The organism is Streptomyces avicenniae (genome assembly GCF_000719135.1).
Classification (GTDB): domain Bacteria; phylum Actinomycetota; class Actinomycetes; order Streptomycetales; family Streptomycetaceae; genus Streptomyces; species Streptomyces avicenniae.
Genome location: NZ_JOEK01000015.1, coordinates 55175 through 111819, shown reverse-complemented (window position 1 = coordinate 111819; position 56645 = coordinate 55175). Strand labels below are relative to the sequence as shown.

Annotated in this window: 52 protein-coding genes and 1 tRNA gene (2 of these 53 running past the window's edge); 30 read left to right on the top strand and 23 right to left on the bottom strand. The window is 72.2% G+C overall.

Features of this window, described 5'->3' with window-relative positions; all coding sequences use genetic code 11:
* On the bottom strand, positions 1 to 1030 hold the 5' portion of the coding sequence (locus tag IF27_RS24685; RefSeq protein WP_052851975.1) for a pyridoxal phosphate-dependent aminotransferase. The gene continues 185 nt to the left of window position 1, outside the view; only the first 1030 of its 1215 coding nucleotides appear in the window; it begins with the start codon at positions 1028 to 1030; its stop codon lies off the left edge, out of view.
* Positions 1031 to 1115: 85 nt separating this feature from the next.
* On the opposite strand from IF27_RS24685, the gene IF27_RS24680 reads away from it, so the two are divergent.
* The 3 genes from IF27_RS24680 (at position 1116) to IF27_RS24670 (ending at position 4433) form a co-directional block, all read left to right on the top strand.
* The gene (locus IF27_RS24680; RefSeq protein ID WP_052851974.1) at positions 1116 to 1787 is read left to right on the top strand and encodes a winged helix-turn-helix transcriptional regulator; all 672 of its coding nucleotides are present in this window, start codon (positions 1116 to 1118) and stop codon (positions 1785 to 1787) included.
* Between the two features lie 544 nt (positions 1788 to 2331).
* A complete protein-coding gene (locus IF27_RS24675; RefSeq protein WP_052851973.1) occupies positions 2332 to 3927 on the top strand; it encodes an alpha/beta hydrolase in 1596 nt (531 codons plus the stop codon).
* 89 nt (positions 3928 to 4016) lie between these two features.
* Positions 4017 to 4433 (top strand): hypothetical protein, encoded by a 417-nt coding sequence (locus tag IF27_RS24670; RefSeq protein WP_052851972.1) that lies wholly within the window; start codon positions 4017 to 4019, stop codon positions 4431 to 4433.
* Between the two features lie 216 nt (positions 4434 to 4649).
* Here the strand turns inward: IF27_RS24670 and IF27_RS24665 are convergent, their stop codons facing one another.
* From IF27_RS24665 to IF27_RS24650, 4 genes are all read right to left on the bottom strand, one after another.
* Positions 4650 to 5309, bottom strand: a complete 660-nt coding sequence (locus IF27_RS24665; RefSeq protein ID WP_052851971.1) for a hypothetical protein — start codon at positions 5307 to 5309, stop codon at positions 4650 to 4652.
* A 120-nt stretch (positions 5310 to 5429) separates the two neighbouring features.
* The gene (locus tag IF27_RS24660) at positions 5430 to 6164 is read right to left on the bottom strand and encodes a GntR family transcriptional regulator (protein WP_052851970.1); all 735 of its coding nucleotides are present in this window, start codon (positions 6162 to 6164) and stop codon (positions 5430 to 5432) included.
* Entirely contained in the window at positions 6161 to 6409 is a 249-nt protein-coding gene (locus tag IF27_RS24655) for a hypothetical protein (RefSeq protein WP_052851969.1), read from the bottom strand. The genes IF27_RS24660 and IF27_RS24655 overlap by 4 nt, the downstream gene beginning before the upstream one ends.
* A 219-nt stretch (positions 6410 to 6628) precedes the next feature.
* Positions 6629 to 6859 carry a hypothetical protein gene (locus tag IF27_RS24650; protein WP_052851968.1) on the bottom strand — a complete coding sequence of 77 codons (231 nt, stop codon included), beginning with the start codon at positions 6857 to 6859 and terminating at the stop codon, positions 6629 to 6631.
* Between the two features lie 79 nt (positions 6860 to 6938).
* Between IF27_RS24650 and IF27_RS24645 the strand changes: the two genes are divergently transcribed.
* On the top strand, positions 6939 to 7697 hold the full coding sequence (locus IF27_RS24645) for a GntR family transcriptional regulator (protein WP_052851967.1): 759 nt from the start codon (positions 6939 to 6941) through the stop codon (positions 7695 to 7697).
* On the opposite strand, the gene IF27_RS24640 is transcribed toward IF27_RS24645, so the two are convergent.
* Positions 7684 to 8457, bottom strand: coding sequence for a glycosyltransferase family 2 protein (locus IF27_RS24640; RefSeq protein ID WP_052851966.1), 774 nt, complete (start codon positions 8455 to 8457; stop codon positions 7684 to 7686). The genes IF27_RS24645 and IF27_RS24640 overlap by 14 nt on opposite strands.
* Positions 8454 to 9248, bottom strand: coding sequence for a GntR family transcriptional regulator (locus IF27_RS24635; RefSeq protein WP_052851965.1), 795 nt, complete (start codon positions 9246 to 9248; stop codon positions 8454 to 8456). The genes IF27_RS24640 and IF27_RS24635 overlap by 4 nt, the downstream gene beginning before the upstream one ends.
* 212 nt (positions 9249 to 9460) lie before the next feature.
* Here IF27_RS24635 and IF27_RS24630 point away from each other — a divergent pair, with 212 nt between their 5' ends.
* From IF27_RS24630 to IF27_RS24580, 11 genes are all read left to right on the top strand, one after another.
* Positions 9461 to 9814, top strand: a complete 354-nt coding sequence (locus tag IF27_RS24630; protein ID WP_052851964.1) for a hypothetical protein — start codon at positions 9461 to 9463, stop codon at positions 9812 to 9814.
* A 100-nt stretch (positions 9815 to 9914) separates the two neighbouring features.
* On the top strand, positions 9915 to 10187 hold the full coding sequence (locus IF27_RS24625; RefSeq protein ID WP_052851963.1) for a hypothetical protein: 273 nt from the start codon (positions 9915 to 9917) through the stop codon (positions 10185 to 10187).
* Positions 10184 to 10507, top strand: a complete 324-nt coding sequence (locus IF27_RS32095) for a DUF6303 family protein (RefSeq protein WP_052851962.1) — start codon at positions 10184 to 10186, stop codon at positions 10505 to 10507. Before IF27_RS24625 ends, IF27_RS32095 begins: the two co-directional genes overlap by 4 nt.
* A complete protein-coding gene (locus IF27_RS24615) occupies positions 10504 to 11376 on the top strand; it encodes a DUF2637 domain-containing protein (RefSeq protein WP_110946215.1) in 873 nt (290 codons plus the stop codon). The genes IF27_RS32095 and IF27_RS24615 overlap by 4 nt, the downstream gene beginning before the upstream one ends.
* A 106-nt stretch (positions 11377 to 11482) precedes the next feature.
* Positions 11483 to 13603 (top strand): ATP-binding protein, encoded by a 2121-nt coding sequence (locus tag IF27_RS24610; protein WP_052851961.1) that lies wholly within the window; start codon positions 11483 to 11485, stop codon positions 13601 to 13603.
* Positions 13604 to 13745: 142 nt separating this feature from the next.
* The gene (locus tag IF27_RS24605; RefSeq protein WP_052851960.1) at positions 13746 to 13997 is read left to right on the top strand and encodes a hypothetical protein; all 252 of its coding nucleotides are present in this window, start codon (positions 13746 to 13748) and stop codon (positions 13995 to 13997) included.
* 37 nt (positions 13998 to 14034) lie between these two features.
* Positions 14035 to 14238 (top strand): hypothetical protein, encoded by a 204-nt coding sequence (locus IF27_RS24600; RefSeq protein WP_052851959.1) that lies wholly within the window; start codon positions 14035 to 14037, stop codon positions 14236 to 14238.
* Between the two features lie 341 nt (positions 14239 to 14579).
* Positions 14580 to 15488 (top strand): bifunctional DNA primase/polymerase, encoded by a 909-nt coding sequence (locus IF27_RS24595; RefSeq protein ID WP_223291199.1) that lies wholly within the window; start codon positions 14580 to 14582, stop codon positions 15486 to 15488.
* Complete coding sequence (locus IF27_RS24590) at positions 15485 to 16579, top strand: AAA family ATPase (protein WP_110946214.1); 1095 nt, start codon at positions 15485 to 15487, stop codon at positions 16577 to 16579. The genes IF27_RS24595 and IF27_RS24590 overlap by 4 nt, the downstream gene beginning before the upstream one ends.
* Positions 16572 to 16790: an excisionase family DNA-binding protein gene (locus IF27_RS24585; protein ID WP_052851958.1), complete on the top strand. Its 219-nt coding sequence runs from the start codon at positions 16572 to 16574 to the stop codon at positions 16788 to 16790. Before IF27_RS24590 ends, IF27_RS24585 begins: the two co-directional genes overlap by 8 nt.
* On the top strand, positions 16787 to 18061 hold the full coding sequence (locus IF27_RS24580) for a tyrosine-type recombinase/integrase (protein WP_052851957.1): 1275 nt from the start codon (positions 16787 to 16789) through the stop codon (positions 18059 to 18061). The genes IF27_RS24585 and IF27_RS24580 overlap by 4 nt, the downstream gene beginning before the upstream one ends.
* A gap of 531 nt (positions 18062 to 18592) precedes the next feature.
* Here the strand turns inward: IF27_RS24580 and IF27_RS24575 are convergent.
* The 7 genes from IF27_RS24575 to IF27_RS24545 form a co-directional block, all read right to left on the bottom strand.
* Positions 18593 to 18664: transfer RNA gene (locus IF27_RS24575), tRNA-Cys, on the bottom strand.
* 158 nt (positions 18665 to 18822) lie between these two features.
* Positions 18823 to 19560 carry a GntR family transcriptional regulator gene (locus IF27_RS24570; RefSeq protein WP_052851956.1) on the bottom strand — a complete coding sequence of 246 codons (738 nt, stop codon included), beginning with the start codon at positions 19558 to 19560 and terminating at the stop codon, positions 18823 to 18825.
* Between the two features lie 39 nt (positions 19561 to 19599).
* Positions 19600 to 20622 carry a Gfo/Idh/MocA family protein gene (locus tag IF27_RS24565; RefSeq protein ID WP_052851955.1) on the bottom strand — a complete coding sequence of 341 codons (1023 nt, stop codon included), beginning with the start codon at positions 20620 to 20622 and terminating at the stop codon, positions 19600 to 19602.
* A 40-nt stretch (positions 20623 to 20662) separates the two neighbouring features.
* On the bottom strand, positions 20663 to 21562 hold the full coding sequence (locus IF27_RS24560) for a sugar phosphate isomerase/epimerase family protein (RefSeq protein ID WP_052851954.1): 900 nt from the start codon (positions 21560 to 21562) through the stop codon (positions 20663 to 20665).
* On the bottom strand, positions 21559 to 22392 hold the full coding sequence (locus IF27_RS24555; RefSeq protein WP_052851953.1) for an ATP-binding cassette domain-containing protein: 834 nt from the start codon (positions 22390 to 22392) through the stop codon (positions 21559 to 21561). Before IF27_RS24555 ends, IF27_RS24560 begins: the two co-directional genes overlap by 4 nt.
* Before the next feature lie 8 nt (positions 22393 to 22400).
* Positions 22401 to 23474: an ABC transporter permease gene (locus IF27_RS24550; protein ID WP_052851952.1), complete on the bottom strand. Its 1074-nt coding sequence runs from the start codon at positions 23472 to 23474 to the stop codon at positions 22401 to 22403.
* Complete coding sequence (locus IF27_RS24545; RefSeq protein ID WP_052851951.1) at positions 23471 to 24475, bottom strand: substrate-binding domain-containing protein; 1005 nt, start codon at positions 24473 to 24475, stop codon at positions 23471 to 23473. Before IF27_RS24545 ends, IF27_RS24550 begins: the two co-directional genes overlap by 4 nt.
* Before the next feature lie 195 nt (positions 24476 to 24670).
* Here IF27_RS24545 and iolC point away from each other — a divergent pair, with 195 nt between their 5' ends.
* The 6 genes from iolC (at position 24671) to IF27_RS24515 (ending at position 31283) form a co-directional block, all read left to right on the top strand.
* Positions 24671 to 25651 (top strand): 5-dehydro-2-deoxygluconokinase, encoded by a 981-nt coding sequence (gene iolC, locus IF27_RS24540; protein ID WP_052851950.1) that lies wholly within the window; start codon positions 24671 to 24673, stop codon positions 25649 to 25651.
* Positions 25648 to 26544 (top strand): Cgl0159 family (beta/alpha)8-fold protein, encoded by an 897-nt coding sequence (locus IF27_RS24535; RefSeq protein ID WP_052851949.1) that lies wholly within the window; start codon positions 25648 to 25650, stop codon positions 26542 to 26544. Before iolC ends, IF27_RS24535 begins: the two co-directional genes overlap by 4 nt.
* Positions 26545 to 26566: 22 nt before the next feature.
* Entirely contained in the window at positions 26567 to 27475 is a 909-nt protein-coding gene (iolB, locus tag IF27_RS24530; RefSeq protein ID WP_052851948.1) for a 5-deoxy-glucuronate isomerase, read from the top strand.
* Entirely contained in the window at positions 27472 to 29349 is a 1878-nt protein-coding gene (gene iolD / locus IF27_RS24525) for a 3D-(3,5/4)-trihydroxycyclohexane-1,2-dione acylhydrolase (decyclizing) (protein ID WP_052851947.1), read from the top strand. The genes iolB and iolD overlap by 4 nt, the downstream gene beginning before the upstream one ends.
* A 26-nt stretch (positions 29350 to 29375) precedes the next feature.
* Positions 29376 to 30884 (top strand): CoA-acylating methylmalonate-semialdehyde dehydrogenase, encoded by a 1509-nt coding sequence (locus IF27_RS24520; RefSeq protein ID WP_052851946.1) that lies wholly within the window; start codon positions 29376 to 29378, stop codon positions 30882 to 30884.
* A gap of 204 nt (positions 30885 to 31088) precedes the next feature.
* Positions 31089 to 31283 (top strand): MerR family transcriptional regulator, encoded by a 195-nt coding sequence (locus IF27_RS24515; RefSeq protein WP_052851945.1) that lies wholly within the window; start codon positions 31089 to 31091, stop codon positions 31281 to 31283.
* On the opposite strand, the gene IF27_RS24510 is transcribed toward IF27_RS24515, so the two are convergent.
* On the bottom strand, positions 31249 to 31863 hold the full coding sequence (locus tag IF27_RS24510; protein WP_052851944.1) for a DedA family protein: 615 nt from the start codon (positions 31861 to 31863) through the stop codon (positions 31249 to 31251). The two genes, IF27_RS24515 and IF27_RS24510, sit on opposite strands and share 35 nt — an antisense overlap.
* 414 nt (positions 31864 to 32277) lie before the next feature.
* Between IF27_RS24510 and IF27_RS24505 the strand changes: the two genes are divergently transcribed.
* Positions 32278 to 32490 (top strand): heavy-metal-associated domain-containing protein, encoded by a 213-nt coding sequence (locus IF27_RS24505; protein WP_052851943.1) that lies wholly within the window; start codon positions 32278 to 32280, stop codon positions 32488 to 32490.
* Positions 32491 to 32854: 364 nt separating this feature from the next.
* Here IF27_RS24505 and IF27_RS24500 read toward each other — a convergent pair whose 3' ends face one another.
* The 6 genes from IF27_RS24500 to IF27_RS24475 form a co-directional block, all read right to left on the bottom strand.
* Entirely contained in the window at positions 32855 to 34168 is a 1314-nt protein-coding gene (locus tag IF27_RS24500; protein WP_052851942.1) for a citrate synthase, read from the bottom strand.
* Between the two features lie 158 nt (positions 34169 to 34326).
* On the bottom strand, positions 34327 to 36555 hold the full coding sequence (gene recD2, locus IF27_RS24495) for an SF1B family DNA helicase RecD2 (protein ID WP_052851941.1): 2229 nt from the start codon (positions 36553 to 36555) through the stop codon (positions 34327 to 34329).
* A 72-nt stretch (positions 36556 to 36627) separates the two neighbouring features.
* The gene (locus IF27_RS24490; RefSeq protein WP_190233091.1) at positions 36628 to 37668 is read right to left on the bottom strand and encodes an acyltransferase family protein; all 1041 of its coding nucleotides are present in this window, start codon (positions 37666 to 37668) and stop codon (positions 36628 to 36630) included.
* 54 nt (positions 37669 to 37722) lie between these two features.
* Positions 37723 to 38520, bottom strand: coding sequence for a sugar phosphate isomerase/epimerase family protein (locus IF27_RS24485; RefSeq protein WP_052852001.1), 798 nt, complete (start codon positions 38518 to 38520; stop codon positions 37723 to 37725).
* A gap of 158 nt (positions 38521 to 38678) precedes the next feature.
* Complete coding sequence (locus tag IF27_RS24480) at positions 38679 to 39836, bottom strand: dihydrodipicolinate synthase family protein (protein WP_052851939.1); 1158 nt, start codon at positions 39834 to 39836, stop codon at positions 38679 to 38681.
* 19 nt (positions 39837 to 39855) lie between these two features.
* Positions 39856 to 41016 carry a Gfo/Idh/MocA family protein gene (locus IF27_RS24475; protein ID WP_052851937.1) on the bottom strand — a complete coding sequence of 387 codons (1161 nt, stop codon included), beginning with the start codon at positions 41014 to 41016 and terminating at the stop codon, positions 39856 to 39858.
* A 91-nt stretch (positions 41017 to 41107) separates the two neighbouring features.
* Here IF27_RS24475 and IF27_RS24470 point away from each other — a divergent pair, with 91 nt between their 5' ends.
* Both IF27_RS24470 and IF27_RS24465 read left to right on the top strand, forming a co-directional pair.
* Positions 41108 to 42163, top strand: a complete 1056-nt coding sequence (locus IF27_RS24470; protein WP_052851935.1) for a LacI family DNA-binding transcriptional regulator — start codon at positions 41108 to 41110, stop codon at positions 42161 to 42163.
* Positions 42160 to 42501 (top strand): hypothetical protein, encoded by a 342-nt coding sequence (locus tag IF27_RS24465; RefSeq protein WP_052851933.1) that lies wholly within the window; start codon positions 42160 to 42162, stop codon positions 42499 to 42501. The genes IF27_RS24470 and IF27_RS24465 overlap by 4 nt, the downstream gene beginning before the upstream one ends.
* A 535-nt stretch (positions 42502 to 43036) precedes the next feature.
* Here IF27_RS24465 and IF27_RS24460 read toward each other — a convergent pair.
* A complete protein-coding gene (locus IF27_RS24460) occupies positions 43037 to 43885 on the bottom strand; it encodes a Rossmann-fold NAD(P)-binding domain-containing protein (protein WP_052851930.1) in 849 nt (282 codons plus the stop codon).
* Between the two features lie 80 nt (positions 43886 to 43965).
* On the opposite strand from IF27_RS24460, the gene IF27_RS24455 reads away from it, so the two are divergent.
* The 5 genes from IF27_RS24455 (at position 43966) to IF27_RS24435 (ending at position 51081) form a co-directional block, all read left to right on the top strand.
* The gene (locus IF27_RS24455) at positions 43966 to 44898 is read left to right on the top strand and encodes an AraC family transcriptional regulator (protein ID WP_052851929.1); all 933 of its coding nucleotides are present in this window, start codon (positions 43966 to 43968) and stop codon (positions 44896 to 44898) included.
* 168 nt (positions 44899 to 45066) lie between these two features.
* Complete coding sequence (locus IF27_RS24450) at positions 45067 to 47073, top strand: glycosyltransferase family 4 protein (protein WP_052851928.1); 2007 nt, start codon at positions 45067 to 45069, stop codon at positions 47071 to 47073.
* Between the two features lie 172 nt (positions 47074 to 47245).
* Entirely contained in the window at positions 47246 to 49516 is a 2271-nt protein-coding gene (locus IF27_RS31660) for an ATP-binding SpoIIE family protein phosphatase (protein ID WP_223291198.1), read from the top strand.
* On the top strand, positions 49513 to 50091 hold the full coding sequence (locus IF27_RS24440) for an NUDIX hydrolase (RefSeq protein WP_052851926.1): 579 nt from the start codon (positions 49513 to 49515) through the stop codon (positions 50089 to 50091). The genes IF27_RS31660 and IF27_RS24440 overlap by 4 nt, the downstream gene beginning before the upstream one ends.
* Before the next feature lie 426 nt (positions 50092 to 50517).
* Positions 50518 to 51081, top strand: coding sequence for a phosphatase domain-containing protein (locus IF27_RS24435; RefSeq protein WP_420822049.1), 564 nt, complete (start codon positions 50518 to 50520; stop codon positions 51079 to 51081).
* Positions 51082 to 51902: 821 nt separating this feature from the next.
* On the opposite strand, the gene IF27_RS24430 is transcribed toward IF27_RS24435, so the two are convergent.
* Positions 51903 to 55703, bottom strand: a complete 3801-nt coding sequence (locus IF27_RS24430) for an ABC transporter ATP-binding protein (RefSeq protein ID WP_110946210.1) — start codon at positions 55701 to 55703, stop codon at positions 51903 to 51905.
* 385 nt (positions 55704 to 56088) lie between these two features.
* Between IF27_RS24430 and erm the strand changes: the two genes are divergently transcribed.
* On the top strand, positions 56089 to 56645 hold the 5' portion of the coding sequence (gene erm, locus IF27_RS24425) for a 23S ribosomal RNA methyltransferase Erm (protein ID WP_052851924.1). The gene runs 208 nt beyond the window's last position; the window shows 557 of its 765 coding nt (coding positions 1-557); the start codon lies at positions 56089 to 56091; its stop codon lies off the right edge, out of view.

The following is a 56645-nucleotide window of genomic DNA, read 5'->3' as shown; positions in this document are numbered from 1 at the left end:
TGCCGTGCACCGACAGGTCGATGCGGGGGAACGCGTACAGCGCGCCGCGCGGTTTGACGCAGGAGATGCCCGGGATGTCGTTGAGCGTGCGCCAGGCGATGTCGCGCTGCTCGTGCAGCCTGCCGCCTGGCAGGACGAGATCCTTTATGCTCTGCCGCCCGCCGAGCGCGGCCTGGATGGCGTACTGCGCGGGCGCGTTGGCGCACAGCCGCATGGAGGCCAGCATCGTCAGGCCCTCCAGGTAGCTCTTCGCGTGCTGGCGCGGCCCCGAGACGACGACCCAGCCGGAGCGGAACCCGGCGACGCGGTACGCCTTCGACAGGCCGCTGAAGGTCAGGCAGACCAGGTCGGGGGCGAGGACGGCGGGGCTGAGGTGCTCGGCGTCGTCGTAGAGGATCTTGTCGTAGATCTCGTCGGAGAAGACCATCAGGTGGTGGCGGCGCGCGAGGTCGAGGATGCCCTCCAGGATCTCGCGCGGATAGACGGCGCCCGTGGGGTTGTTGGGGCTGATGATGACGACGGCGCGGGTGCGGTCGGTGATCTTCGCGGCCATGTCGTCGAGGTCCGGGTACCAGTCGGCGGACTCGTCGCACACGTAGTGCACGGCCTTGCCGCCCGCCAGGGTGGTGACGGCGGTCCACAGCGGGAAGTCGGGGGACGGGATCAGGATCTCGTCGCCGTCCTCGACCAGGGCCTGCACCGCCATGGAGACCAGCTCCGAGACGCCGTTGCCGAGGAACACGTCGTCCACGTCGGCGTCGGTGAGGCCGCGTTCCTGGTAGTGCTGGGCGACGGCGCGCCGGGCCGGGAGGATGCCGCGCGAGTCGGTGTAGCCGTGCGCCTGGGGCAGCATCCTGATCATGTCCTGGAGGATCTCCTCCGGCGCCTCGAAGCCGAAGAGCGCGGGATTGCCCGTGTTGAGGCGCAGGACGCTGTGCCCGGCCTCCTCCAGCGCGTTGGCGTGCTCGATCACCGGTCCGCGGATCTCGTAGCAGACCTCGGCGAGCTTGCTCGACTGCCGGAACTCCATGGGGCGACCTCCCAGTGCGCGTGTCACTTGGTTCTACCAAGTAACGACTTGGAAAGTCCAACGAGATCTCCTTAGACTTGGCCGCATGCCACGCCGAAGCTATGACCAGTACTGCGCGATCGCCCGGACCCTCGACACGGTCGGTGACCGGTGGTCGCTGCTGATCGTGCGGGAGTTGCTGGCCGGGCCGCTGCGGTACACCGACCTGTTCACCGACCTGCCCGGCATCAGCACGGACGTGCTGGCGTCGCGGCTGCGGGACCTGGAGCGTGACGGCGTGGTGAGCCGCCGCAGGCTGCCGCCGCCCGGGACCGGCTCGGCGTACGAACTGACCGAGCGCGGCGGCGCGTTGCTCCCGGTCCTCGGCGCCCTCGCCGTGTGGGGCGGCCCGTCGCTCGGCGCGTCGGCGCCGACGGACGCGGTGCGCGCGCACTGGTTCGCGCTGCCGCTGCTCGCGCGGCTCGCCCCGCTGGCGGGCGACGAGCGGGGCGTGATGGACGTCACGCTGCCGGACGGCACGTTCCACCTGCGGCTCGGCGACGCGCCCCCCGGCACCCCGGTCTGCGGCCGTGGCCCCTCCCCCACCGGCTCCGACGCCTCCCTCACCCTCGACACGGCGACCTGCCTGTCCCTGGCCGACGGCACCCTGACCGCCACCGACGCACTCACCGCGGGCACCCTGACCGTCACGGGGGAGGGCCCCCTCGCCGAGTCACTGCGCAAGCACGCGACGACGGCCACTGCCGTGCGCAACTGAACCCGCCCGTCACGCGCCCACGCGCCCCACTGTTCCCGCCCCTCACTCCCGTGGGCGGGAATTCCCTAGTCCTGCTGACACGGCCCACGCGCAGCCGTATATTGCTCGGGCGCGATTGACTGAGGGGGCAGTGCGTTGGGGTGGGACGAGGAATGGGCGGAAATGCAGGCGGCCTCGCGTGCCGCGAGTGCGAATTCCGGAACGCCGAACGTGAATGATCACGTCAGCACGGCGAATGCACAGCTGGATGTGAATTTTCCACCCGGGGAGTTACACGCCTCGGCGGCGGCGTCCGCCGAGGCGGAGGCGGAGTTACGGCCGGTGCTGAGCGAGGCCGTCGAGGACATCGCGGCAGCCGCCGCCTCGCTGCGCGCCTGGTCCGTGGGCGAACAGTTGGGGCCGAGCGGCGAGGGCTGGGGGGAGGCGCTCGCCGACTTGGCGGTCCGCCTCCTCGACCACGCCGCCGGGCTCAGGATGACCGCCGACGGCTCGTCCCTCCTGGACCAGGAGATCCGGGAGAGGTTCCGGGCTGGGGGACCGTCTGATGCCCGCGTACTTCCGCGAGCTGTACGACCAGGACTTCTCCGCGATCGCCCGCGCCGTGACGTCGTGGCGACGTCTGGCGGACGCGTGCCTCACCGCGCACGAGACCTCGGCCAGCAGGGTCTCCGCGCCGCTTCGGCAGGCGGGCTGGGAAGGGGAGGCGGCGCGCAGCGGATTCGAGGCCATGCGGGTGACGCAGAGCATGCTGCTGACGGCCAACCGGAACACGCTGCTGCTCGCCGGTGCCATGGCCCACGCCCGCCTGGGGATGCAGGCGGCCCAGGAGCGCCTGCGGGCCGCCGTGGCGGAGGCGGAGGAGGCCGGGCACCGCGTCACCGCGTCGGGGGGCGTCGAGCCGCGGGCCTCGTCACCGGCCTACCGGAACCTGCCGGAGGAGGACATGGCCCTGCGCGACGCGGAGGAGGTCGCGGCTCTCAGGCAGCGCATCCACGGAGCCATCGAAGACGCCCTTGAGGCCAGCGGCGAGGCGTGGCGGGCGTTACGCGAACTCGACTGGTTCACGCTGGACAAGGAGTACGGCGCCCAGAGCGTCCAGGACGCGACGGAGTGGATCACCGACGCCATAGGGATAGGAGTCGGCGGATCCGAGATCCCCGCCGACGACGCGTCGCCCGAGGAGGTCGCCGCGTGGTGGTCCCATGTCAACGGCGCCGACCAGGAATTGCTGTTGGCCTCCTACCCGGCTGAACTCGGCGCTCTGGACGGACTTCCCGCGGACATCCGCGACCGTGCCAACCGCACCGCGCTGACCGCGCAACTGGACGAATTCCGTATGAACGAAAGTTCGCTCGGCATCCACGACCAGCGGCTTTATGCGAATTTACTCCGGCTGCAGGCCGCTTTGGACGACGGCGCGGGCGCGCCGAGGAGCGAACGGCTCCACCTTCTGGGCTTCGACCCAGAGGGAGACGGCCGCGCCGTCGTGGCACAGGGCGATCCCGACACGGCGGACCACACCGCCGTCATGGTTCCCGGTACGGGCAACCACGTCGGGAACCTGCCGGGGCAGCTCGACAGGGGCGCCGACATGCAGGAGGCGGCCTCGGAGCGACGCCGAGGGGACGTCGCGGTGGTCACCTGGGTCGGGTACGACACTCCGGAGACGATCTCCGTCAGTCCTGGACTACGCGACCGGGCCGAGGCGGGTGCGGGAGATCTCCGTGACTTCACCGCGGGACTGCGCGCCGCCAGCGAGCGCCCTGACGGCCACCTGACCGTCGTGGGGCACAGCTACGGCTCGACGCTCGTCGGAGTGGCCGACTCCGGCGGTCGGGGACTGCAGGCGGACGACATCGTCGTGGTCGGCAGCCCCGGCATGGGCGTGGACAGGGCGGAAGACCTGCGAGTGGACCCGGACCATGTCTGGGTCGGCGTGGCCCCGGGGGATTTCGTCGCCGAGCAGCTGTCAGGACTGACGCTCGGAACGGCGCCGCAGGACAGCGATTTCGGCGCCAGGCGCATGCCGGTGGAGCCGGGGGGCCACTCCGACTACTGGCGGCCCGGCAGTCAGTCCCTGGAGAACATCGGGCGCATCATCGCCGGTGAGCGCCCCCTGAGCGGAGGGTCGAGCCGGTGAGCCGCCGTCTGCGAGCCATGAGCGTGCTACTTCTGGGAGGCTTGGTGACCGCATGCGGCGACGAGGGGATCAATGACCCGCTTCCCCGGATGAGCGAGACGGAGGCCAGGGCGTGGAGCGTGAGTTCCCTCGAATCCGTCGCCCGTACGGCGGGGGCGCGTATCGATCCCGCCTCCGTCAGCGACCGCCTCTCGGACTGCACGGGCAGGAACGGTGAGCAGGCGGACGACGGACGCTTCTTCTACCGCTACTCCGTCCTCGCCGACGTCCCGCCGGAACGGCGCGCGGAAGCGGTGCGCGCCGTACGGGACGATCTGGAGGCCCGCGGTCTCGACATCCTGGGCTACCGGTCCGATCCCGCCGTCAGCCCGGCGAACGCCGTGGACACCGAACACCCGGAGGAGCACTACTCCATCACGGTCGAGGACAACGGCACGTCGCATCTCCTGCTGATCTTCATGACGCCGTGCCTCCTGCCGCCCGGGGTCGAGCAGCAGCAGTTGTGAGAGGCCGTGACGAGAATCGAACTCGTGTAACTCGCTTTGCAGGTCTGTCAGGCCGAGCGAGGGGGCGTCCAGCGGCGTCCGAGGGCGTCCGCGACCCCAGGTGACGCACGCCGGGTCCCGTCGGCGGACCCGGGCGTACGGCGGCGAACGAGACGGAAAGTGAGACGGAGACGGCCTCACCGACAGGTCGTCTCAGTCTCCGGACGGGGCCACCGCTCACCCCGGGACGACGGACTCGGCCACGAGGTCAACAACCGTGCAGCGCCTCAGTTCGACCACGAGCTGAGAGGCGATGAACCAGCCGGTCGCCGGATGGCCGTAGGGCATGTACTCGTCGTGGTGAGGCTCAAGGTGGCCTGCCGGAGTCACCGTGTAGACAGTGCCGAAGACTCCCCAGATCCTCGGGCGCCGGACCCGGACGCCCATCGGGTTGCCGAGGTGGGGACAGAAGCGGGTGGCCAGATGGGCGCACCGAAGGCAGACTGGAGGGCTGGTGTTCTTGACGCCTTCGAGGTCACAGGAGTCCTGTACCTCGCCCGCGTTCAGCAGGAAGAGCCAGCCGTCGCGGGTGTGGCTGGCCGGTCCGTCGCAGACCTGGCAGAGGCGTTCGGCGAGTGCCCGCCGTTGCCGAGTGGGATGGAGCGAGCTGAAGTCGGGGCGTCCCTTGCCGCGAAGCTCCCGCACCTGCCCCCAGAGCACGCCGTACTGGTCGCATGCGGCAGCCGTCTCACCGAGGACACGGACGCCCGTGCCGTCCGGACGAATCGTCACCTCCTGATCGATGACTCGTTCCCCGGTCCAGCGCGTGGCGTAGGGGACGGGGATGTGTCGAGAGCCCCAGGTCGTGACGGTCTCGGGATCATCGGGGAACCGCATACTGCAACTTCCTTGTAGAGCCGCTTGTTGGGCGACAGGGGTATGAACGCCGTCGGCCCCCGGTACGGGCGAGGTGCCGGGGGCCGGACAGCGGGACAGGTGGGACAGCCGATGCGTGTTTCAGCTCTTCGGTCGGCAGGTGCTCCGGGTGTAGACGGCTTCTGTGCGGTCACCCGTCAGAAGGAGCAGGGCGGCCGTGACGACCCGGCCGGTGGTGTCCGTGGTCGTGCGGGTGATCTCCAGCAGAGCCACACCACCCCCGATGTCCATCGTCTGGGCTTCCGCCGCGCTCGGCGGGCGAGCGGTGACGCGTTCGCTGATCCGGTCCAGTTCGACTCCCTGAGCGATCAGCTGCCGACGGATGCCGTCGGCCCAGGGATCAGGGGTGCTGTCGGGTCGCCATCCTTCGAGAAGTTCCGGCAGCACGTAGGCGTGCACGACGATGTGCGGCGCGTTACCCGGGAGGCTCGTGGCGTAGCGGTGTTCGACAAGCGGTGCGGCGATCGGAACAGCCATGAACGCGGCTGTGCGACGGTCTGCCTCCAGCGTGCGGACCGTGCGTAGGGTGACGTGCTCGGGAGTGGGCTCCCAGGCGCCCCATGCGTGACGGTCGTCGCGGTACTGGACGCGACAGCGCGGGACGCGGATGAACGTGCCTCTGCCATGCCGCTTGTCCACCAGCCCTTCCCCCTCAAGGAGAGCGATGGCCTGCCGCACAGTGGGAAGGCCCACGCCGTACTGCGTGGCGAGCCGCTGTTCCGAGGGAAGCCGGTCCCCCGGGGAGAGGAGCCCGTCGGCGATCTGCTGACGCAGGTCGTCGGCGATGCGCTGATACCGCACAGTGCGCACGGTCATCGCCTCCCCCGAAGTCGCTTGTCGCGCCGCCAGGGCGATCGGTACGGCACGAGACGGATGCCGTTGACAGCCGTGAGCGGCGTCATGGTCAGCGTCTCGCCGCTCTCGAAGACCACGAGCTTGTGGCCCACGCGGATCGCGACGAGATCCACGACGCGGAGCTGTCGGCCCCCGACGTTGATCACGTCCAGACGTCGAATCGTCTCGGCGGTGAGGGAGACGGACGTCACCACGTCATCTCGCACCGGTGTCCTCCAGCGCTCCGTCTACCGACAGCGGCAGTGCGCGGCGCCCAAGTGGCTTTCTCATGAGGACTCTCCCGCCCGATGGCGCCCTGTGGCAGGGAGGAGCAGGCGCACCATCCGGACGGTGGCGCGGTGGATAAGATCGAACACGTCATCAGCTCCCAGTAGCTGGTGACCGCGCCCCCGGGCGGTGTCAGGCCGCCGCGGGGGTATGGCGGTTCAGTGATGGATGTGGCTCCAAGCCGTCCGTTGTTCCCCGTCACTCGCGAGCCCGAACCGGTCCCCGAGAACGAGCGCCGCGAGCAGCAGGTGCCAGTGCTCGGGACTGATCGGCTCCGGTACGTCCACCTCGACACGGATGTGAGCGGCATGCCGGGAGAGACGGGGGGTGAATCCCGAGGCGCTGAGGCGCGCGGCGATGTCCTGCGCACGGGACACAGGTGCGGACACGGCGAATCCTCCGTCGCTGCGGAATCACTGACGGTGAAGCTGGTTAACCAGATTAGGCTAGTGGACTAGATTTGGCTACATGCCTGAGCAGCCGCCCTATCTGCGCATCGCCGACGCGCTCCGGCAGCGCATTGCCAGCGGGGAGTGGTCGCTGGAAGACCGACTGCCCTCCCGCGCCCGTTTCGCCGAGGAGTACGGCGTAGGGGAGAACGTCGTCCGCAGGGCGCAGGAGTACCTGATCTCGCAAGGGCTGCTCGAAGGCCGCGCCGGTTCCGGCACCTATGTCGCCCGGCCGCGCGAGAGGGTACGGATGGTGCGCAGCATGGTGCGCGAGAAGCGGGGCGGCTCCCCCTTCCGTGCCGACATGACGGCGCTCGGCCGTACGGCGACATGGGAACACCGGACCGAGGCCAAGGTACCCGCGCCCGATGACATCGCCGCCAGGCTCGGGATCGCGCCCGGCGAGGTATGCGTTCGCACCGTGTACGAATTCCTCAGCAACGGGAAGCCCGTTCAGCTCTCCACCAGTTGGGAGCCGTACGCGATCACGGGCGGCACGCTGATCGTGCTACCGGAGGGTGGGCCGTACGGCGGCAAAGGCGTCGTGGAACGCATGGCCGCCATCGGGGTCACCGTCAGCCACGCGGTCGAGCAGCCCGAGCCGCGCACGGCCGACGCGGAGGAGGCTCATCTCTTGGGCGTGCAGCGCGGGGCTCTGGTGACCACCATCCAGCGGACCTACTACGCGGACGACGGTCGCCCTGTGGAGACGGCCGACATCGTCGTGCCGACCGCCCACTGCGAGATCGTCTACGAGATTCCGATCAGCCGTCCGTAGAGGGGAACCGCCAAGCGGTCAGTCCTTCCAGGGCGTTGACGCGTGTCTCGGCGATGACGGCACGGGCGGCACGTTCCACCTTGTCCCGGTGCGCGGCCTGGCTGGTCACCTGACCGGGCCATTTCCGGTAGTACAACCCGGCTTCCCTGATGAACCACCCTGCGCACACGGTGTTGAGAGCCAGCAGAAGACCGGTGTCCTCCGAAGCGGGTAGCGCCATCCACCCGCCCAGAGCGAGCACCAGCTCGGTCCGCGCGCACATCGAGCCGGGGATCACCTGCGGGCGGTAGTCATTGGCCCGCCAGTGCTGGAACACGGCGCCGCGCTCTATCGCGCCCTCATCCGGGTCCTGGTCGAAGCCCAGAGTGGTGCCGTCCGGCAGCAGGTCCAACGCGCGGGAAGTAGTCCAGCCGATGTCCGGGCGCGCGGTGAGGACGGCCAGGTCGCGGGCGAGCGCGCCAGGGGCGAGTATGTCGTCGGAATCGAGGACCTTGAGATACGCGCCCTCGGCCCGTGCCAGGCCCATCGTCCGGGCGACCCCGGGGCCGCCCGGTCGGCCCTGGCCGAAGCTGATGCGGGGATCGTCGGGCACGGCCTGGGTGACGAGATCCGTCGCGCCGTCCTCCTGAATCACCCACTGCCATTCCCACCCGGCGGGAAGCTCCTGCGCGCGCAACGACTCGTACGCCTCGACGAGGAAGGGTGCACTGGGCGCGTGGACGGCCGTCATGACCGTCACGACCTGCGGCTTGTAGGTCATGACCAACGCTCCAGCGGAGTCACGAACTTCAGCCGGGTACGGTCACCGGGCAGGATGATGTCCGACAGTTCGACCACTCGCCCCGTGGTGTCGATGCACTTCTTGCGCAGGTGGATGACCGCCATGCCGGGAGACATGCCGAGTTCCTGCGCCTCCTGATGCGTGGGCGGACGGGCCGCGATGATCTCCTCGATGATCTGGTCCAACTCGATTCCCACGGTGTGCAGTTGGTTGTGGGTGCCACCGGGCCACGGCTCGTTGGTCCAGTCGAGAAGCTTCGGATTGGCCGCCACCATGTCCCGTACCAAGTAGGAGCAGGTGAGGTTGAACGGAGCCGACTCGACGGCGTACCGGGTGCGGTACACGCGCTCCACCATGATCGTGCCGACCGGCACATCGAACTGCTCGGCGAGTTGGTGGTCGGCTTCGATCTCGTGATACCTGGCGCTGAAGACGAGATCGTGAACGGTGAGGCCGGTGTCATGCTCGGTGACACCGGTCCCGGCCCGCACCTCCTCACTCTCGTGCGCGCGGCTCTTCTCCCATTGATGCCGCTCGTTGGTCCGCAGAACGGGGCGACGGGGGACGCGGACAAAGGTGCCCTTGCCGTGCCGCTTGTCGATCAGCCCTTCGGTCTGTAGTTCGGCCAGAGCCTGCCGGATGGTGGGCGCCCCCTTGTCGTAGGTGCGCCGTAGCTCCTCTTCCGAGGGCAGGCGATCACCCGGCCGCCACTGGCCGCCCTCGATCTTTCGCCGCAGGTCATCGGCGATGACCTCGTACGCCTTGGGCATGTCGTGCTCGCCATCGTCGCGGGACAGGGAGAACTGGTGCGCGAGTGGTGAAAATCCACCCGGTCTCCCCGAGCAGGATAACAAGTCCTCTTGAGGACTTGACCTCTCCCCGTTCCACCGCCATAGTCATGTCATCAACTCCTCTTGAGGAGTTGATGACATGAGGTCTTAATGACCTTGGTCTCTCCTTCCGCACCCATCAGGGGGTTCGCATGCGTATCAACATCGGAGACGTGGTCCGTGTCCGCGGTGACCAGGTGCTCGGCACGGTGGTCAGCATCACCGGCAACGGAACGGTCCTCCACCTGCACACGGATGGGCAGGGGTCGCGCGTGGTCAGCCCTCACGCGGTCGAACGCGTCACGCAGGCCCACGAGCCCCTGCACCCCGGGCGTGCCGTGGTGACCGTGCTCCTGATCATCGTCGTCGTGGTCGTCGTTCTCGTCGGCAGCAGCCGCCTCCCCGGAATCGGCGCCGAGTCGGCGATCTGCGCGGTTCTCGCGCTGGTCGCGTCCTCCGCCCTCCGCCGTCTCCTCAACGGCCGACTCTGCGCGGTGCGGGTCTGACCCCGACCGCCAAGCTCCCTCACCGGCCGGTGGGACTCCCCGCCAAGGTCGCCCGCCGGACGTGTCTCCTTCCCCGCCCAGCCAGCCACAGGAGCATCCCGTGACCGACCGCGATACGGCGGCCGACCTGCTTCACGCGGGCCTGCCGATCGGCATCGACCTGGACCTGTTCCGAGGTCCGCTGCATCCCGAGAGCGACGACGAACGCGCGGTACGCATGGTTGCCGCCCGCGACATCCTCGACGAGCTGCGCCACGCCGGGCGCGACGACGAGATCACCGCCCTGGACGCGCGCTACGCCGAGGCCCTGACCCGCACCCTGCCCTTCCAGCAGCGCCCGCTGGCCCGAACGTGGCGAGGTGCGGTCGCATGATCGGCACACCCAAGTTCACGGCTCTCCTGGCCTTGCGGTGCACCGCCCCTCGAACGCTCCCCACCGGCGCCCGTTGGACCCTCACCGTGGCGATCTGCCCCGGCCGAGTCTCCGCCTGGCCCGCGACGGCTTGGCCCGGCCGGAGGCACACGCCGACCGTGGCCGAGCGCGCGACGAGACTGGCTGAGTTCGGTTTCGGAATCGCGCCCGGTGACGAGTGGACCTGGACCGAGGACCTGTGCGGCGTCCACGACGACGCGTCGCCTCACGTGACCCTTCTCGCCGCCGTGCCCGTCCAGCGCCATGGCGGTACCCCATGACCGCCACGACGACGCTCAGCAAGCGGGAACGGTCTCTGCTCGCCGTCACTTCCACCGCAGCCGCCGGAGTGGGCGGACTCGGGTTGGCGTCTTCGTTCGATGCTGTGTCGGCCGCTGCCGGACGCTGGGGGTTCGACTACCCGTGGATGCTGCCGACCGGCATCGACCTCGCCATTCCCGTGTTCACCATGGCTCATTTGCTGTTGGTACGGATGCACATGGCACTGGCTTGGGTGCGCGCTGTCCCGTGGGCCCTGACCGGGGTGACGTGCTGGTTGAACGTCACGGTCGGGGACACGCTCCCCGCCCGTATCGCCCATGGGGTGATGCCCCTGCTATGGGTCGTGCTCTCCGAGATCGCCGCCCACGCGTACGCCGTCCGCATCGGCGCCGCGAACGGCACACGGATGGAACGGGTGCGCCGCTCCCGCTGGCTGCTGGCCCCGTTCACCACCCTCGCCCTCTGGCGCCGGATGGTGCTCTGGGAGACGACCGACTACCGCGAGGCACTGGCCCGCGAGCGGCAACGGGTTCTGGTTCGAGCCGAGTTGCGCGAACGTTACGGCCGTGCCTGGCGGCGTCGCGCCCCACGCCGCACCCGGGCCCTGCTGCGCCTCGGCGAGTTGTCCCCTGCCGGGCTGACCGCCGAATCCGATGAACCGCCCAAGCCCTGTCCCCCGGGGGACAGGCCCTCCCGTTCCCCCGCCGAACTCCTCGCTCAGGCGCGTGAGATCACCCGCGAATGGCCCACCGACCAACTCACCGCCCAAGCCATCCGCAAGGCGGTGCACACCTCGCAGGACAACGGCCGACTACTGCGCGACACGCTCCGCGCCGAACGCCTCGCCCGCCTCTCCCCTCCCGTCTAGGAACAGCGCGAACCGGGGCCCGACTCAGCCGACCGAGCCACGATCGGGCCCCGGCCCTCCCTCACCCACCGGACGCATCGAAAGATCCACGGACAAGGGAACGCCAGTGGACCACGACCAGAAGAGGCACGTTCCCCCGCCGTTGCGGATCGTGCCCCCGCCCACTCCGGACGACCGACCGTCGGTCGGCGACCATCGGGCCACCGACGACCGACCACCCCTCGCCGACCGACCCGACGCCCCCGAGCCCGGTCGGCTGACCCGACTGCGGTCGGCGAAGCGCCGACCGGTTCGACCCGACTGGCTGCGTTCGAAGGCCGGCTTCCTCGACGGCGCCCGCTGGCTGGCCGGGCACCTCGGCCACACCCTCGCGTTCCACGGTCTCCGCTCGCCCGCCTACCTCGGCAGGCTGCTGATCCGTTGCCCGCGTGGTGCCTGCCGCGCCTTGATCGGCTTGGGCCGGTGGGCACGCGACGCCGAGAGCCTGCCGTTGCGCGAAGCCGCCGCACGCCGGCAGGACGTGGCGGAATGGCTGCGGCTGTCCATCCGGCGCGACGCCCGCGTCCGCTGGCGGGGCACATGTCTCGCCGTGGGCACGCCGCTGGCTCTGATCCTCCTCGCGGGGCTGACCTACGCCGCCTCGCCGCTCTCCCAGGCCGTGACCGCTCTGGTGACCATGGCCGTGCTCGGCGCCGCCGGAGCACCGGCCGACGCACCGCTCACCTCCCGCGCGATCATCAGGACCGAGGTCGCCAAGCTCACCTCGGACATCGTCGTCCGCGCCATGGCCGCCATCGGCATCACGCAGATCACCAACGAGGTCAACAAGGGGCGCGACGGCATCCGCTTCGTCGCCCCGATCACCCGCGAGGGACCCGGCTGGCGCGCGGACATCGACCTGCCGTTGGGCGTCACCGTCACAGACGTGATCGACCGCCGCGCCCGACTCGCCTCCGGACTGCGCCGACCGCTCGGATGCGTGTGGCCCGACCCTGACCCGACGGAGCACGAAGGCCGGTTGGTCCTGTGGGTCGGCGACCGCGACCTGTCGAAGACCGGACCGGTGAAGTGGCCCTTGGCGAACGGCGAACGACACGACGTGTTCCAGCGCATCCCCTTCGGCATCGACCCGCGTGGGCGACCTCAGTCGGTCCCACTGATCCAGCACAACGTGCTGATCGGCTCGTTGCCCGGCCAGGGCAAAACCGCGACCGTGCGGGTACTGGCGTGCGGCGCGGCCCTCGACCCGACCGCCGAACTGTGGATTCACGAGAACAAGGGCACCGGCGATCTGGACGCGCTGGAACCCGTGTGCCGCCGCTTCGTCTCCGGACTGGACGACGACTCGATCCAGTACGCCACCGACTCCCTGTCCCTGCTGCGCCGTGAGGTCGAACGCCGCGTCAAGGTGCTCAGGAGCCTCCCGCGCGACCTCTGCCCGGACAAGCGGATCACGCGCGCCATCGCCGACCGCCGCTCGCTCCGCCTGTGGCCGCTGGTCGCCGTCTTCGACGAGTGCCAGAACATCTTTCTGTCACCTCGGCACGGTAAGCAGGCCGCGATGGACGCCGAGTTCGTCATCAAGCTCGGCCGCGCTCTGGGCGTCGTCCTGATTCTGTCCACCCAACGCCCGGACAAGGACAGCCTTCCGACCGGCGTCAGCGGCAATGTGTCGATCCGGTTCTGCCTCAAGGTCGCCGGCCAGACCGAGAACGACATGGTGTTGGGCACTTCCACCTATAAAAACGGGGTGCGCGCCACCCAATTCCGGCCCGAGATCGACGCCGGCACGGGCTATCTGGTCGGTGCCACCACCCTGCCTACCGTGGTCCGCACGGCCTATCTGGACGACCCGGCCACCGCCCGCATCGCCGCCAAGGCCGTCGCCCTCCGCCGCGCCGTCGGCACTCTGAACGGCGAGGCGATCGGCGGGGACGAACGCCCGGACGGCACCGGCCTGGACGTGCTGACTGATCTCCTGGCCGTGATCCGACCGGAAGAGGCGAAAGTCTGGACGGAGACCGCCCTTGAGCGGCTGTCCGAACTCCGGCCGTCCGTCTACGGCGACTGGCCCGCCGAGCAACTGACCGCCGCCCTCAAGCCGCACGGGATCAGCACCGTCCAAGTGGGCCGACGCATCAGCGGGAAGGTCGTCAACCGGCGCGGCCTTGAACGCGCCCGCATCGAATCCGCACTCACTCGGCGTGACGAACAGCGTGTCGCCTGACCCGACGCACGCCCCACAGCGCTAGCAGACCTCGCCGCTAACGTTAGCGGCTGCGCTAGCACCTAAAACCATCACTGAGCAGGCCGTTATCGATTACCGACCCTACCTCGGCCATGCCGGAAACCGGCCCACAGGAGCCCTCATGTCCCCGGAACTCACCGCTAGCGCCCTCGTCGTCATCGTCACCTTCTGCTACCTCGGACTGTGCTACGTCAGCCCGTTCACCCGCTGTCGCCGCTGCGAGGGCTTCGGCTTCCACATCGGTACGAACCGCAAGGGCCGCCCGATGCGCGGCAAGAACTGCCGCCACTGCAAGGGCCACGGCTACCGCATCCGCCACGGCCGCCGCCTGGTGAACCTCCTCATCCGTTTCTGGCTGCACCGCGACCGCTGACAGCTCAGCTTCGTATCCCACGAAAAGGAGTCTGCGCATGGTCACCCTCTCCCTCATCGTGATCTTCGGCGTCCTCGTCGGCTTCCTGCTCAAGTTCCGCGCCCTCGGCTTCGGCGCATTCCTGGCCGCCGCACTCTTCGGCTTCTACCTCGCCCAAACCGGCGCCGCCGACGCCATCAACAACGTCACCGCCTCACTCATCGACGCCATCGCATCGATCGGAGCACCGGGGGAGGCGTGAGCCGCACAGAACCAGCCAACCACGAGATCCGCAATTCGCCGCAACGGGCAGGAAACTTGGGCCAAAGTACCACCAATATGGAATCAACTTTGGGTCGCTTTTTTCCACACCTTCACGGAAGGGGAAGAAATCCCACCATCCGGGAATCCCAAAATTGGTGAGGCCCCAGCCCAAAGAGATCCAATTTTCCCTTACTGAAACCGGTTCTAAATCGTCTAGCGGCGAGCGTCAGCCAGGCGAATGCTGAATAACCAACCGGCGTGGCGGAACTCCCCGCCAAGGTCGTCCGCCACGCCGGCCCTTCCCCGTTCCACCCGAAGACAGAACAGGAGACCTCAAGCATGACCTATACCGTCATGCCCGAACAGTCCGCCCCCGGTCGCAGGGCCGCCCTCCGCTTGGTCCGCCGCGGCTGGCATGTCTTTCCGCTGATCCCCGAGGACAAGCGTCCGGCCGTCTCCGTGTGGGAGCAGCGGGCCACCATGGACCCGGGGCGTATTGCTCGCTGTTGGGCCGCCGGTCCGTACAACGTGGGGGTCGCGGCCGGTCCCTCCCGGCTGGTTGTGGTCGATCTCGACACGCCGAAGGACGCCGACGACACCCCGCCGCCCATTTGGGTCGGGGAGGGTGTGCGGGACGGCATGGACGTGTTCGCGGCCGTGTGCGAACGGCACGGCCAGCGGTACCCGGCCGACACGTTCACCGTGCGCACCGGTCGCGGTGGGACCCATCTGTATTTCGCGGCTCCCACTGGGATCGAACTGCGCAACAGCAGTGGGAAGCTGGGGTGGAAGGTCGATACGCGGGCGGGCGGTGGATACGTCGTCGGTCCCGGCAGTACGGTCAACGGCCGCCCCTACACGGTCGTCCATGACGCGGAGCCCGCGCCGCTGCCTGCCTGGCTGGCCGCGTTGCTGGCGCCGCCGCCGTTGCCCCCGCAGCGTCCCACCGTGGTCGCGCTGACGGGCGGCGACCGGCGCACGGCCTACCTGACCGCCGCGCTGGATGCGGAGGTCCGCCGGGTCACGGACTCGGCGCCTGACCGGCACAACGAGGCCCTGTACCTCGCGGCTGTCGCTCTGGGGCAGCTCGTCGCCGGAGGAGAGCTGACCGCCGAGGACGTGCACGCGTCCCTGTCCCCGGCCGCCGCGCAGGTCGGACAGACGCCCCGGGAGATCCCCCGCACGATCGCGTCCGGACTGCGGGCCGGCGCCCGCCGCCCGCGCACCGTGAGAGGTGCCGCCGCATGAACGCCGCACCCCTGGCCGGGCCGCACCTGTACTCCGTACCGGCTGCCGCCGAGCCGCACCCCATCGAACCGGCTCAGCAGCGTATCCGCACCGCGTGGACCGCTGATGAGCTGATGGCTGCCGAGTTCCCCGACCCGAAATGGGCGGTACCCGGCATCCTCGCCGAAGGCGTCAACCTGCTCGCCGGACCGCCGAAGGTCGGCAAGTCCTGGCTGTCCCTGGGGCTTGGCCTGTCGGTGGCGGCCGGTGGCATGGCCATGGACGCCGTGCCCGTCGAGGGCGGGCCGGTGCTCTACCTCGCGCTCGAAGACACCCCGCGCCGCCTCCAGAGCCGCATGGGCAAGATCCTGGGCGGGCGCCCCGCGCCGCCCGGCCTGACGCTGGCCACGTCCTGTCCGCCGCTGCCGCAGGGAGGCGGTGAGGCCATCGCGCAATGGCTGGAGCGCAACCCCACCGCGCGCATGGTCGTCATCGACGTGTTCGCCAAGATGCGCGGCCCCTCGGCCCCCGGCGCGTCCGCCTACGACGCCGACTACGCCGCCGTAGGCCACGCCAAGCGCATCGCCGACCACTACGGCGTCGCCGTCGTCCTGGTCCACCACGTCCGCAAGGCGGGCGCGGACGACTTCCTCGCCGAGGTGTCCGGCACCAACGGCATCGCCGGCGCCGCTGACGCCACGCTGGTGTTGAAGCGCGCACGAGGACAGGCGGACGGCGTTCTGCACGTCACCGGCCGCGACGTGGACGAATCGGAGTACGCGCTTCGCTTCCACGCCGCCGCCGGAGCCTGGCAACTCCTCAAAGGCCCCGCCACGGACCACACCATCGGCGACACCCGCGCCAACATCCTCCGCCACGTCCGCGCCAACCCCGGCGCCAGGCCCAAGGACATCGCGGCGGCCCTCCCCCAGACCGACGCCGACACCATCCGCCGCACCTGCTCCCGCATGGCCGCCGACGGACAGCTCACCAAGGACAACACCGGCCGGTACTACCCCGATCTCGGCACCAAACACGAGAACCTCTCCGCCGTGTCCCACCTGTCCGACCGCCCGACTTCCGGGATCACGAAGGGAGTCGGCGATGAGTGAGAGCACCCCTGACCCGACCCTCGCCCTTCTCACCGTCGAGGAAGCCGCCCGGCGCCTGAGCATCGGCCGCACCACCTGCTTCGGGCTCATCAGCTCAGGCGAGCTGGAGTCCGTTCCCGTGGGCCGTCTCCGCCGCGTTCCGGCCGACGCGATCACCACGTTCGTCGCCCGGCTCCGCAGGACTTGCCGCTCGGGAGAGGTCATCGCATGAAGAGCACCTCCGTGGCAGACGACGGCAGCGAGCGGAACAAGACCGAACCCAAGAAGCGCACCCGCCAGCCGAACGGCCGCTCCTCCATCTACCTCGGCAAGGACGGCAAGTGGCACGGCCGCGTCACCGTGGGCACCCGTGACGACGGCACACCCGACCGTCGCCACATCGAGCGCAAGACGCGTAACGAGGTCGCCGAGGCCGTCAAGGAACTGGAGAAGCTTCGCAACACCCGCAAGGTTCCCAAGGCAGGCGTCCGCTGGACCGTCGAGACCTGGCTCACCCACTGGATCGAGAACATCGCGCCGGAACGAGTCAACGAGAACACGATGGTCGGCTACGGCGTCGCCGTCCGGAAGCACCTCATCCCGGGACTCGGGGCCCACCGCCTTGACCGTCTCGCACCGGAGCACGTCGAACGGCTCTACAGCAAGATGCAGTCCAGCGGCGCCAAGCCCGCCACAGCGCACCAGGTGCACCGCACCTTCCGTACGGCGCTGAACGCCGCCGTACGACGAGGCCACCTGGCGGAGAATCCCCTCAACAAGGTCACGGCACCTCGCGTCGATGAAGAGGAGATCGAACCGTTCACCGTGGCAGAGGTCCGACGGCTCCTCGCAGCCGCCGACAAGCGGCGGAACGCGGCGCGTTGGGCCGTCGCACTGGCGCTCGGCCTACGGCAGGGCGAGGCTCTGGGGCTCAGGTGGGAGGACGTGGACTTGGACAACGGCATCCTGTGCATTCGCCGGAGCCGGTTGCGTCCTCGCTACGCCCACGGCTGCAACACCGCATGCGGCAAGAAGGCCGGCTACTGCCCGGAACGCCGTCGGACCAACGACAAGACGTCCCGCACCAAGTCACGGGCCGGCCGTCGGCGCGTGGGGCTACCGCCTCAAGTGGTCCAGCTTCTCCGGGCGCACCGGGTGACGCAGAACGTGGAGCGTAAGGCAGCCGGTGAACGGTGGACCGACGAGGGTTGGGTGTTCGCGACGCCGACCGGATCGGACATCTCGCATCGCCACGACTGGAGCGAGTGGAAGGCTCTGCTCCGCGACGGGGGCCTCCGGGACGCCCGCCTTCACGACGCTCGCCACACGGCCGCGACGGTGCTCCTGATCCTCCGAGTCCCCGAACGCGCGGTCATGAACCTCATGGGCTGGTCCACCACGGCGATGGCCACGCGGTACCAGCACATCGTGGACGAAGTCCGCAGCAGCGTTGCGCAGCAGGTGGACGCGCTGATCTGGGAGAACATTCCAGGAAGCAACTGACGGGAAGCACGGAAGTTTCTACTGAACTTCCTAATGCCAATCTTGGCCCGAGAGCCTGTAATATTGTCTATGTCGGAACGGTAGCGGGTCGGTATTTTTCTCGCCGATCCGGTCCGGAACGAAGGATGGGGCCCGGAGGCACCCGAACCCCATCCTTGACGAGGCGCCCACCTGGCGGTCGCGTGGCGAGCTAGTCCCTCCCGCACACCTCATAAATGAGGCGCGCGAGGTTGACCACAAATGACCAGAACTCCCAGGCTGGGCGCTTTCGTTTGCGATGTCGCCTATGACGCATCTGTCCTCCTAGGGTGGTTGTCGTTGCGATGTCCCAACCGGAGAACGGAGCGGCGCCAAACGCCAAACCGCGCGATCATCTTATCTAACGTCGAATCAGAACTGGCGTCCTCCTGGTACGGCCACGGGACGAACACCGGACTGAGACGGAAAGTGAGACGGCGCATAGTTGTGGGGCGGACCGCCAGGCGGTCCGCCCCACAACTAGGCGCTGGTCATCCGGGGTGGCGGGAGAAGAGGCCGTGACGAGAATCGAACTCGTGTAACTCGCTTTGCAGGCGAGTCCCTGAACCACTCGGGCACACGGCCGTGTGCGTCATCCGCTGTCACGACTGTCCCTCGGCGCACGCCCGCGGTCAACGGTGCGGGGCGGTCGGTAACGAGAACGGCATCGCGCGCAATACGGCGTCATCCGCGGACACCGCGCCGTCACGCCCCCCGCGCCCCCCGCCCCCGCGCGGGCGCGGTCATGACCTGATCAGCAGTTGCAGCTCGAACGAGTAGCGCGACGCCCGGTAGAGGTGGCTGCCGAACTCGACGGCGCGCCCCTTGTCGTCGTACGCCGTCCGCGTCATGCACAGCAGCGGCGCGCCCGGCGGCTCGTCCAGCAGCCGTGCCTCCTCGGCCGTCGCCGCCCGCGCGCCGATGGTCTGGTGGGCGCTGTGCAGCGTCGTCCCCGCCGCCCGCAGGAGGCGGTACAGGCCGGTGGCCTCCAGGTCGGGGGCCGTGGCGCGCACGGCGTGCGCCGGGAGGTGGTTGGTCAGGTACGCGATCGGCTCGCCGTCCGTGAACCGCAGCCGCTCCATCCGCAGGACGTCGTCCCCCGCCGCCAGGCCGAGGACCGCCGCCGCCTCGCCCGACGCGGCGACGGTCGTGAGGCCGAGCACGCGGGTCGTCGGGCGGCGGCCCGCGCCCGCCAGGTCGTCGTACAGGCTGCTCAGTTCGAGCGGGCGGCGCACCATGCTGTGGACGACCTGGGTGCCGACGCCCCGGCGGCGCACCAGGAGCCCCTTGTCCACCAGCGCGGAGATGGCCTGCCTGACGGTCGGCCGGGACAGGCCGAGGCGCCCGGCGAGGTCGATCTCGTTGCCCAGCAGCGTCCCCGGGGGCAGCTCGCCGCGTCCGATGGCCGCTTCGAGCTGCTGGGACAGCTGGAAGTACAGCGGCACCGGGCTGGTGCGATCGACGCTGAACTGCACGTCCACGAGCGGCCTTTCCCTCAGTCCTGGCACAGCGTAACCGCGTCAGTCGCGGTACAGCCGCGGCTTCTCGACCATGTCCACGGCGACGCGGCGGCCGGTGCGCTGGGCCTCCGTCCCGGCCGCGCAGGCGGCGGCGACGGCGTAGCCGTCCCAGGCGTCGGCGCCCGTCACCTCGCCGCGCCGCGTCGCGTCCACCCAGGCGCGCACCTCGCGGTCGTACGCGTCGGCGAAGCGCGTCAGGTAGTGCTGGTCAACGGGCCCGCCCCAGCGACCCGCCGCGTTGACCAGCAGGCCGTGCGCGTCGCCGATGCGGGCGGTGCCGCGCTCGCAGACCGCCTCCGCCTGCACCTGGTAGCCGAAGCCGCTGTTCGCGAAGATCTCGACGTCCACGAGGGCGCCGCCGTCCGTCTCGAAGACGACGAGCTGCGGGTCGCTCAAGCCCTCGGGCGCCTGCGCGCTCGGGGTGGGCCTGAAGACCTGGACGGCGGTGATCTCGTGGCCGAGCAGCCAGCGGGCGGCGTCGAACTCGTGGGCCACCGAGTCGTTGATCAGCGACGCGTCGGTGAAGTACGGGTGCACCGACACGTTGCGGTGGCGGCAGTGCAGCAGCAGCGGGCGGCCCAGCTCCCCGGAGGCCAGCAGCGCGGCGAGCTGCGCGTACTCGCTGTCGTAGCGCCGCATGAAGCCGACCTGGATGCGGCGCCCGCCGAGCTTGCGCTCCGCCGCCAGGACGCGCAGCGCGCCCTCCGGGTCGGGCGTCAGCGGCTTCTCGCACAGCACGGGCAGCCCGCGGTCGAGGGCGGCCAGCAGCGCCGCCTCGTGCGCGGGCCCGGGCGAGGCGATGAGCACGGCGTCCACGCCGGGCGCGGCCATGGCGGCCTCGGGGTCGGTGTGGGCGGCGCAGCCCTCGACGGGGTCGGCGAGCGCCCGCGCGCGGTCCGCGTCGAGGTCGGCGACGGCGGCGACGCGGGCGCCCGCCACGGCGCGGTCGAGCCGTCGCACGTGGTCGGCGCCCATCGTTCCTGCGCCGATCACGGCGACGCCGAGGGGGGCGGTGTGCGTCATCTTCACGTTCCTTGGCGTACGGGCCGGTCCTGGCGGCAGGTTACGCGCCACAGGCGGACAGGAAGCGGCGTGTCCGGCTGGCGATGGGCAGGGGCTGGTCGGGCAGGCACGGGTACATGTCCTGCTCGACGATGGCGAACAGGTCCACGCCGAGGCCCTGCGCCGCCGCCAGCACGGGCGGCAGGTCGGGCACGCCCGCGGGCGGCTCGCTGAAGACGCCGCGCCGCACGGCGGGCCCGAACGGCAGCTTCTCGGCGCGCACTTCGGCGAGCACGGCCGGGTTCACCTGCTTGAGGTGGAGGTAGCCGATGCGCTCGCCGTAGGTGCGGATGAGCCGCAGCGTGTCGCCGCCGCAGTACGCGTAGTGGCCGGTGTCGAGGCACAGGCCGACGTCGTCGGGGTCGGTGGCGTCGAGGAGGCGCGCGACGGCCTCCTCGCCGTCGATGTGGGTGTCGGCGTGCGGGTGGACGACGATCCGCAGGCCGTACGCGTCGCGGACGGCGCGCCCGAGCCGTTCGAGACCCGCCGCGAGGTCGGCCGTCTGCTCGGCGGAGAGCCGGTCGGGCTCCAGCGGCGCGCCGGTCACCTGGTCGCGCCAGAACTCGGGGATGACGACGAGGTGGCGCGCGCCGGTCTCCTTCGTGAGGTGGGCGACGCGGGAGACGTGCTCCCAGGTGGCGTCCCAGACGGCGGGCCCGCGGTGCAGGGCGGTGAAGACGGTTCCGGCCGAGACGCGCAGGCCGCGGCGGTCGAGTTCGGCGCGCAGGACGTCGGGGTCCGTCGGGAGGTAGCCGAAGGGGCCGAGTTCGATCCACTCGTACCCGGCGGTGGCGACCTCGTCCAGGAAGCGCTGCCAGGGCACCTGCTTGGGGTCGTCGGGGAACCAGACTCCCCAGGAGTCGGGTGCAGAGCCGACGCGTATGCGGTCCAGTGCGGTCATCGCTCGGTGCTCCTGTTCTGGTGTGCGGGGGTGCCGAGTTCGTGCCGCAGCGCGTCGAGGTCGGCGCCGCCCGCCATGTGTTCGGTCAGTTCGGGGAGCGTCACGGCGTCGCGGTCCGCGCTGAGCTCGACCGTGCCGAGCCGCAGGACGGTGAAGTGGTCCCCGACGAGGTGCGCGTGGTGCGGGTTGTGCGTGACGAGGACGACGCCCAGGCCGCGTTCACGCGCGGCGGCGACGTGGCGCAGCACGACGCCCGACTGTTTGACGCCGAGGGCGGCGGTCGGCTCGTCCAGGACGAGGACGCGCGCGCCGAAGTGGACGGCGCGGGCGATGGCGACGGACTGCCGCTGGCCTCCGGAGAGGGAGCCGACGGGCTGGTCGAGGTCGTCCAGGGCGATGCCCATGGCGCGCAGTTCCTCGTCGGCGACGCGCTTCATGCGCGGGATGTCGAGGCGCTGGAACGGGCCACGACCGCGCGTCAGTTCGCGGGCGAGGAAGAAGTTGCGCCAGACCGGCATCAGCGGGAGCGTCGCCAGGTCCTGGTGGACGGTGGCGATGCCCAGGTCCATGGCCTGGCGGGGCGAGGCGAGGCGCACGGGCCGCCCGTCGATGCGCAGTTCGCCCTCGGTGTGCCGGTGCAGTCCCGAGACGACCTTGATGAGCGTGGACTTGCCCGCGCCGTTGTCGCCGAGGACGCAGCTGACGCGGCCGGGAAGGACGCGCAGGTCCACGCCGTGCAGGGCGCGGACGGGGCCGTACGAGACGCCCGCGCCGCGGAGTTCGACGAGCGCAGCGTCCGGCGTCGCGTCGGGTGTCGGGTCGGTGGTCATGGGGGCCGTCACCTCCGGGTGGCCTGTCGGCGGATCCACAGGTTGAGCAGGACGGCGAGCAGCAGCATGGCGCCGAGGAAGAACGAGAACCAGTCGGGCTCCCAGTCGGCGTAGACGATGCCCTGGGACGCCATGCCGAACAGGAACGCGCCGACGACGGGCCCGGCGATCGAGCCGTAGCCGCCGGTGAGGAGGCAGCCGCCGATGACGGCCGCGGCGATGTACAGCAGTTCGTTGCCGACGCCGCCGCCCGACTGCACGGTGTTGAAGGCGAAGAGGTGGTGCATGCCGACGAACCAGGCGGCGAGGCCGACCGTCATGAACAGCGTGATGCGGACGAACGTGACGGGCACCCCGGCCGCCCGCGCGCTCGCCGCGTCGCCGCCGACGGCGAACACCCAACTGCCGTACCGGGTGCGCAGCAGCACCCAGCTGGCGAGCGCCGCGAAGCCGAGCCACCACAGGACGGTGACGCGCAGCTGCGTCCCGCCGATGCCGATGCTGGAGGAGAAGACGGCCTCGGCCTGGTCGAAGCCCGCCATGTCGCGGATGGAGTCGGTGGCGACGTTGCCGGTGACGGCCTTGGTGAGCGCGATGTTGAGGCCCTGGAGCATCAGGAACGTGGCGAGGGTGACGAGGAAGCTGGGCAGCCGGGTGCGGACCAGCAGGAAGCCGTTGAACGCGCCGACGGCCAGGGAGAGGACGAGCGCGGCGAGCACGCCCGACCAGACGTTCAGCGTGAACTGGAACGCGACCATGCTCGCGGTGAGCGCGGACGTGATGACGGCGACGCCCGCCGACAGGTCGAACTCGCCGCCGATCATGAGGAGGGCGACCGCGACGGCCATGATGCCGAGCGTGGAGGACTGGTAGAGCACGGTGGCGAGCGAGTCGAGCTGCCGGAAGGGCGGCGCGACGGCCCAGAAGAGGACGTAGACGGCGATCGCCCCGGCGAGTGCGCCGGTTCCCGGCCGGGCGAGGGCGCGGCGTACGCGGGCGGCGGCGGTGCGGCGCGGCCGGTCGGCGGCCGGGTCGCCCGGGGTGGGCGCGGGGGCGGCGGGGGGCGCCGCGGCGGCGGTCACCTGGTGCCGTTCTCGATGTAGTCGGCGATGTCCTCGACGCTGTCGCGGTCCACGAACGCGGGGCCGGTCAGGACGGGTTCCTCGCCGCCGCCGCTGACGTTGCCGTTGAAGCGGTGCAGCCAGAGCGCGTCGATGGCCAGGTAGCCCTGGAGGTAGGGCTGTTGATCGACGGCGAACGCGATGTCGCCGTCGCGGATGGCGGTGGCGAGCTCGGGGTTGAGGTCGAAGGTGGCGATCCCGGCGTCGCTGCCCGCGTCGGCGACGGACCCGACCGCCGCGAGGGCGAAGGGGGCGCCGAGGGCGACGACGTAGTCGATCGAGTCGTCCTGCCGCAGCCTGGCCTCGACGGTGGAGCGTACGGACGGCATGTCGGTGCCGTCCACGTACAGCGTCTCCAACTCGCCCTCGAAGGTCTCGGCGACGCCCGAACAGCGCTGCTCCTGCGAGACGTTGCCCTGTTCGTGGACGACGCAGACGCCGTGGCGCGCGTCGAGGTCGTTCAGCCGGTCGCCGAAGGCGCGGCCGGTGACGGACTCGTCCTGCCCGAAGTAGGAGAGCAGCCCGGCGTCCTGCCAGGCGGGCAGGCCCGCGTTGAGGCCGACGACGGGGATGCCCGCGGCGTGGGCGCGGTCGATGGCGGCGGACAGGGCCTCGGGGTCGGGCATGGTGAGGGCGATGCCGTCCACGTCCTGGTCCACGGCGTTCTCGATGAGGGCGGCCTGTTCGGACGCGGCGGGGTCACCGGCGTAGATGAGCTCGGCGTTGTCCTTGGCGGCGGCCTGCTCGGCGCCCTTGCGCACGGTGTCCCAGAAGGTGTCGCCCGGCGCGCCGTGGGTGATGAGGGCGACGGTGATGCGGGGCGTGTCGGCGCGTCCCGCGGCGGCGGCCTGTTCCGCGCGTTCCTGGGCGCGCCGTCCGCCGGTGTCGCTGGTGCAGCCGGCGAGGAGCAGCGCGCCCGCGGCGCAGGCGGCCACGAGCGCGGCGGGTCTTGTCCGTTGCATCGTCCGTACCTCACTTCGCTGGGGGAAAGGGGCACTTGACGGCGGGCGCCGGGAGGTCGTCCGTCGAAGCGAACCCTCCGGCACCCACGGCTGTCAATATGTTGTCGTAATGTCAGTACAAATCATTGACAGGTGCGGTGGCCCGGCCGAACCTGGGTAGGGACCCACCGACACGCGAGCGAAGGAGCTGCGGCGATGGATGTCCTCACCATGGGGCGTATCGGAGTCGATATCTACCCGCTCCAGACAGGTGTCCCACTGGCGCGTGTCGAATCCTTCGGGAAATTCCTGGGCGGCTCGGCCACCAACGTGGCGGTGGCCGCGGCGCGCCTCGGCCGCAGCGCGGCGGTCATCAGCCGCACCGGGCGCGACCCGTTCGGCGACTACTGCCGCGAGGCGCTGGCCGGTTTCGGCGTGGACGCGCGCTGGGTGACGGACGTGCCGGGGCCGCCGACGCCCGTCACGTTCTGCGAGATCTTCCCGCCGGACCACTTCCCGCTGTACTTCTACCGCTATCCCAAGGCCCCCGACCTCGAACTGCACGCCGACGAGCTGGACATGACGGCCATCGCGCGGGCCCGCGTCTTCTGGATGACGGGCACGGGGCTGTGCGCCGAGCCGAGCCGCACGGCGACGCTGGCCGCCCTCGCCGCACGGCACGCGGCGCGCGGCACGGGGAAGGACCCGGGCGTGACCGTCTTCGACCTCGACTGGCGGCCGATGTTCTGGCCGGACGGCGACCCGGAGGCCGCCCGCCCGCACTACCGCGCCGCCCTCGCGCACGCGACCGTCGCCGTGGGCAACCTGGCCGAATGCCGCGTCGCCACCGGCGCCGACACCCCCCGCGCCTGCGCCGACGCGCTGCTCGGCGCGGGCGTCGAGCTGGCCGTCGTCAAGCAGGGCCCGGACGGCGTCCTGTCCGTGCACCGCGACGGCACGGTGACGCGCACGCCGCCGCATCCCGTCGAGGTCGTCAACGGCCTCGGCGCGGGCGACGCGTTCGGCGGCGCGCTCTGCCACGGCCTGCTGGCGGGCTGGGACGCCGAGCGCGTCATGCGCTACGCCAACGCGGCGGGCGCCCTCGTCGCGGGGCGGCTCGCCTGCTCGACGGCCATGCCGCGTCCCGACGAGGTGGAGGCGCTGCTCACCGGCGCGCCCCGTGAGGAGCAGGTGTGAGCAGCATCCGCATAGCCGACCTCCCGCTCGTGCGCAGCCGCGACCCCGAGGCGGTCGCCGAGGCCGCCGCACGCCGCGCCAGGCGCCCGCTGCTCGGTGCGCGCGGGCGGCTGCTGATCGTCGCGGCGGACCATCCGGCGCGCGGCGCGCTCGCCGTGGGCGGCAGGCCGCTGGCCATGGCCGACCGGCACGACATGCTCGCCCGGCTGCTGACCGCGCTGGAACAGCCGGGCGTGGACGGCGTGCTGGCCACCGCCGACGTGCTGGAGGACCTGCTGCTGCTCGGCGCGCTGGAGAACCGCGTCGTCATGGGCTCGATGAACCGGGGCGGCCTGGCGGGCGCCGCATTCGAGCTGGACGACCGGTTCACCGGCATGCGGCCCCGCGACATCGCCCGCCTCGGCTTCGACGCGGGCAAGCTGCTGCTGCGCATCGACCGCGCGGACGCCGGTTCCGTCGCCACGATGGAGACGGCGGCGCGCACGATCGACCGGATGGCGAAACGGCGGCTGCCGGTGTTCGTCGAGCCGTTCCTGTGCCGCAGGCGGCCGGGCGAGCGGCCGGTGAGCGACCTGGGCGCGGCGGCCGTCATGACGTCGATGGCCATCGCCTCGGGGCTCGGCGGCACCTCGGCGTACACCTGGCTCAAGGTGCCGGTGACGGACGACGCGCAGGCGGACCCCGAGGCCATGGAACGCGTCCTCGCCGCGACGACGCTGCCCACCGTCCTGCTCGGCGGCGACGTGCGCGGCGATCCCGACGCGCTGTACGAGCGCTGGCGGTCCGCGCTGCGGCTGCCGGGCGTACGCGGCCTGGTCGTCGGCCGGTCGCTGCTCTACCCGAGGGACGGGGACGTGGCGCACGCGGTGCGCACCGCCGCCTCGCTCCTGTGAACCGACCCCGAAGGGTGCCTCCATGCCGACCGGCCCGCGCCTCCATCTCCCCGCCGGGACCGCCGCGTCCGGCCCCTACGACCTCGCCGTCTCCCCCGCCACGGCCGGGTGGACGTACGCCTCGCTGCGCGTCCTGCGGCTCGGCCCCGGCGAGCGCCACACCTTCGCCGCCGGGGACGAGGAGTGGATCGTGCTGCCGCTGGCGGGCGGCTGCGTGGTGACGGCGGACGGCGAGACGTTCGCCCTGACGGGGCGGCGCGACGTCTTCGCGGGCGTCAGCGACTTCGCGTACGCGCCGCGCGGCGCCGAGGTGACGGTCGCCTCGGCGGGCGGCGGGCGGTTCGCGCTGGCCGGGGCGCGCTGCGGGCGGCGGCTCCCGGCGCGGTACGGACCGGCGGGCGGGGTGCCCGTGGAGCTGCGCGGCGCGGGCGTCTGCTCGCGGCAGGTCAACAACTTCGCCGCCGCCGGGGTGTTCGCCGCCGACCGGCTGATCGCCGTCGAGGTGCTGACGCCGGGCGGCAACTGGTCGTCCTACCCGCCGCACAAGCACGACGCGTCGCGGCCCGGCGAGGAGTCGCGCCTTGAGGAGATCTACTACTACGAGATCGCGCCGGGCCCCTCGGGCGCCCCTGGCATCGGCTACCAACGCGTGTCCCCCTCCGGCGCCGGCAGCCGCAGCGACATCCTGGCCGAGGTGCGGGGCGGCGACGCCGTGCTGATCCCGGACGGCTGGCACGGCCCGGCGATGGCCACCCCAGGGCACGCCATGTACTACCTCAACGTCATGGCGGGCCCCGACCCCGACCGCGCGTGGCTGATCCGCGACCACCCGGACCACGCCTGGCTGCGCGACACCTGGCCCGACACCCCCGTGGACCCCCGGCTGCCGCTGTACGGGGCGCCCGCCGCACCGCAGGAGGAGACCACGTGAGCACCGTCCGGCTGACCGTCGCCCAGGCCCTCGTCCGCTTCCTCACCGCGCAGTACAGCGAGCGGGACGGGCAGCGGCACCGGCTCATCGACGCGTGCTGGGGAATCTTCGGTCACGGGAACGTGGCGGGTATCGGGCAGGCACTCGTGGAGAGCGGGCAGGGCCCCGGGGCACCGCTGCCCTACCACCAGGGCCGTAGCGAACAGGCCATGGTGCACGCCGCCGTAGGGTTCGCGCGGCAGCGTGACCGGCTGTCCGCGCAGGCCGTCACGACGTCGATCGGGCCCGGCGCCACCAATCTCGTGACCGGCGCCGCGCTCGCCACGATCAACCGGCTGCCCGTCCTGCTGCTGCCTGGCGACACGTTCGCGACCCGGCCGGCCGACCCCGTGCTCCAGCAGCTCGAACACCCGGCCGCCGGTGACGTGTCGGTCAACGACGCGCTGCGGCCCGTCAGCCGCTGGTTCGACCGCGTGCACCGCCCCGAGGCGCTGATCCCCGCCGCGCTGGACGCGATGCGCGTCCTCGCCGACCCCGCGCGGACCGGCGCCGTCACCCTCGCGCTGCCGCAGGACGTGCAGGCGGAGAGCCACGCGTGGCCCGAGGAGTTCTTCGCCCCGCGCGTCTGGCACGTCCCGCGCCCCGCGCCCGACGCGGACGCCCTGGCGCGCGTGGCCGACGCCGCACGCGCCGCCAGGCGTCCGCTGCTCGTCGCGGGCGGCGGCGTGCACCACAGCCGCGCCGAGGACGCGCTGCGCGCGCTGGTGGACGCCACCGGCATCCCCGTCGCGTCAACCCAGGCGGGCAAGGGCTCGCTGCGCCACGACCACCCGTGCGACATGGGCGGCATCGGCCACACCGGCACCGCCGTCGCCGACGACCTGGCCCGCACCGCCGACCTGGTCATCGGCGTCGGCACGCGCTGGACGGACTTCACGACGGCGTCCCACACCCTCTTCCAGCACCCAGGCGTCCGCTTCGCGAACCTCACGATCAGCGCCGACGACGCGCACAAGATGGCCGGAACACCCCTGGTCGCCGACGCCCGCGCCGGGCTGACCGCGCTCACCGCCGCCCTGGCCGGGCACCAGGTGCCCGACACGTACCGCGAGGAGTACGCGGCGGGCCGCGCGGCGTGGGAGCGCGTCGTCACGTCCGTCCTGCTGCCAGCCGACGAGGACGCGCCCCCCACCCAGCCGCAGGTGCTCGGCGCGCTCGACGCGGTCGTGGGCGAGGACGACGTGGTCGTCAACGCGGCGGGCTCCCTCCCGGGCGACCTGCACCGTTACTGGCGCGCCCGCTCGCCCCGGCAGTACCACGTGGAGTACGGCTACTCCTGTATGGGTTACGAGATCCCCGCCGCGCTCGGCGTCCGGCTGGCCGCGCCCGACCGTCCGGTCTGGGCGCTCGTCGGCGACGGCACGTACCTGATGGGGCCGACCGAGCTGGTGACGGCCGTGCAGGAGGGCCTGTCCGTCAAGCTCGTGCTGCTCCAGAACCACGGGTACGCGTCCATCGGCGGCCTGTCGCGGCAGACCGGCGCCGAGGGCTTCGGCACGGCCTACCGCTTCCGCGCGCCCGACGGCTCGTACACCGGCGCGCCGCTGCCCGTCGATCTGGCCGCGAACGCCGCGTCGCTCGGCCTGCGCGTGCTGCGCGCCCGTACGTGGGCCGAGCTGCGCGCGGCGCTGGCCGAGGCGCGGGAGGAGCCGCGGCCCGTGTGCGTGTACGTCGAGACGGACCCGGCGCCCTCGGGGCCGCCCGCGCAGGCGTGGTGGGACGTGCCGGTGGCGGCCACGTCGGCGCTGCCCGGCACGCGGGAGGCGCGCGCGGCGTACGAGCGGGCGGTCCGGGCGCGCCGCCGCCACCTGTGACACCACGACACGTGAGGACGGACCACATGGGCACGACCACCCCGTTGGGGCACTTCATCGACAACCGGGCCGTGCCCGGCGCGTCCGGCCGCACCGGGCCCGTCTTCGACCCCGCGACGGGCGCGCGCACGCGCGAGGTGGCGCTCGCGTCGGCCGCCGAGGTGGACGTGGCGGTGGCGGCGGCGCGCGAGGCGTTCCGTACGTCCTGGGGCACGGCCTCGCTGGCGCGCAGGACGGCGCTGCTGTTCCGCTACCGGGCGCTGCTCGACGAGCGGCGTGACGAGCTGGCCCGCCTGATCACGGCGGAGCACGGCAAGGTGCACGGCGACGCGCTGGGCGAGGTGGCGCGCGGCCTGGAGATCGTGGAGGTGGCCTGCGGGATCGCGGAGAAGCTGAAGGGGCAGCTCTCGACGGGGGTGTCGGGCGGCGTGGACGTCGCGTCGATCCGGCAGCCGCTGGGCGTCATGGCGGGGATCACGCCGTTCAACTTCCCGGCGATGGTGCCGCTGTGGATGTTCCCGCTGGCCGTGGCGTGCGGGAACACGTTCGTCCTGAAGCCGAGCGAGAAGGACCCGTCGGCCGGGCTGCGGCTGGCGGAGCTGGCGGCGGAGGCGGGCTTCCCGCCCGGCGTGCTGAACGTGGTGAACGGCGACCGGGAGGCCGTGGACCGGCTGCTGGCGCACCCGGACGTCGCGGGGGTCAGCTTCGTCGGCTCCACGCCGGTCGCGGCGGCGGTGCATCGCGCGGCGACGGAGCACGGCAAGCGCGTGCAGGCGCTCGGGGGCGCGAAGAACCACATGGTGGTGCTGCCGGACGCGGACCTCGACGTCGCGGCGGACGGCGCGGTCGGCGCGGCGTACGGCTCGGCGGGCGAGCGGTGCATGGCCGTCTCCGTGGTGGTCGCGGTGGGCGAGGCGACGGCGGACGGTCTCGTGGCGCGGATCGCGGAGCGGGCGCGGGCACTGCGGATCGGTCCTGGCGACGACCCGGCGTCCGAGATGGGGCCGCTGATCACGGCCGCGCACCGGGACGCGGTGGCGGCGTACGTCGCGGGCGCGGGCGGCCAGGGCGCCGAGGTCGTGGTGGACGGCCGCGGGCTCACGGTGCCGGGGCACGAGGAGGGCTTCTTCCTCGGCGTCTCGCTGCTCGACCGGGTGACGCCGGGGATGGACGCGTACCGGGACGAGATCTTCGGGCCGGTGCTGTGCGTCGTGCGCGTCGCGACGTACGACGAGGCGATGGCGCTGGTCAACGCGTCGCGGTGGGGCAACGGCGCGGCCGTCTTCACGCGGGACGGCGGGGCGGCGCGGCGTTTCCAGCTGGAGGTGGCGGCCGGGATGGTCGGCGTGAACGTGCCGATCCCGGTGCCGGTGGGCCACCACTCGTTCGGCGGTTGGAAGGACTCGCTCTTCGGCGACCACCACGTCTACGGCGACGACGGCGTCAGGTTCTGCACGCGGGGCAAGGTGGTGACGACGCGGTGGCCGGATCCGGCGGACCGCGGGGTCGATCTCGGCTTCCCGCAGCACACGTAAGGGGCGCCGGGCGCGGGTCACGGGCCGGCGTGTACCGGTTTCGCCAGGTTCTTGTCAGGTCGGCGACGGATGTCACCATGACGCGGGCCGCCCGTCACAGCTGGCCGACAGACCCTGACCCCCCTCCCGGACCGTCGTTCTCCGAGGCGAGACTGACGCACCGTCAGAAATGCCCGTACGGCGGGCCGAGCGAGGAGCGGGGAGATGACGCAGCCGGGACTGTGGTCCTACAAGGAGATCGCCGCCCACATCCGCGTGCAGCCGGACACCGTGCGCTCCTACCGCAAGCACGGCCTGCTGCCGCCACCCGACGTGGTGGAGCGGGGCAGGCCGTTCTGGTATCCGGACACGATCAGGGAGTGGGTCACGCGCCGCCCGGGGCACCGGGGACGGGCTTAGGGGTGGGGCGCGGGCCCTCGGGGGCGGCCGTCCGCCCGTTGCCGCCGCAGCGGCTGAGCAGTTGGGCGACCCCGGCCACGACGACGGACACGCCGGTGCCGATGAACAGCGAGGGCCAGGTGCCGCCGAGCGCGGAGCCGCCCCAGTAGCCGATGCCCACGCTGTAGGAGGCCCAGATGAGCTCGGCGATCCCGGCGCCGAACAGGTAGCGGCGCGCCGGGTAGCCGACCACGGCGGCGGTCAGGCCGCCGATGACCCGGCCGCTGGGGACGAAGCGCACCGCTATGACGAACGGGATGCCGTACGCCTGCATCCGGCTGGCCGTCCAGTCGAGGGCGGCGCTGCGGCGGGGGGTGCGGGAGAGCCAGCGGAGGGCGCGGCGGCTGCCGAGCATGCCGCAGCCGTAGATGATCGCGTCACCGGCCAGCGCGCTGCCCGCGACGACGAGCAGCACCATCGTGAGGCTCATGTCACCGGCCTGGGCGAGCGCCCCGGCGGAGGCGATGAGGGCGGCGTTGGGCACCAGGGGGGGCGCGGTGGTGAGGGCAAGCAGCACGTACATCCACAGTGCGCCGTCCATGCGTTCGTCCGTTTCCTTGCGAGGGGTCGCCCCCGTGAACCGACCTGTCAATCAAAGCTGACATGTGAGACGTGGCGCACTGAACATCTTTTCATCATGACTAGGGATCAGGGCGGGTTTCCCCGGAGCGCGGGGGCAGTTCACCCCCGAGGGCGATCCCGGGGTCCCCCGGAGAGCGGCCCTGACACGCGCCCCGCTTCCACTCTGCCGACCGGTCAGGACCCGTTCCACCGCGCTTCCCCCAACACCGCGAGCCGATTGCCGTGGGACTCGCACACAGAGACGACCCCCCATCCGTCTGTGACGCGCCCACGGGCGCCGGGGTTGAGCGGCACCATCCGGAAGTCATACCCCCGAGGGGTATATAATCCGGGGGCGAAGGCATGGACGGGACGTGAAGGAGATGAGGACGTCATGAGCGCGGTCACGTACAAGGTTTCCGGGATGACCTGTGCCCACTGTGAGAGAAGTGTGTCCGAGGAGGTCTCGGAACTGCCCGGCGTGCGCGAGGTGAGCGCCACCGCCGCGACGGGCCTGGTCACCGTGACGGCGGACGGCCCGCTGGACGACGAGGCGGTCAGGGCGGCCGTGGACGAGGCCGGGTACGACCTGGTCGGCCGGGTCTGACCGGGGCCGGGACGGGCCAGGACCGCCCGCCCGCGCACCACGGCCCGCACCGGCGCGGAACCGGTGCGGGCCGTGGTGTGCCTGCGTTCTGGGGTGCGACGTGAGCCGCCCCGGGGCGCGGAAGGGGGCGGCCGGGAGTGCGCGGTGGCGCCCTCGGGAAAGAGAGAAGCGCCCCGCCGACGGGTCCCCCCACAGGGCCCGGCACGGGGCGCTTCCTGCCGTCCGCTCAGAGCGTCCCCCCACGGGACCCCGGGCCGGACGGCCGTTGGCGTGGGTCCAGCCGAACCCGCGTCAACACTGACCGGTTAGACCCACAACTCCTTCGAAGGTTGCACACCTGATGATGTGACCTACGTCACATCCTTCAACGCTGCTCCACCGGGACGTACGCGCGCTCCGCGACGCCCGTGTAGACCTGCCGGGGACGGCCGATGCGGGTCGTCGGGTCGGCGATCATCTCGTGCCACTGGGCGATCCAGCCGGGCAGCCTGCCCAGCGCGAACAGCACGGTGAACATGCTGGTCGGGAAGCCCATGGCCCGGTAGATCAGGCCGGTGTAGAAGTCCACGTTCGGGTAGAGGTTGCGCGAGACGAAGTAGTCGTCGCTCAGCGCGTGCTCCTCCAGGCGCAGCGCGATGTCCAGCAGCTCGTCGGACTTGCCGAGCGCCGAGAGCACGTCGTGCGCCGCCGACTTGATGATCTTGGCGCGCGGGTCGAAGCTCTTGTACACCCGGTGGCCGAAGCCCATGAGCCGGACGCCCTGCTCCTTGTTCTTCACCCGGCGGATGAACGCGTCCACGTCCCCGCCCTCGGCCTGGATGCTCTCCAGCATCTCCAGCACCGCCGCGTTGGCGCCGCCGTGCAGCGGGCCCCACAGCGCGTTGATGCCCGCGGAGATGGAGACGAACAGGTTCGCCTGGGAGGAGCCGACGAGCCGCACGGTGGAGGTCGAACAGTTCTGCTCGTGGTCCGCGTGCAGGATCAGCAGCTTCTCCAGCGCGCTGACGACCACCGGGTCGAGCGCGTACTCCTCGGCCGGGACCGAGAAGGTCATGCGCAGGAAGTTCTCCACGTACCCGAGGTCGTTGCGGGGGTAGACGACCGGGTGACCGACGGATTTCTTGAACGCGTACGCCGCGATCGTCGGAAGCTTGGCGAGCAGCCGGATCGTGGAGATGTAGCGCTGCCGCTCGTCGAACGGGTTGTGGCTGTCCTGGTAGAAGGTGGACAGCGCGCTGACCACGGAGGTCAGCATGGCCATGGGGTGCGCGTCGGTCGGGAAGCCGTCGAAGAACCGCTTCACGTCCTCGTGCAGCAGCGTGTGCTGCGAGATCTCACGGCTGAACGCCGCCAGCTCGTCCACCGTCGGCAGCTCACCGTTGATGAGCAGGTAGGCGGTCTCCAGGAACGAGCCGCGCTCGGCGATCTGCTCGATCGGATAGCCGCGGTAGCGCAGGATGCCCTGCTCGCCGTCCAGATAGGTGACCGCCGACGTGGCGGACGAAGTGTTGCCGAAACCGGAGTCCAGGGTCACCAGACCGGTCTGGGCGCGCAGCTTGCCGATGTCGAAGCCCTTGTCGCCCACCGAGCTGTCAACGATCGGGTAGGAGTGCTCCTCGCCCTGGTACCGCACTACTACTGCCTTGTCCGCGCTGTCGCTGTTGCGGTTTTCGCTCACGTCTTCCCTCACCGGCGTCGTGCCTCGTCTTCGAGGTGTCCTGAGTTCATCGAGGTGCCCTGACTCCCTCCACTGTCCCCCATCTGGGCCCACAATGTGCACTCGGGGTCGGCCATGTGGCCAAAATCTGGCACGGCGTGCCGCCGCAACCGGGATATTCACGGTTCTTCCGGGCGCGGTATCTGCCCGGCGAGCCGGGCGTCGAGCGCCGTGCAGCGCCGTCCGGCCGCGACACTGCGCACCGCCTGCCCCAGCGCGCGCCGGGAGCCCACCAGGACCACGAGCCGCTTGGCGCGGGTCACGGCCGTGTACAACAGGTTCCGCTGGAGCATCATCCAGGCGCTCGTCGTGACCGGGATGACCACGCACGGGTACTCGCTGCCCTGCGAGCGGTGGATCGTGACGGCGTAGGCGTGGGCCAGCTCGTCGAGTTCCGCGAAGTCGTAGGGGATGTCCTCGTCCTCGTCGGTGCGGACGGTGAGCCGCTGCTCGTCCACGTCGAGCGCGGTGACGACGCCGACCGTCCCGTTGAAGACGCCGTTCGCGCCCTTCTCGTAGTTGTTGCGGATCTGCGTGACCTTGTCGCCGACGCGGAAGACCCGGCCGCCGAACCGCTTCTCCGCCAGCCCGGGACGGGCGGGGGTGACGGACTGCTGGAGCAGCCCGTTCAGCACACCGGCCCCGGCAGGTCCCCGGTGCATCGGTGTGAGGACCTGGACGTCCCGGCGCGGGTCGAGGCCGAAGCGGGCCGGGATGCGCCGGGCCGCCACGTCCACCGCGAGCCTGCCCGCCTCCTCGGTGTCCTCCTCCGCGAAGAGGAAGAAGTCGGGCAGGCCCTCGGTCACCGGCGGGACGCCCTTGTTGATGCGGTGCGCGTTCGTCACGACGCCGGACTGCTGCGCCTGGCGGAAGATGCGCGTCAGCCGTACGGCGGGCACGGGCGAGCCGGGCGCCAGCAGGTCGCGCAGCACCTCCCCCGCGCCGACCGAGGGGAGTTGGTCCACGTCCCCGACGAGGAGCAGGTGCGCGCCGGGCGGCACGGCCTTCACCAGCTTGTTCGCCAGCAGCAGGTCCAGCATGGACGCCTCGTCCACGACGACGAGGTCGGCGTCGAGCGGGCGGTCGCGGTCGTAGGCCGCGTCGCCGCCCGGCTTCAGCTCCAGCAGCCGGTGCACGGTGGACGCCTCGGCGCCGGTCAGCTCGGCGAGCCGCTTGGCCGCCCGGCCGGTCGGCGCCGCGAGCACCACCTTGGCGCGCTTGGCCCGCGCCAGCTCGACCACCGAGCGGACGGTGAACGACTTGCCGCAGCCGGGGCCGCCCGTCAGGACCGCGACCCGCTCGGTCAGCGCGAGCCTGACCGCCTGCTCCTGCTCGGGCGCCAGCGCGGCTCCCGTGTGGCCCGCCAGCCAGGCGAGGGCCTTGTCCCACGCGACCTCGGCGAAGGCCGCCAGCCGGTCCTCCTCGGCCCGCAGGAGCCGCCGCAGCTGCCCGGCCAGCGACAGCTCCGCGCGGTGGAAGGGCACGAGGTAGACGGCGGTGATCAGGCCGTCCCCGCCGGGGTCGGGCACCCGTTCGCGCACGACGCCCTCCGGCTCCTCCGCCAGCTCCCCCAGGCAGTCGATGACCAGGCCGGTGTCCACCTGGAGGAGCTTGACGGCGTCCGCGATGAGCCGTTCCTGCGGCAGGTAGCAGTTCCCCTGGTCGGCCGCCTGGGAGAGCGCGTACGCCAGCCCCGCCTTGACGCGCTCCGGGCTGTCCTCGGGGATGCCGACGGCGCGGGCGATCCGGTCGGCGGTGAGGAACCCGATGCCCCACACGTCGGCCGCGAGGCGGTACGGCTGGTTCCTCACCACGGAGATCGACGCGTCGCCGTACTTCTTGTAGATGCGCACCGCGATGGACGTGGAGACCTCGACGCCCTGGAGGAAGACCATCACCTCCTTGATCGCCTTCTGCTCCTCCCAGGCCGCGGCGATGGACGCGGTGCGTTTCGGCCCGAGCCCGGGCACCTCCACGAGCCGCTTCACCTCGGTCTCGATGACGTCCAGGGTGGTGGCGCCGAAGTGGTCCACGATCCGCTCGGCGGTGCGCGGGCCGATGCCCTTGATCAGCCCTGAGCCGAGGTAGCGGCGTATGCCCTGCACGGTGGCGGGAAGGACCGTCGTGTAGTTCTCCACCGTGAACTGACGGCCGTACTGCGGGTGCGAGCCCCAGCGGCCCGTCATCCGCAGCGACTCCCCCACCTGCGCGCCGAGCAACGCGCCGACGACGGTCAGCAGTTCACCCGAGCCGTGCCCGGTATCGACACGGGCGACCGTGTAACCGTTCTCCTCGTTCGCGTACGTGATGCGTTCGAGAACTCCCTCGACCACAACGCTGTGTGACATGGCTCGACAGTAGCCCGGGGCACTGACAACGGGGAGTGAGGGCCCGGTGACGGGCACCGGGTTGAGCGGGCGTCAGGTCAACTCCCGCGCCCGCGCCCCCCGGCGTACCGGGCGCCCCGGCTGGACGAGCGGCCGGGTGAGCGCGCGGACGGGCGGCGAGGCCAGCGCCACGGCCAGCGCGACGGCGGCGGCGACCACGAGCCCCGCCTCGTACCAGTGGTCGGCGAACTCCGTGACGCCGTGGTGGTGTGCCGCCCGGATGAAGAGGATGTGCCACAGGTAGACGTACATCCCGCCGCTCCCCAGGAACGTGAGCACGGGAACGCGGCGCCGCGGCACCAGGCGGACGAGACACACGGCCACCACCGCCCCGTACAGCAGTAACGCCGCGCGTATCAGCCACGCGCCCTCGGGCCCGAACACGGCCGACTCGCCGCCGTAGTGCCCCCGCATCGGCAGCCACGCCAGCCGGATGTCGTCACGGGCCCACCAGACGGCGGCGGCACTCAGCAGCAGCACGGCCGCGCTCGGCGGCCCGGTCGCGGGCGAGGTGAGGAATCCGCTCAGGAAGCCCTGCCGGATCTTCCAGCCCAGCAGGAAGAACGGGAGGAACGCCACCGCGCGCGAGGCGGTGAAGACGGCGCCGAACTCGTCGAAGTAGCCGACCAGCAGCGCCGCCCCGACGGACGCCGTCAACGGGTGCCGCAGCGCGGCGAGATACGGCAGCGCCACCCGCCAGAACAGCAGCGCCATCAGGAACCACAGGCCCCACGCCGTCTCGCCGAGGAAGAACCGCCAGCCGCCGCCGAGCAGCCGGATCTGCGCCGTGTGGAGCACGCTGAACGCCAGGTAGGGGACGGCCAGACTCGTCAGCGCCCGCCGCGCCTCCCGGGCGTCGGGGACGTGGGCCGAGCTGAAGTAGCCGCAGACCAGGGCGAGGACGGGGATGCGCAGCGGCCAGGTCGCGAGATAGAGCCAGCGCATCGAGTCGAGGTCACGGATCTCCTCGATCGCGTGGCCGACGACGACGAGCGTGCCCGCGATCCAGCGGGTGGTGTCCCAGCGTGGATCGCGGGCGGGGCGTGCGCGGTGTGCGGCGGTTCCTGGCGTCACACTGCTGGAGTTGTCCGGCAGCGGCCCCGTCGTCACACCGCGCGGCGGCGGCGGTCAGAGCACGTGCGCGCGGTAACGGGCGACGGTCTCGGCGAGGACCTCGGCGCCGTCCCGCGCCCACAGCCCGTCGTTGAAGATCTCGACCTCGACCGGGCCGGTGTACCCGGCCGCGGCCACCTGGTCGCGGAACCAGCGCATGTCCACCGAGCCGTCGCCGAGCTGGCCGCGCCCGGTGAGGACGCCCGCGGGCAACGGCGTGATCCAGTCGGCGAGTTGGAAGCAGTGGATACGGCCGCCCTCGCCCGCCCGGCGGATCTGCGCGGCCACCGTGTCGTCCCACCACAGGTGGTAGGTGTCCACGACGACGCCGACCTGCGTGGCGGGGAACCGTTCGGCCAGGTCAAGGGCCTGGGCGAGCGTGGAGACCACGCAGCGGTCGGACGCGAACATGGGGTGCAGCGGCTCGATCGCCAGCCGTACGCCCCGCTCGGCGGCGTAGGGGGCCAGCTCGGCGAGCGCGTCGGCGATCCGTTCGCGGGCGCCCGCCAGGTCCTTGCTCCCTGGCGGCAGGCCGCCCGAGACGAGGACGAGGGTGTCGGTGCCGAGGACGGCGGCCTCGTCCAGGGCGGCGCGGTTGTCGTCGAGGGCGGCGGCGCGGGCGGCGGGTTCCGTGGTGGTGAGGAAGCCGCCGCGGCACAGCGAGGTGACCGTCAGCCCGGCGTCGCGGACCAGGCGGGCCGCGGCGGCGAGGCCGAAGTCGCGCACGGGTTCACGCCAGAGTCCCACTCCGGGAACGGAGAGTGACGACAGGACGTTGACCAGGTCGGGAAGGGCCAGTTGTCTGGCCGTCATCTGGTTGATCGAGAAGCCGGGGAGGTCCGGGACCGTGTCCACCGCCGCCGTCGTGTCCGCCGTCGCCGATTCCGTCACCGCGCCGTTCCCCGTCCTGCTCGCCGTGCTGGTCGCGTTGGCCGTGCTGGTCGCGTTGCTCGTGCTGCTGCCGGGCGTGGTCACGGCGCCACCCCGTACACCGACAGCAGGCGCGCCATGCGCTCCTCGGCCAGCCCCGGATCGGGGAAGAGCCCCAGACCGTCCGCCAGTTCGTAGGCGCGCGCCAGGTGCGGCAGCGAGCGCGCCGACTGGAGCCCGCCCGCCATCACGAAGTGCTCCTGGTGCCCGGCCAGCCACGCGAGGAGGACCACGCCGGTCTTGTAGTAGCGCGTGGGCGTCTGGAAGAGGTGCCGGGACAGCTCCACGGTCGGGTCGAGGACCGCCCGGAATCCGGCGACGTCCCCGGTGTCCAGGGTGCGCACCGCGTGGGCGGCGAGCGGCCCGAGCGGGTCGAAGATCCCGAGGAGCGCGTGGCTGAAGCCGCGTTCGTCCCCGGCGATCAGCTCCGGGTAGTGGAAGTCGTCGCCCGTGTAGCAGCGCACGCCCTTGGGCAGCCTGCGCCGCAGCTCCACCTCGCGCCGCGCGTCGAGCAGGGAGACCTTGACGCCGTCCACCTTGTCCGGGTGGTCGGCGATGACGGCGAGGAACGTCTCCGTGGCCTCGTCCAGGTCGTCGCTGCCCCAGTAGCCGGCGAGCGCCGGGTCGAACATCGGGCCGAGCCAGTGCAGCACGACCGGCTCAGCCGCCTGCCGCAGCAGGTGGCCGTAGACCGTGAGGTAGTCCTCGGGCCCGGTGGCGACCGCCGCCAGCGCCCTGGACGCCATCAGGATGGCCTGCGCGCCGGTCTCCTCGACGACGGCGAGCTGTTCCTCGTACGCGCGCCGCACGTCCTCGGTGGACGCCGGTCCGGTGAGCTGGTCGGTGCCCACGCCGCAGGCGATCCGGCCGCCCACGGCCCGCGCCTCCGCGCCGGAGCGGCGGATCAGCTCGGCGGCCCCGGCCCAGTCGAGGCCCATGCCGCGCTGCGCGGTGTCCATGGCCTCGGCGACGCCCAGGCCGTGCGACCACAGGTGGTGCCGGAAGGCGAGCGTCGTCTCCCAGTCCACGGCGGCCGGGCCGTCCGGCGTCGTGTCGGCGAACGGGTCGGCCACCACGTGCGCGGCCGAGAAGACGGTCCGCGAGGCGAGCGGCGGCCCGCCGGGCGCCAGGGCGGCGGGCTCGGCGCGCGGCGTGTAGGCGCGCAGGCGGCCCTCGGAGTCAGGCAGTCGGATCATGATCGGTCTCGCTCCCGGAGCGTCACAGGCTCAGTTCTGACACGGGCAGGCGGCGGCCCTCTGCCGCGGAGGCGAGGCCCAGCTCGGCCAGCTGCACGCCTCGCGCACCGGCCAGCAGGTCCCAGCTCCAGGGCTCGTCGGCGACGACATGGCGCAGGAACAGCTCCCACTGCGCCTTGAAGCCGTTGTCGAACTCGCCGTTGTCCGGGACCTCGGCCCACTGGTCGCGGAACTCCTCGGTGGCCGGGAGGTCCGGGTTCCAGACGGGCTTGGGCGTCGCCGACCGGTGCTGGACGCGGCAGTTGCGCAGCCCGGCGACGGCGGAGCCCTCGGTGCCGTCCACCTGGAACTCGACCAGCTCGTCGCGGTTCACGCGCACCGACCAGGAGGAGTTGATCTGCGCGACGATGCCACCGGCCAGCTCGAAGATGCCGTAGGCGGCGTCGTCGGCCGTCGCCTCGTAGGGCTTGCCGCGCTCGTCCCAGCGCTGCGGGATGTGCGTCCTCGTCACCGCCTGCACGGTCTCGACGCGGCCGAACAGCTCGTGGAGCACGTACTCCCAGTGCGGGAACATGTCCACGACGATGCCGCCGCCGTCCTGCGCCCGGTAGTTCCAGGACGGGCGCTGCGCGGGCTGCCAGTCGCCCTCGAACACCCAGTAGCCGAACTCGCCGCGCACCGAGAGGATGCGGCCGAAGAAGCCGCCGTCCACCAGGCGCTTCAGCTTGAGCAGCCCCGGCAGGAACAGCTTGTCCTGCACCACGCCGTTCTTGACGCCCGCGTCGCGCGCCAGCCTGGCGAGCCGCAGGGCGCCGTCGAGGCCGGTGGCGGTGGGCTTCTCGGTGTAGATGTGCTTGCCCGCGGCGATCGCCTTGGCGATGGCCTCCTCGCGGGCGAGGGTGATCTGCGCGTCGAAGTAGATGTCGATCGAGTCGTCCGCGAGGACGGCGTCGAGGTCGGTGGCGACCGCGTCGTCACCCAGGCCGTGCCGCGCTGCGAGGTCGCGCAGCACGTGCTCGCGGCGCCCGACGAGCACCGGCTCGGGCCAGATGACGGTGCCGTCGCCCAGGTCCACGCCGCCCTGCTCGCGGAGGGCGAGGATCGAGCGGACCAGGTGCTGGCGGTAGCCCATCCGCCCGGTCACGCCGTTGAGAGCGATCCGGACGGTCCTGCGTGTGGCCATGCGCGTGCCTCCAGCTGATTCAGTAAGCGCTTACTACTCGGAAAGAAGCTAACCTCTCCTCACCGGCTCGGACAAGTGTGGGAGCGAAGGCATGGCAGTGACCCTGGCGGACGTGGCGGCCCGCGCGGGTGTGTCGGCCGCGACCGTCTCCCGTGTGCTGAACGGGAACTATCCGGTCGCCGGCTCCACGAAGACCCGTGTCCTCGCGGCCGTGGAGGAGCTGGAGTACGTCGTCAACGGCCCGGCGAGCGCCCTGGCCGCGGCCACGTCCGACCTGGTGGGCGTGCTGGTGAACGACATCGCGGACCCCTTCTTCGGCCAGCTGGCGGGCGCCGTCCAGTCGCAGATGGGCCCCGGCACCCCGGGCGGCGGCCCGCGGATGGCGATCGTCTGCAACACCGGCGGCTCCCGGGAGCGCGAGCTGACATATCTCACACTCCTCCAGCGCCAGCGCGCCGCCGCCGTGATCCTCACGGGCGGCGCCATCGAGGACCCGGAGCACATCGAGGCCCTGTCCGCGCGGCTGCGCCGCCTGGAGGCGGCGGGGACCCGGATCGTCCTGTGCGGCAGGCCGCCGCTGCCGGACGCGGAGGCGCCCGCCATCACGTTCGACAACCGCGGCGGCGCCCAGCGCCTGACCGAGCACATGCTCTCCCTCGGCCACCGCGCCATCGGCTACATCGCCGGGCCCGCCGCCCGCACGACCACGCGGCACCGTCTCGAAGGCCACCGCGCGGCCCTCGCCGCCGCCGGGCTCGGGGGCGGCGCCGACCGCCTGACGGTCCACGGCGGCGCCTACGACCGCGCCGCGGGCTACGAGGGCACCCTCGCCCTCCTCGACCGCGAGCCCGGCCTCACCGCCGTCCTCGCCGCGAACGACACGGTGGCCCTCGGCGCCTGCGCGGCCCTGCGCGACCGGGGCCTGCGCATCCCCGACGACGTGTCCGTGGCGGGCTTCGACGACCTCCCCTTCGCCGTGGACACCACCCCGGCCCTCACCACCGTCCGCGTGCCGCTGACCGACGCGGGCGCCCACGCGGGCCGCCTCGCGCTGTCCCCCGACGCCCCGGCCGAGGGCGTCGTCACCTATCCGACGACCCTGATGCCCCGCGCCTCGACCGCGCCGCCGCCCCCGGAGAAGCCGTGAGGCGCCGCGGGATCGTCCTCGGGCTCTACGCGGACGACGAGGGCGTGGCGCGGGTACGCGCCCTGGTGGACGGCCTGGCCGCGCGCCGTGGCGTCCGCCTGTCCTGGCAGGTGACGCGCGACAGCGCGACGGCCGAGGACTACGACTACCTGGCCGCGCAGTGGGCGGTCGAGAATCCCGGGCACGCCCCCGGCGCGCGGGCGGCGGTCGAGGTGCGCGCCGCGTTCCGTTCCTCGCTGAAGACCTGGCGCACGCTGCGCACCAGGACGCTCGACGGCCTGTGCCCCCAGGGGCCGCACGTCTGCGCGATCCCTTGGTCGGCCGGCTTCGGCGGCTGACGTCGCCCTGGTCACTCCCCGTCCAGGCCGTCCAGGACGGCTCGCGCCTCGGTGCGGACCTCCTCGTCCTCGTGCGTGGTCCAGCCCGCCACGGCGGAGCGGTGCCGTGCGAGTTCCTGCCGCAGTGTGACGACCCACTCGCGGCCGGGCCAGTCGCCGGTTCGGTCCCGGGACCGGCCGGGAGCAGTCGGCGAGCCCTGCCAGGAGCCGCAGGAGCCGCCGGGCCACGGGCGTCTCGTCCGTCGAGCGGGGCGCCTCCGGCAGGAAGGGGAGGGCCGGGAGAGCGGCGGAGTCGATGAACACGCCCTGGTGGCACAGGGTCTCGTTCAGCCCGTAGGGCCGCGCGGGACGCCCGCGCGGGATCGCCGTGGGGCAGCTCGATCAGGTGGCCGGGAATCTCATGGGCGGCGGTGACCGGGCCCATCGCCGATTCGTAGCGGCTCCAGTCGATGGCGATCACGCGGGCGACGTAGTCCGTCATCGGGCGGGTCATCGGGCGAGCGTCCCGTCCCGGCGGGGCCCGCCGCCCGGGCCGTCAGTCGCGCGCCAGGCTCCCGAGCGTCGCGGCGTGCGCGGCGAACGGCCTCGGCTCGCGGCCGAGCACCCGCCGCACGCCGTCCGAGAGGTGCGCGGCCCGCCCTTCCCTGATGTGCGCGAAGAGCGCGACCATCAGGTCGAGATGGTCGCCCGTCACCCCGCGCGCCTCCGATTCCGCGCGGTAGGTGTCCTCGTCGAGCGGGGTGTAGCGGATGACGTCGCCGGTCGCGCGGGCGACCTCGGCGACGGCCTCGCCCCACGTCAGGGCGGCCGGTCCCGACAGTTCGTAGACCTGGCCCGCGTGCCCCTCGCCGGTGAGGGCGGCGACCGCGACCTCGGCGATGTCCTCGGCGTCGATGAACGGTTCGCGCCCCTCGCCGGTCGGCAGGCGCAGGTCGCCCGCGCGCAGGGCGTCGGTGATGAGCGGGTCCTCGCCGAAGTTCTGCGCGAACCAGGTGGGCCGCAGGATCGTCCAGCCGGTACCCGAGGCCCGCACGGCGCGCTCGGTCGCGAGCCAGACGTCGCCCTCCAGGTCCTGGCCGACGCGGGCGGACAGCAGCACGAGCCGCCGGACGCCGCGCGCCGTCGCGAGCGCGGCGAACTCGGCCACCTCGGCGCCGGCGTCCGGGCCCTGCGAGTCCACGACGTACGCCGCGTGCACGCCGGTCAGCGCGGGCTCCCAGGTCGTCGTGTCGGCCCAGTCGAAGCGTATGGGCCCGGAGCGCGTCGCGACCTTCGCGCGCCCGCCGAGGAGTGCGGCGACGCGCCGCCCGGTCTTGCCCGTGCCGCCCAGGACGAGGATGTCGCGGGAGTCTGACGAGGTCGATGAGGTCTCGGAAGAAGTCATGCCCCCAGTCAACCCGGCCGCTCGTGGACGGTGGATGGCTGTCCCTCTCGTTCCGATGTCTGTGCGTCTAGACTCGCGGGATGGACGACGCGCTGTCGCATCTGCTGAGCGATGTCCGCACCCGTGGCGCCCTGTTCGACCAGTCGGTGCTGCAACCGCCGTGGTCGCTGCGGTTCGACGAGGGGCTGCCGGTCAGTCTGCTGAGCATGCTGAGCGGCGAGGCGTGGCTCACCGCGGCCGGTGCGCCGTCGCCCGTTCCGCTGCACACCGGCGACATCGTCGTGGTGGTGGGCCCGGAGCCGTACACCGTCGCCGACAGTCGGGCGACGACCCCGCGCGCCGATGTGCACCGCGCGGCTCCCGGCGGCACGTCGCTGCACGACCTGACGCTCCCCCTGGGCGACGGCCCGGGCGATCCCGCCGGGACGCCGGTGCTCCTCAAGGCGACCTACCAGGTCCACGGCAGCGTCTCGCGGCGCGTGCTGAACGCGCTGCCGCGCGTCGCCCGCGTCCCCGCGCTGCCCGAGTGCCGCCCGATCATGGGCATGATCTCGACCGAGATCGCCCGGCACTCCCCTGGGCGCCAGGTGATGTTCGACCGCATGCTCGACCTGCTGCTCGTGTCGAGCCTGCGCGAGTGGTTCGAACTGCCGGGCAGCGCGGCCCCGTCCTGGTACCGCGCCCACCACGACCCGCTCATCGGGCAGGCGCTGCGGCTGATCCACGACAGCCCCGGGCGCCCGTGGACCGTCGCGGACCTCGCGGCCGAGGTCGGCGCGTCCCGCGCGCGGTTCGCGCAGCGCTTCACGGAGTTGGTCGGGCAGCCGCCGATGACCTACCTCGCGCAGTGGCGGATCTCCCTGGCGGCCGACCTGCTGGCGTGCAGCGACGCGACGGTGGAGGCCGTCGCGCGGCGGGTCGGGTACGCCAACGCGTATGCGCTGAGCGTCGCGTTCAAGCGGACGCTCGGCGTACGCCCCGGCGAGCACCGGTCGCTCGCCCGCGCGCGCTGAGTCACCGTCGTACGCCTCCGCGTACTTCGCAAAGGTTGCAGTGGGATGTATCACTGCGCCGATAAACGGACAAACCCCCACCGTGTCGCCGTCGGGGCACAACCGACGGCAGGACTCGGAAGTCACCTGGCGGGAAACAGAGTTACCAGCAGTTCTTGTGGGGGGACGATGCACGTAACCTTTCTGCTCAACAACGCCTATGGCATCGGCGGCACGATCCGGTCCGTCGCCAACCTGTCGGGCGCCCTCGCCGCGCGCGGCCATCAGGTCACCGTCGCGAGCCTCTACCGCTCGCGCGACCGGCCCAGCCTGGAGTTCGACCCGCGCGTCACCCTCGTGCCGCTGACCCGGCGGAACGAGCCGTCCGCCGAGGTCGCCGAGCGGCGGTTGGCGGCCTTCCTCGCCAGGACGCGCGCGCAGGTCGTGGTGGGCACGCGGCCGGTCCTCAACGACATGCTCGCCCGGCACGGCGACGGTCGGCGCTACGCCCGGGTCGGCCAGGAACACATGACCCTCGCCACGCGGAAGCCGCACGACAGGACGCTCCAGTTCGACGCGATGCGGGAGCTGGACGCGTTCGTGCCCGTCTCCGAGGCGGACGCCGCCGCGTACCGGGCCGAGCTGCCGAAGGACGTGACGGCGCGTGTGCTGTCCATCCCGAACAGCTCGCCCGCCGCGCGCGTCGCGCCGTCGCCCGGCGACACGCGCACGATCGTCGCGGCGGGACGCCTCGTGCCGGTGAAGCGCTACGGGCGGCTGATCGACGCCTTCGGCAGGCTGGCGCCCGACTTCCCCGACTGGGAGCTGCGGATCTACGGGCGCGGCGCGGCCCGGGACGGCCTGCGCGAGCGCATCGACCAGCTCGGCCTCTACAACCAGGTGCGCCTGATGGGGGCGGCGGCGCCGATCGAGACGGAGTGGGCCAAGGGCTCGATCGCGGCGGTGTCGTCGCAGGCGGAGTCGTTCGGCCTCACCATCGTCGAGGCGATGGCCTGCGGGGTGCCGGTCGTCTCGACGGACTGCCCGCACGGGCCGCGCGAGATCATCACGCACGGCGAGGACGGCCTGCTGACGCCGCTGAAGGGTGGCGCGGAGGCGTTCGCCGACGCGCTGCGCGAGCTGATGACGGACGACGACCGGCGCCGCCGCATGGGCGCGCGCGGGCTGCGTACGGCGGCCGGGTACGCGCCCGAGGCCGTCGCGCGCCGTTACGAGGACCTGTTCTCCTCCCTCACGGCCGACCGCCCCGCGCCCCGCGCGCCCGGCCTCCTCACCCGCCTGCTGCGCGGCGGTGCGCGCGGCCGGGACGACGTGGCGCCCGAGGTGACGGCGGCCCCGGCGAAGGCCAGGGGCGCGGGCACGGCGGACGGCGGCGTCCGGGTCACGGTGCCGCGCACGCTCACGGCCTCCGAGCTGGTGCTCCGGCTGCGCAAGGAGATGCGGCAGGAGGAGATCCGCGTCCCGTTCACCGCCACGCCAGGGCCGGACGGCCAGGCCGCCGAGGCGACCCTCAGCCCGGACGCGCTGACGCTGCCCGAGGGCCGCTGGGACCTCTTCGTCGCGCCGCGCGGCAAGCGCCTGCGGGCCGAGCTGGTGGAGCGGGCCGAGCTGGTCACAGCGCGGCCCCGCGTGGACGAGCACGGTGTGCACGCCTGGATCCCCTATGTCACGAAGAACGGCAACCTGACCGTCCGCGCCTGGTCGCGGCCCGCGCACGCCGAGGTCGAGGAGGTGGTGGCGGAACTGGGGACGGCGGCCGTCGTCGTGCGGCTGTACGGCCCTGACGGGCTCAAGCCGGACGAGCTGTCGTGCCGCGCGGTGCCGGGGGACGGGGGCGGGCCCGAGGAGGAGGTCGAGGTGGACGTGACGGCGCTCGACACGCCGGACGACGGTGGCGGCGCGCCGGGGAATCCACCCGGTCGGCTCAAGCTCACCCTGCCGTTCACCGGCCCCTTCGGGCCTCGTGCCGCCACGGCGCCCTCCCCGGCCGCCCCGGCCACGGCGGCCTGGAAGCTGCGGCTGCGCACCCCGGACGGGACGGAGGTGCCCGTGGGCCGCATCGGCGGCGACGTGCCGGACCGGAGGGGGACCGACGTCTTCCCCGGCGCGGGGCCCGAGGGGGACGTGCGGTTCGGCTTCACGTCGGACAACGAGCTGGTCGTCAGCCGGAGCTGACCCGCGTCCGCCGGGCGCGCACCGGCCCCCCCGCCCGTGCGCGCTTCTGTCGCCCGGCCGACCGGTCGCGGTTACGGTGATCACACGGGCCTGGCCGACGCCGGGGGCCAGGATCCCGGGGCGCGGCGACGCTCGGACAGCCCGTGTCCACTCCGGCCGGGAGGTGCACCAGGTGGCTTCCCCAGGACCAGGGCCCGGGGTGAAGGGCAAGGACACGGTCTTCATCGTCCTGGTGGTCTACGTCGTGGCCATCTCGATGGCGCAGGTCTGGGCCGCGCACGGCGGGGTGCCCCGGCTGGCCGGCTACTCCGTCCTCGCCCCGCTGGTGGCAGGCGCCCTGCTCTCCCTGCGCCAGACGATCGTCATCTCCGTGATCACGGTCGGGGCGATCATCATCACGTACGGGGTGATCGCGAGTCATCTGTCGCTCGTCGGACGGATCGTCGCGATCCTGCTGGTGGCGGTCGCGACGGCCGTGGGCATCCTCGTCTGCCGCATCCGGCTGAACCGTGAGATGCGGATCGGCAGACTGATGGTGGCCAGGGACCGGCTGCGGCTGCTCAGCGTGGCCAGCACCCGCATCGGGTCCACGCTGGACGTGGGCAGGACCGCCTGGGACCTCGCCGAGGTGGCGGTCCCGGGGTTCGCCGACTTCGTGGCCGTCGATCTCTTCGACGACGTGCTGCACGGCGACGAGCCGCCGGGGCCGGTGCGTGGCCCCGTGGAGATGCGGCGCATCGCCCAGCGCTCGATCCTGGACGGCTCGCCCGAGGCCGTGCTGCGGCCGGGCAGCACCGCCGTCTATCCGGAGAGTTCGCTGTTCACGCAGAGCCTGGTCAAGGGGCACGCCGTGCTGGCGAACCTCCGCGACGGGGACGACCGTGGCTCGTGGCTGACGCGCGACGACCGGCGCGCGGAGAAGGCGCGACAGTTCGGCTTCCACTCGGCGATCGCCGTTCCCCTGGTGGCGCGGGGAACGGCGCTGGGCGTGACCATCTTCATCCGGCACCAGCAGGAGGACCCGTTCGACAACGACGACGTGCTGCTCGCCGAGGAGATCGGCGCCCGCGCGGCCGTCTGCGTGGACAACGCCAGGCGGTACACGCATGAGCACCGCACCTCGCTCACGCTCCAGCAGAACCTGCTGCCCCGGCGGCTGCCCGACGTGTCGGCCGTCGAGGTGGCCACGCGGTACCTGCCCACCGGCGCGGGCGGCGAGGTGGGCGGCGACTGGTTCGACGTCATCCAGCTCTCGGGCGCGCGCGTGGCGCTGGTGGTGGGCGACGTCGTCGGCCACGGCCTGTACGCGTCGGCCACCATGGGGCGGCTCCGCTCGGCCATCCGCACGCTCGCCGACATCGACCTGCCGCCCGACGAGCTGCTGACCCATGTGGACGACGTCCTCATCCGGCTGCGGTCCGAGACCGGGCAGGAGGAGACCCGGGGCGAGATCGGCGCGACCTGCCTGTACGCCGTCTACGACCCGGTGTCCCGCACCTGCACCCTGGCGCGCGCCGGGCATCCGGCGCCGGTGCTCGTGCTGCCTGACGGACGGGTCGATCCGATCGAGGCACCCGCCGGTCCCCCGCTTGGCCTGGGTGGGCTGCCCTTCGAGTCCACCCGGATCATGCTCCCCGAGGACAGCCTGCTCGCCCTGTACACCAAGGGGCTGCTCAACGGGGTGCGCGCGAAGGAGGACGAGACGCGGCAGGCCACGGAGGAGGGCCCCGCCCAGGACGACGGCCAGGTCCGCGACAGCGAACAGGACACCGAGGACGCCCCCACCGGCGCCCCCTCCCCCAGCGACACCGGCACCAGCGCCGACACGGCAGGCGCCGCGCACGCCGACGCCGACGCCGACGCCGAGGGTGACGGTGAAGCGCCGCCCGACGCGGACGCCGCGAGCCTGCGCCGCCTGTGCCAGGCCCTCCGCCGCCCCGCGCCCACGCTGGACGTCGCCTGTGACGCCGTGCTGGAGACGATGCTCCCCGACGGCCCGACCGACGACGTCGCGCTGCTCCTCGCGCGCACCCACGTGCTCGACGCGTCACACGTCGCGAGCTGGGAGATGCCGGGCGACCCGTCCGCCGTGAGCCGGGCCCGCGACCTGGTCATCCGTCAGCTCGCCGCCTGGGGGCTTGAGGACGCGGCCTTCACCGTCGAGCTGGTCATCAGCGAACTGGTGACCAACGCCGTGCGCCACGCGGGCGGCGGCCCGATCCAGCTGCGCGTGATCCGCGATCGGTCCCTGATCTGCGAGGTCTCGGACACGAGCAGCACCTCCCCGCACCTGCGCCGTGCCCGCAGCGAGGACGAGAACGGCCGGGGGCTGTTCATCGTCGCCCAACTGACCGACCGTTGGGGCAGCCGACAGACGCCGACAGGCAAGACCATCTGGGCCGAACTGTCCCCGACCGCCACCCCCGTAGTCTCGGAGGTATGAGCGAGACACCCCCTCTGGCCACGGGTCCCCTCGGCATGCGGCTGCTGGGCTTCGCCCGGCTCCCGGAGGACACCGCCTTCGGCTCCGGCTCGCCGGTGGGCGAGCGGGACGACGACAGCGGGGCGGGCGCCGAGGGCCACGAACCGGTCAGGTACGTGCTGGTCGTGCTGCGCCACGCGGGACGCGTCCTGTTGGTGCACGTCCGCCATCGGGACTGCTGGGAGCTGCCCGGCGGTGGGATCGAGCCCGGGGAGACGCCCCGGCAGGCTGCGGCTCGCGAGCTGTGGGAGGAGTCGGGCCAGCGGATCGCGCCCGACGCGCTGCGCTTCGCCGGATTCGCCCGCACCTCCCTCCCCGACCGACGCGTTCTGCACGGCGCACTCTTCACCGCCGAGACGGACAGTCCGCTTGGCTTCACCCCGACCGACGAGATCGCCGGTCTCCACTGGTGGGAGCCTGCCGCACCTCCGCCGGAGGGCCGCGTACAGACGGTGGACACCTATCTCGTCGGCCTGACCGCACCGGCGGAACCGGCCGCGCACCCGGCCCCGCACGCGGCGGCCGACCCACACTGAGCCCGGCCCCGCCCCGCACCTCCCGTCCCCGTCCTCCGCCCGGGAGGAGACGACCCGTGTACGGAACCTCCGCCCGCCGCCTCACCGCAGGCGCCATACCGCCACCCCGAGGCAGCACCCACACGGCGACCGCGAGAAGAGTGACCGACAAGCCCACGACATAACTCTGAGTAGTCACGCAGAGACTCTAGGCCCTCCCACTGACAATCCGTGCGGCTCGCGGGCGCGCCCGGCCAGGAAAGGGGTGCGCGCCAACGGCCGGGGTCGTAGCGTCGGAGCATGTCCCGACCTGATGGATTCGCCTTCGACGTACGGCCCGACGGCTCCGTGGCCCTCACCCGGCGCGGCCTGCCCACCACCACACTGCGTGACGCGCGGGCCGCCGCGTTCCTCGCCGAGGTCGCCGAGGGAGACCCGCAGCGCGTGATGGCCCGCTGGAGCGGCGTCGGGGGCGCGGACGCGGAGGCGGGAGCGGACGGCGAGGAAGATCCGGAGGATCAACCTCCGGATCCGCGCCCCCTCGCGGTCTTCGATCTCGACGGCACGCTCGCCGACGTCCGTCACCGCCTGCACCACCTGACGTCCCGCCGGAAGAACTGGGACGCGTTCTTCCGCGCCGCCGAGCACGACAAACCGCTCGCCGAAGGCGTGGCCCTGGTGCGCAAGCACGCGGCGACCGACGAGATCGCCTATGTCACCGGCCGCCCCGAACACCTGCGCGCCGACACGGAACGCTGGCTCGCCCGCCACGGCCTGCCGCCCGGCCGCCTCCTGATGCGCCGCGCCGGGGACCGGCGCCCCGCCCGCGTCGCCAAGCCGGAACTCCTCCGCGACCTCACGTGGGGCCGCGCCGTCTCCGTGGTCGTGGACGACGACCGCCAGGTCTGCCGCGCCTACCGCGACGCGGGCTTCCCCGTCCGCGTGGCGGACTGGTCGGACGCCCCCGAGCCGGTCCTCACCGAAGCCCAGGAACGCGAGGGCAGAACATGACAGCCACGCCCAGCCACCCGACTCACAGCACCACCGGCCCTCGCCGAGAGCCGACCGCCGAAAGCGGCGAAGGTAAAATAAGCAAAGTCGCACCTGACGGCCACTAAAACCCCAGGTCACTTGCTCTACTCCCCGCACACGCGGGGCTGTTCCCTGCTCGGTCGTCTCGGCGACGATCCGGGCGGCCTACTCCCCGCACACGCGGGGCTGTTCCCTCGGGGATCTACACCGGTGGCGAGGTCGGGATCTACTCCCCGCACGCGCGGGGCTGTTCCCGATCCGTACACGGTGATGAATGGTCGCCCGATCTACTCCCCGCACGCGCGGGGTTGTTCCCGCCAGCACCGTGTCGGCGCGGAACTGCGCCTCCTACTCCCCGCATGCGCGGGGTTGTTCCCTGCCGCCACTCCGTCAGCGCGTACCTCCCGGGCGTGACGCGGATCGCTCCTCCCCGCACACGCGGGGTTGTTCCCGCCCACGCGCTGAGCCCGTGGTCCTGCGGTGTCTCCTCCCCTCACACGCGGGGTTGTTCCCCTCGCCGCCGAGCGTGACGTCAAGGGGGAGGTCTGCTCCCCGCACGCGCGGGGTTGTTCCCAGCAGCGTGAGGTGCAGGTCCTCGGGCGTGAGGCTGCTCCCCGCACGCGCGGGGATAGTCCTGCTCCGGAGATCCAACTGGCGCGCGGCGGCTTCGACTCCCCGCGTCGCGGGGGTGATCCGATCTGGGCTGGCGAAATGGGCGCCTGGAGGGCGACTTCACCACGCGTCCCAGGGCCGCCCGCAGGGCGGGCCCCGGGATGAGGGCGCGGCGGGTTGGTGGCTGGTCAGCCCGTCGCGCGGGCCAGCGCGGCGGCTTCGCCGCCGGTGTCGCCGTCGTCGCCTCCGGCGTACGTCCGCCACAGCATCGCGTACCGTCCGCCCGCCGCGATCAGTTCGGCGTGCGTCCCGTCCTCCACGACGCGCCCGTGGTCCAGGACGACGACCCGGTCCGCCCGCGCCGCCGTCGTCAGCCGGTGCGCGACGACCAGCGTCGTGCGGCTGCCCGCGAGCCGTTCGGTGGCGGCGGTGACCAGGGCCTCGGTGGCCAGGTCGAGCGCGGCCGTCGCCTCGTCCAGAAGCAGGATGTCCGGCCCCACCAGCTCCGCCCGCGCCAGCGCGATGAGCTGCCGCTGCCCGGCCGACAGGTTCCGGCCGCGTTCGGCGACCGGATGCAGGTAGCCGCCCTCCAGCGCGGCGATCATCCGCTCGGCGCCCACGGCCCGCGCCGCCGCCTCCACCTCGGCGTCCGACGCGTCGGGCCGCCCGTAGGCGATGGCCTCGCGGATCGTCCCGGCGAAGAGGTAGGGCTCCTGCGGGACGACGCCGAGCCGGTGCCGGTAGGCGGTGAGGTCCAGCTCGCGCAGGTCCTTCCCGTCCACCCGGACGGCACCACCGGTCGGGTCGTAGTACCGCGCGACGAGCTTGACGAGCGTGGACTTGCCCGCGCCCGTCTCCCCGACGAACGCGACGGTCTGCCCGGCCGGGACGCGCAGGTCCACGCCGGTCAGCGCCTCGCCGTCCGCGCCCGCGTACGCGAAGCGCACCCCGTCGAACTCCAGGTCGCCCCGCAGCGCGGGCACCGGCAGGGGCTCGGCGGCCTGCGGCGTCGTCGTCTCCTCGCGCAGCAGCTCCTGGATCCTGCGCAGCGACACCGTCGCCTGCTGGTAGCCGTCGAAGACCTGCGAGAGCTGCTGCACCGGCGCGAAGAACAGCTCGATGTAGAGCAGGTACGCGACGAGCGCGCCCGCCGTCAGCGTGCCGTCCGTGACCCGCCCCGAGCCGACGATCAGCACGCCCGCCGTCGCCAGGGTGGCCAGGAGCTGCACGAACGGGAAGTAGACGGAGATCAGCCGCTGCCCGTGCACGCGGGCCTGCCGGTAGCCGTCCGACCGCTCGGTGAAGCGGTCGTAGCCGTCCCGCTCCCTGCGGAACGCCTGCACCATCCGCAGCCCCGCCACCGACTCCTGGAGGTGCGCGTTGACGCCGCTGACGCGCTCGCGCGCCAGCTCGTACGCGCGGGTGCTGTGCCGCCGGAAGACGACGGTGCCCGCGACCAGCGGCACCAGCGTGACCAGCACGACGAGGGCGAGCTGCGCGTCGATGGCGATGAGCACGCCGAGGATGCCGAAGAAGGTCATCAGCGCGACGAGTGCCTGCGTCAGCCCGGTCTGGAGGAACGTCGTCAGGGCGTCCACGTCGGTGGTCATCCGGGTCATGAGGCGCCCGGCGAGTTCCCGCTCGTAGTATTCGAGCCCCAGTCGCTGGAGCTGGGCGAAGATCTTGATGCGTAGGGAGTACAGCGCGCGCTCCCCCGTGCGTCCGACCGCACGCAGCGCGGCGTACTGCGCGACCCACTGCGCGAGCACCACAGCGAGGGCGATCAGGGACGCGGCCCACACCGCGCCGAGTGCGGTCTGCTGCACACCCTGGTCGATGCCGTAGCGGATCAGCACGGGGACCACCAGGGACGCGACGGCGTCGCCGACCACCAGCAGGAGCGCCAGCAGCAGCGGGCGTCCCAGGCCGCTGAGGAGGCGCCGCAGACCGTAGCCGCCGGGCTCGGGGCGCGCGGCCCTGGCCTCGTCGATGTCGGGCACCGCGTCGGCGGGCGGAAGGGCGTCGATCTGCGCCTGGAGTTCCGGGGTGGGCGGGGTCGTCGCGGCGGAGCGGCCGGGGTCGGCCGGGGCCTTGTCGCGCCGCCACAGCTCGGGGGTCACGCCGCCCGGGGGCACGGGAGCGGGCTCGGTGGCGACGGGCGGCACGTCCACACCGGCCGGGTCGCGCTCGACGCCGCCCAGCTCGCCTGGGTCGGCCAGCAGGGCGCGGTACTCGGCGCAGCGGGCGATCAGTTCCTCGTGGGTCCCGGTGTCCGCCAGCCGTCCGCCGTCGAGCACGGCGATGCGGTCGGCGAGTTGGAGGGTGGACTGCCGGTGGGCGATCAGGAGGGTCGTGCGCCCGGCCATGACGGAACGCAGCGCGCCGTGGATCTCGTGCTCGACGCGGGCGTCCACGGCGGACGTCGCGTCGTCCAGGATCAGCAGCCGGGGGTCGGTGAGGATGGCGCGGGCGAGCGCGACGCGCTGCCGCTGCCCGCCGGAGAGGGTGAGGCCCTGCTCGCCGATGACGGTGTCGTAGCCCTCGGGGAGGGCGCGGATGAACGCGTCGGCCTGCGCGGCGCGCGCGGCGGCCAGCACCTGTTCCTCGGTCGCCTCGGGGTGGCCGTACGCGAGGTTGGCGCGGATGCTGTCGGAGAACAGGAAGCTGTCCTCGGGGACGAGCCCTATGGCGGTGCGCAGGGAGTCGTACGTGAGGTGCCTGATGTCCTCGCCGCCGACGCGGATCGTGCCGCTGTCGGGGTCGTAGAAGCGCGGCAGCAGCAGGGAGACGGTGGACTTGCCGCTGCCGGACCGGCCGACGACGGCCAGCGTCTCGCCGGGCTGGATGCGCAGCGACAGGTCGTCCAGCACGCGCCGTCCGCTGTCGCCGTAGCCGAAGCCGACGTGGTCGAACTCGACCGTCGCCGGGGCGTCGGCGGGCAGGGCGCGGGCGTCCGGCGCCTCCTTGATCTCGGGCTCGGTGTCGATCAGCTCGAAGACGCGCTCCACACCGGCCCGCGCCTGCTGGCCCATCGTGACGATGACGGTCATCATCCGCACGGGGCCGACGAGCTGCGCCAGGTAGGTGGAGAACGCGACGAACGTGCCCAGCGTGATCTGCCCGCGCGTCGCCATCCAGCCGCCCAGGGCCAGCATGGCGACCTGCCCGAGCGCGGGGACGGCCTGGAGCGCGGGGGTGTAGCGCGCGCTCAACCGGACGGTCCGCAGGCGCGCGGCGAACAGCGAGCCGCTGACGGCCCGCAGCTTCCCGGTCTCCTGCTCCTCCTGCCCGAAGCCCTTCACGACGCGCACGCCGGTCATCGCCCCGTCCACGACGCCCGCGACCTCGCCCGCCTTGGCCTGGGCGTCCCAGGTGGCGGGGAAGAGGCGCGTGCGGCTGCGGGAGGTGATGAACCACAGGGCGGGCGCGACGGCCAGCGCGACGAGGGTCAGCAGCGGCGAGAGCGTGATCATGACGACGAGGGAGACCGCGAAGAGCATCAGGTTGCCGATGGTCATCGGCATCATGAAGAGCAGCCCTTGGATGAGCTGGAGGTCGCTGGTGGCGCGGCCGACGACCTGGCCGGTGCTGAGCTGGTCCTGCCGCCGCCCGTCGAGGCGTGTGATGGTGCGGAACATCTCGGTGCGCAGGTCGTGCTGCACGTCGATGCCGAGGCGTCCGCCGTAGAAGCGGCGGATGAACGTGAGCCCGTACACGACGACGGCGCCCGCGATCATCAGCCCGATCAGTCCGGCGAGGCCGCTCTCACGGCCCACGATCACGTCGTCGATGATCGTCTTGGTGATCAGGGGCATCAGCGCCATGACGCCCATGCCCAGCAGGGACGAGCCGATCGCCAGGATCATCGTGCGTCGGTAGCGCCAACAGACGGCCGTCAGCCGCCGCACCCATCCACCGTTCGGTCCCACCGTTGTCTCTCCCGTCGCCTGGCCCACCCCGTGACCAACGCTCCGGCCTGGTGATTTCATCCCACCGCAACGTTCGGCAATAGTTCCGTCCCTCACTGTGCCCCGCGCCGGGTCCCCGGAGGAAAACCCGTTGCGGCGCGCCGACGGCGCTCCGTACCCTGCCGCCCATGTGCGGCTTCGGAACGCTGCTGACCCGCGGTTCGCGCGCCTGTGCGCGGACCGTCGCGGTGAGCCCCTGTCTCATCGAACGTCCCCGCGCCCGGCGCCCGGCCCTGGTCCACGAGGTTCCGCCCGGCGTCTGATCCGCTTCACCTGATCCGCCCCGTACCGTCGCCCCGTGCCCAGGGCTGTCCGTGTCCCCTTACGACCGGACAGGCCGTCGGCACCGCACTGTCTTCCCGCGTTCCGCCGTGCGCGGCCTGTCCTCACCCCGAGGACAACGCCCGTGGCACATCGCCGCAAATCCCTTTCGCAGAACTTCCTGCGCGACACCGTCGCGCTCCGCACCGTCGTGCGCGCCTCCGGCGTGCGTCCGGCCGACCTGGTGGTCGAGCCGGGGGCCGGTGAGGGCACGCTGACGCGTGTGCTGGCCCGCCGTTCGCGGCAGGTCATCGCTTACGAGATCGACCGCGAGTTGGCCGCGAGGCTGCCCCGCCGCCTGGGTGACCTGCCCAACGTCCGCGTGGTACCGGGAGACTTCCTGCACGCTCCCGCCCCACCGACGCCCTTCACCGTGGTGGGCAACATCCCCTACTCCCGCACCACGGACATCGTGCGCTGGTGCCTGAATGCCCATGCGCTGGACCGCGCCACGCTGGTGACCCAGCTCGAATACGCGCGCAAACGCACCGGCGGGTTCGGTACGTGGCCGCTGCTGACCGTGCAGACCTGGCCCGCGTTCGCGTGGCGTCTCGGCCCCAGGCTGCGGCGTGAGCTGTTCACCCCGGTCCCCCGGACGGACTCCGCGCTGCTGCACCTGGACCGCAGGGCGGCGCCACTGCT

Excerpts from the sequence above, each read along its gene's own strand:
- IF27_RS24670 (WP_052851972.1), top strand. The coding sequence starts at position 4,017 with ATGAGCGAGACGGAGGCCAGGGCGTGGAGCGTGAGTTCCCTCGAATCC.
- IF27_RS24585 (WP_052851958.1), top strand. The coding sequence starts at position 16,572 with ATGAGTGAGAGCACCCCTGACCCGACCCTCGCCCTTCTCACCGTCGAG.
- IF27_RS24665 (WP_052851971.1), bottom strand. The coding sequence starts at position 5,309 with ATGCGGTTCCCCGATGATCCCGAGACCGTCACGACCTGGGGCTCTCGA.
- IF27_RS24455 (WP_052851929.1), top strand. The coding sequence starts at position 43,966 with ATGGACGACGCGCTGTCGCATCTGCTGAGCGATGTCCGCACCCGTGGC.
- IF27_RS24600 (WP_052851959.1), top strand. The coding sequence starts at position 14,035 with ATGGTCACCCTCTCCCTCATCGTGATCTTCGGCGTCCTCGTCGGCTTC.
- IF27_RS24505 (WP_052851943.1), top strand. The coding sequence starts at position 32,278 with ATGAGCGCGGTCACGTACAAGGTTTCCGGGATGACCTGTGCCCACTGT.
- IF27_RS24475 (WP_052851937.1), bottom strand. The coding sequence starts at position 41,016 with ATGGCCACACGCAGGACCGTCCGGATCGCTCTCAACGGCGTGACCGGG.
- IF27_RS24435 (WP_420822049.1), top strand. The coding sequence starts at position 50,518 with ATGGCCCGCTGGAGCGGCGTCGGGGGCGCGGACGCGGAGGCGGGAGCG.
- IF27_RS24605 (WP_052851960.1), top strand. The coding sequence starts at position 13,746 with ATGTCCCCGGAACTCACCGCTAGCGCCCTCGTCGTCATCGTCACCTTC.
- IF27_RS24520 (WP_052851946.1), top strand. The coding sequence starts at position 29,376 with ATGGGCACGACCACCCCGTTGGGGCACTTCATCGACAACCGGGCCGTG.
- IF27_RS32095 (WP_052851962.1), top strand. The coding sequence starts at position 10,184 with ATGATCGGCACACCCAAGTTCACGGCTCTCCTGGCCTTGCGGTGCACC.
- IF27_RS24450 (WP_052851928.1), top strand. The coding sequence starts at position 45,067 with ATGCACGTAACCTTTCTGCTCAACAACGCCTATGGCATCGGCGGCACG.
- IF27_RS24555 (WP_052851953.1), bottom strand. The coding sequence starts at position 22,392 with ATGACCACCGACCCGACACCCGACGCGACGCCGGACGCTGCGCTCGTC.
- IF27_RS24580 (WP_052851957.1), top strand. The coding sequence starts at position 16,787 with ATGAAGAGCACCTCCGTGGCAGACGACGGCAGCGAGCGGAACAAGACC.
- IF27_RS24635 (WP_052851965.1), bottom strand. The coding sequence starts at position 9,248 with ATGCCCAAGGCGTACGAGGTCATCGCCGATGACCTGCGGCGAAAGATC.
- IF27_RS24440 (WP_052851926.1), top strand. The coding sequence starts at position 49,513 with ATGAGCGAGACACCCCCTCTGGCCACGGGTCCCCTCGGCATGCGGCTG.
- IF27_RS24545 (WP_052851951.1), bottom strand. The coding sequence starts at position 24,475 with ATGCAACGGACAAGACCCGCCGCGCTCGTGGCCGCCTGCGCCGCGGGC.
- IF27_RS24640 (WP_052851966.1), bottom strand. The coding sequence starts at position 8,457 with ATGACCTACAAGCCGCAGGTCGTGACGGTCATGACGGCCGTCCACGCG.
- IF27_RS24565 (WP_052851955.1), bottom strand. The coding sequence starts at position 20,622 with ATGACGCACACCGCCCCCCTCGGCGTCGCCGTGATCGGCGCAGGAACG.
- recD2 (WP_052851941.1), bottom strand. The coding sequence starts at position 36,555 with ATGTCACACAGCGTTGTGGTCGAGGGAGTTCTCGAACGCATCACGTAC.
- IF27_RS24675 (WP_052851973.1), top strand. The coding sequence starts at position 2,332 with ATGCCCGCGTACTTCCGCGAGCTGTACGACCAGGACTTCTCCGCGATC.
- IF27_RS24660 (WP_052851970.1), bottom strand. The coding sequence starts at position 6,164 with ATGACCGTGCGCACTGTGCGGTATCAGCGCATCGCCGACGACCTGCGT.
- IF27_RS24680 (WP_052851974.1), top strand. The coding sequence starts at position 1,116 with ATGCCACGCCGAAGCTATGACCAGTACTGCGCGATCGCCCGGACCCTC.
- IF27_RS24560 (WP_052851954.1), bottom strand. The coding sequence starts at position 21,562 with ATGACCGCACTGGACCGCATACGCGTCGGCTCTGCACCCGACTCCTGG.
- IF27_RS24430 (WP_110946210.1), bottom strand. The coding sequence starts at position 55,703 with ATGAAATCACCAGGCCGGAGCGTTGGTCACGGGGTGGGCCAGGCGACG.
- iolB (WP_052851948.1), top strand. The coding sequence starts at position 26,567 with ATGCCGACCGGCCCGCGCCTCCATCTCCCCGCCGGGACCGCCGCGTCC.
- IF27_RS24595 (WP_223291199.1), top strand. The coding sequence starts at position 14,580 with ATGACCTATACCGTCATGCCCGAACAGTCCGCCCCCGGTCGCAGGGCC.
- IF27_RS24630 (WP_052851964.1), top strand. The coding sequence starts at position 9,461 with ATGCGTATCAACATCGGAGACGTGGTCCGTGTCCGCGGTGACCAGGTG.
- IF27_RS24460 (WP_052851930.1), bottom strand. The coding sequence starts at position 43,885 with ATGACTTCTTCCGAGACCTCATCGACCTCGTCAGACTCCCGCGACATC.
- IF27_RS24645 (WP_052851967.1), top strand. The coding sequence starts at position 6,939 with ATGCCTGAGCAGCCGCCCTATCTGCGCATCGCCGACGCGCTCCGGCAG.
- IF27_RS24485 (WP_052852001.1), bottom strand. The coding sequence starts at position 38,520 with ATGACGGCCAGACAACTGGCCCTTCCCGACCTGGTCAACGTCCTGTCG.
- IF27_RS24510 (WP_052851944.1), bottom strand. The coding sequence starts at position 31,863 with ATGGACGGCGCACTGTGGATGTACGTGCTGCTTGCCCTCACCACCGCG.
- IF27_RS24615 (WP_110946215.1), top strand. The coding sequence starts at position 10,504 with ATGACCGCCACGACGACGCTCAGCAAGCGGGAACGGTCTCTGCTCGCC.
- iolC (WP_052851950.1), top strand. The coding sequence starts at position 24,671 with ATGGATGTCCTCACCATGGGGCGTATCGGAGTCGATATCTACCCGCTC.
- IF27_RS24515 (WP_052851945.1), top strand. The coding sequence starts at position 31,089 with ATGACGCAGCCGGGACTGTGGTCCTACAAGGAGATCGCCGCCCACATC.
- IF27_RS24470 (WP_052851935.1), top strand. The coding sequence starts at position 41,108 with ATGGCAGTGACCCTGGCGGACGTGGCGGCCCGCGCGGGTGTGTCGGCC.
- IF27_RS24590 (WP_110946214.1), top strand. The coding sequence starts at position 15,485 with ATGAACGCCGCACCCCTGGCCGGGCCGCACCTGTACTCCGTACCGGCT.